The sequence below is a fragment of the Paenibacillus sp. J5C2022 genome (genome assembly GCF_025567625.1).
In the GTDB taxonomy this organism is placed as follows: domain Bacteria; phylum Bacillota; class Bacilli; order Paenibacillales; family Paenibacillaceae; genus Pristimantibacillus.
In genome coordinates this window covers 1-51,023 of sequence record NZ_JAOQJC010000053.1, presented here as the reverse complement: position 1 = coordinate 51,023, position 51,023 = coordinate 1, and the positions used below count along the sequence as shown (strand labels likewise).

The 51,023-nt window shown below is 56.1% G+C and carries 41 protein-coding genes; 22 read left to right on the top strand and 19 right to left on the bottom strand.

From position 1 onward, the window contains the following. Positions 1-40: 40 nt before the first annotated feature. From M6D81_RS28235 to M6D81_RS28180, 12 genes are all read right to left on the bottom strand, one after another. The gene (locus M6D81_RS28235; protein WP_262680629.1) at positions 41-1,072 is read right to left on the bottom strand and encodes a succinylglutamate desuccinylase/aspartoacylase family protein; all 1,032 of its coding nucleotides are present in this window, start codon (positions 1,070-1,072) and stop codon (positions 41-43) included. A 147-nt stretch (positions 1,073-1,219) separates the two neighbouring features. Then, complete coding sequence (locus M6D81_RS28230; RefSeq protein ID WP_262680627.1) at positions 1,220-1,954, bottom strand: MBL fold metallo-hydrolase; 735 nt, start codon at positions 1,952-1,954, stop codon at positions 1,220-1,222. Next, a complete protein-coding gene (locus M6D81_RS28225; RefSeq protein ID WP_262680626.1) occupies positions 1,951-2,976 on the bottom strand; it encodes a Gfo/Idh/MocA family protein in 1,026 nt (341 codons plus the stop codon). Before M6D81_RS28225 ends, M6D81_RS28230 begins: the two co-directional genes overlap by 4 nt. A 12-nt stretch (positions 2,977-2,988) precedes the next feature. Further along, positions 2,989-4,176, bottom strand: coding sequence for a pyridoxal-phosphate dependent enzyme (locus M6D81_RS28220; protein WP_262680624.1), 1,188 nt, complete (start codon positions 4,174-4,176; stop codon positions 2,989-2,991). Positions 4,177-4,195: 19 nt separating this feature from the next. Next, entirely contained in the window at positions 4,196-5,221 is a 1,026-nt protein-coding gene (locus M6D81_RS28215; protein ID WP_262680623.1) for an aldo/keto reductase, read from the bottom strand. Positions 5,222-5,793: 572 nt separating this feature from the next. After that, positions 5,794-6,468: a FadR/GntR family transcriptional regulator gene (locus M6D81_RS28210; RefSeq protein ID WP_262680621.1), complete on the bottom strand. Its 675-nt coding sequence runs from the start codon at positions 6,466-6,468 to the stop codon at positions 5,794-5,796. Positions 6,469-6,511: 43 nt separating this feature from the next. Next, on the bottom strand, positions 6,512-7,312 hold the full coding sequence (locus M6D81_RS28205; protein ID WP_262680620.1) for an SDR family oxidoreductase: 801 nt from the start codon (positions 7,310-7,312) through the stop codon (positions 6,512-6,514). Between the two features lie 183 nt (positions 7,313-7,495). Further along, positions 7,496-8,395, bottom strand: coding sequence for a fumarylacetoacetate hydrolase family protein (locus M6D81_RS28200; RefSeq protein ID WP_262680618.1), 900 nt, complete (start codon positions 8,393-8,395; stop codon positions 7,496-7,498). Positions 8,396-9,036: 641 nt separating this feature from the next. After that, positions 9,037-10,584: a M81 family metallopeptidase gene (locus M6D81_RS28195; RefSeq protein ID WP_262680617.1), complete on the bottom strand. Its 1,548-nt coding sequence runs from the start codon at positions 10,582-10,584 to the stop codon at positions 9,037-9,039. Further along, a complete protein-coding gene (locus tag M6D81_RS28190; RefSeq protein ID WP_262680616.1) occupies positions 10,581-10,976 on the bottom strand; it encodes a RidA family protein in 396 nt (131 codons plus the stop codon). Before M6D81_RS28190 ends, M6D81_RS28195 begins: the two co-directional genes overlap by 4 nt. A 43-nt stretch (positions 10,977-11,019) precedes the next feature. After that, entirely contained in the window at positions 11,020-11,802 is a 783-nt protein-coding gene (locus tag M6D81_RS28185; RefSeq protein WP_262680615.1) for an IclR family transcriptional regulator, read from the bottom strand. A 20-nt stretch (positions 11,803-11,822) separates the two neighbouring features. After that, a complete protein-coding gene (locus M6D81_RS28180) occupies positions 11,823-13,142 on the bottom strand; it encodes an aspartate aminotransferase family protein (protein ID WP_262680614.1) in 1,320 nt (439 codons plus the stop codon). A 326-nt stretch (positions 13,143-13,468) separates the two neighbouring features. On the opposite strand from M6D81_RS28180, the gene M6D81_RS28175 reads away from it, so the two are divergent. The 6 genes from M6D81_RS28175 to M6D81_RS28150 all read left to right on the top strand — a co-directional run bounded on the left by M6D81_RS28175 (position 13,469) and on the right by M6D81_RS28150 (position 18,099). Beyond that, positions 13,469-13,957 carry a LytTR family DNA-binding domain-containing protein gene (locus tag M6D81_RS28175; RefSeq protein WP_262680613.1) on the top strand — a complete coding sequence of 163 codons (489 nt, stop codon included), beginning with the start codon at positions 13,469-13,471 and terminating at the stop codon, positions 13,955-13,957. Next, positions 13,947-14,357, top strand: a complete 411-nt coding sequence (locus tag M6D81_RS28170; RefSeq protein ID WP_262680612.1) for a DUF3021 domain-containing protein — start codon at positions 13,947-13,949, stop codon at positions 14,355-14,357. Before M6D81_RS28175 ends, M6D81_RS28170 begins: the two co-directional genes overlap by 11 nt. A gap of 152 nt (positions 14,358-14,509) precedes the next feature. Further along, complete coding sequence (locus tag M6D81_RS28165; RefSeq protein WP_262680611.1) at positions 14,510-15,430, top strand: ABC transporter ATP-binding protein; 921 nt, start codon at positions 14,510-14,512, stop codon at positions 15,428-15,430. A gap of 29 nt (positions 15,431-15,459) precedes the next feature. Continuing rightward, the gene (locus tag M6D81_RS28160; protein ID WP_262680610.1) at positions 15,460-16,605 is read left to right on the top strand and encodes an ABC transporter permease; all 1,146 of its coding nucleotides are present in this window, start codon (positions 15,460-15,462) and stop codon (positions 16,603-16,605) included. A gap of 174 nt (positions 16,606-16,779) precedes the next feature. Beyond that, on the top strand, positions 16,780-16,935 hold the full coding sequence (locus M6D81_RS28155; protein ID WP_262680609.1) for a hypothetical protein: 156 nt from the start codon (positions 16,780-16,782) through the stop codon (positions 16,933-16,935). A gap of 27 nt (positions 16,936-16,962) precedes the next feature. Further along, the gene (locus tag M6D81_RS28150; RefSeq protein ID WP_262680608.1) at positions 16,963-18,099 is read left to right on the top strand and encodes a carbohydrate kinase family protein; all 1,137 of its coding nucleotides are present in this window, start codon (positions 16,963-16,965) and stop codon (positions 18,097-18,099) included. A 746-nt stretch (positions 18,100-18,845) separates the two neighbouring features. Here the strand turns inward: M6D81_RS28150 and M6D81_RS28145 are convergent. Beyond that, positions 18,846-19,205, bottom strand: a complete 360-nt coding sequence (locus M6D81_RS28145) for a hypothetical protein (protein WP_262680607.1) — start codon at positions 19,203-19,205, stop codon at positions 18,846-18,848. Positions 19,206-19,412: 207 nt separating this feature from the next. Between M6D81_RS28145 and M6D81_RS28140 the strand changes: the two genes are divergently transcribed. The 4 genes from M6D81_RS28140 (at position 19,413) to M6D81_RS28125 (ending at position 25,296) form a co-directional block, all read left to right on the top strand. Then, positions 19,413-21,248, top strand: a complete 1,836-nt coding sequence (locus M6D81_RS28140) for a sensor histidine kinase (protein WP_262680606.1) — start codon at positions 19,413-19,415, stop codon at positions 21,246-21,248. After that, positions 21,214-21,963 carry a LytR/AlgR family response regulator transcription factor gene (locus M6D81_RS28135; protein ID WP_262680605.1) on the top strand — a complete coding sequence of 250 codons (750 nt, stop codon included), beginning with the start codon at positions 21,214-21,216 and terminating at the stop codon, positions 21,961-21,963. The genes M6D81_RS28140 and M6D81_RS28135 overlap by 35 nt, the downstream gene beginning before the upstream one ends. A gap of 191 nt (positions 21,964-22,154) precedes the next feature. Further along, positions 22,155-23,606: a carbon starvation CstA family protein gene (locus tag M6D81_RS28130; RefSeq protein WP_262680603.1), complete on the top strand. Its 1,452-nt coding sequence runs from the start codon at positions 22,155-22,157 to the stop codon at positions 23,604-23,606. A gap of 598 nt (positions 23,607-24,204) precedes the next feature. After that, entirely contained in the window at positions 24,205-25,296 is a 1,092-nt protein-coding gene (locus M6D81_RS28125) for a TlpA family protein disulfide reductase (protein WP_262680601.1), read from the top strand. Here M6D81_RS28125 and M6D81_RS28120 read toward each other — a convergent pair. Then, entirely contained in the window at positions 25,293-26,159 is an 867-nt protein-coding gene (locus tag M6D81_RS28120) for a pentapeptide repeat-containing protein (protein WP_262680600.1), read from the bottom strand. The two genes, M6D81_RS28125 and M6D81_RS28120, sit on opposite strands and share 4 nt — an antisense overlap. 244 nt (positions 26,160-26,403) lie before the next feature. Between M6D81_RS28120 and rlmN the strand changes: the two genes are divergently transcribed. After that, positions 26,404-27,489: a dual-specificity RNA methyltransferase RlmN gene (gene rlmN / locus M6D81_RS28115; protein ID WP_262680598.1), complete on the top strand. Its 1,086-nt coding sequence runs from the start codon at positions 26,404-26,406 to the stop codon at positions 27,487-27,489. 79 nt (positions 27,490-27,568) lie between these two features. Here rlmN and M6D81_RS28110 read toward each other — a convergent pair whose 3' ends face one another. From M6D81_RS28110 to M6D81_RS28095, 4 genes are all read right to left on the bottom strand, one after another. Further along, a complete protein-coding gene (locus tag M6D81_RS28110; RefSeq protein ID WP_262680597.1) occupies positions 27,569-27,700 on the bottom strand; it encodes an S-layer homology domain-containing protein in 132 nt (43 codons plus the stop codon). A gap of 31 nt (positions 27,701-27,731) precedes the next feature. Beyond that, complete coding sequence (locus M6D81_RS28105) at positions 27,732-28,520, bottom strand: zinc ribbon domain-containing protein (protein ID WP_262680595.1); 789 nt, start codon at positions 28,518-28,520, stop codon at positions 27,732-27,734. 63 nt (positions 28,521-28,583) lie between these two features. Further along, a complete protein-coding gene (locus tag M6D81_RS28100; protein WP_262680593.1) occupies positions 28,584-29,537 on the bottom strand; it encodes a helix-turn-helix transcriptional regulator in 954 nt (317 codons plus the stop codon). A 90-nt stretch (positions 29,538-29,627) separates the two neighbouring features. Continuing rightward, entirely contained in the window at positions 29,628-30,050 is a 423-nt protein-coding gene (locus M6D81_RS28095) for a VOC family protein (protein ID WP_262680591.1), read from the bottom strand. Between the two features lie 398 nt (positions 30,051-30,448). Here M6D81_RS28095 and M6D81_RS28090 point away from each other — a divergent pair, with 398 nt between their 5' ends. The 11 genes from M6D81_RS28090 to M6D81_RS28040 all read left to right on the top strand — a co-directional run bounded on the left by M6D81_RS28090 (position 30,449) and on the right by M6D81_RS28040 (position 50,660). Then, a complete protein-coding gene (locus tag M6D81_RS28090; protein WP_262680589.1) occupies positions 30,449-31,123 on the top strand; it encodes an ABC transporter ATP-binding protein in 675 nt (224 codons plus the stop codon). Between the two features lie 20 nt (positions 31,124-31,143). Continuing rightward, the gene (locus M6D81_RS28085; protein ID WP_262680587.1) at positions 31,144-32,514 is read left to right on the top strand and encodes an ABC transporter permease; all 1,371 of its coding nucleotides are present in this window, start codon (positions 31,144-31,146) and stop codon (positions 32,512-32,514) included. 178 nt (positions 32,515-32,692) lie between these two features. Then, positions 32,693-33,325, top strand: a complete 633-nt coding sequence (locus M6D81_RS28080; RefSeq protein WP_262680586.1) for a TetR/AcrR family transcriptional regulator — start codon at positions 32,693-32,695, stop codon at positions 33,323-33,325. A gap of 17 nt (positions 33,326-33,342) precedes the next feature. Then, positions 33,343-34,227: an ABC transporter ATP-binding protein gene (locus tag M6D81_RS28075; protein ID WP_262680584.1), complete on the top strand. Its 885-nt coding sequence runs from the start codon at positions 33,343-33,345 to the stop codon at positions 34,225-34,227. An 8-nt stretch (positions 34,228-34,235) separates the two neighbouring features. Continuing rightward, the gene (locus M6D81_RS28070) at positions 34,236-35,033 is read left to right on the top strand and encodes an ABC transporter permease (RefSeq protein ID WP_262680582.1); all 798 of its coding nucleotides are present in this window, start codon (positions 34,236-34,238) and stop codon (positions 35,031-35,033) included. A 61-nt stretch (positions 35,034-35,094) separates the two neighbouring features. Continuing rightward, a complete protein-coding gene (locus M6D81_RS28065) occupies positions 35,095-35,889 on the top strand; it encodes an ABC transporter permease (RefSeq protein ID WP_262680580.1) in 795 nt (264 codons plus the stop codon). A gap of 284 nt (positions 35,890-36,173) precedes the next feature. Continuing rightward, positions 36,174-37,442, top strand: coding sequence for a hemolysin family protein (locus M6D81_RS28060; RefSeq protein ID WP_262680630.1), 1,269 nt, complete (start codon positions 36,174-36,176; stop codon positions 37,440-37,442). Positions 37,443-37,676: 234 nt separating this feature from the next. Then, complete coding sequence (locus M6D81_RS28055; RefSeq protein ID WP_262680579.1) at positions 37,677-39,587, top strand: beta-N-acetylhexosaminidase; 1,911 nt, start codon at positions 37,677-37,679, stop codon at positions 39,585-39,587. A 187-nt stretch (positions 39,588-39,774) separates the two neighbouring features. Next, the gene (locus M6D81_RS28050) at positions 39,775-46,716 is read left to right on the top strand and encodes an S-layer homology domain-containing protein (protein ID WP_262680577.1); all 6,942 of its coding nucleotides are present in this window, start codon (positions 39,775-39,777) and stop codon (positions 46,714-46,716) included. 131 nt (positions 46,717-46,847) lie between these two features. Continuing rightward, complete coding sequence (locus tag M6D81_RS28045) at positions 46,848-48,362, top strand: extracellular solute-binding protein (protein ID WP_262680575.1); 1,515 nt, start codon at positions 46,848-46,850, stop codon at positions 48,360-48,362. A 30-nt stretch (positions 48,363-48,392) separates the two neighbouring features. After that, positions 48,393-50,660 carry an AraC family transcriptional regulator gene (locus M6D81_RS28040; RefSeq protein WP_262680574.1) on the top strand — a complete coding sequence of 756 codons (2,268 nt, stop codon included), beginning with the start codon at positions 48,393-48,395 and terminating at the stop codon, positions 50,658-50,660. Between the two features lie 113 nt (positions 50,661-50,773). On the opposite strand, the gene M6D81_RS28035 is transcribed toward M6D81_RS28040, so the two are convergent. Beyond that, positions 50,774-51,023: hypothetical protein (locus M6D81_RS28035; protein WP_262680573.1), on the bottom strand; the 250-nt coding region annotated here is incomplete at its 5' end.

The window sequence follows — 51,023 nt, the reverse complement described above, 5'->3', positions numbered from 1 at the left end:
TGGTGCGCTCGCATAAGCGGTCATCGGCCATCGGGTACCCTTAATCCGCAGTGTCGGCCAGCATATAGATGGGATCGCCAGCTTTGACGACCGGTGTGCCCACTACCATGACGAGACGGCCCTTCTTATGGGCCAGCACCTCCTGAATGATCTCCCCGCTTAAAGCTCTGATCGTTCCGAGGCGATCTCCTTGCTGTACTTTCGCCATGAGCGGGACGTCCGGCATATAGAAGCCTTCGGCCAAAGCGGTGACGGAGCGGTCGAAATCGCCGTCGCCCTGCAGAAGGCCGGGTGTTGCCGAAGGCGCAGGCCGCACTTCTTCCGCCGCCGCTTGGGACAGCATGCCCAGATGGCGCATAAGGCGCAATGTGCCGTTATAGAATAGCTCTCCGTCCTCGGGCCGCACTCTTCTGCCTCCGAACGCTTCCGTATAGAGCCACGGAATGCCAAGCTGTCCGGCGGAGGAGACCGTTCTGCCCGGAGCGACCGAGGCATGGCCCCATAGCCACTCCGCACCGAACGCTTCCGCTGCCGCGCGGCTTCGCCTGCCGTGCTCCGACGCCGGGTTGTCGTCATAGCCGACGAAGGTGGCGACGGCATAATGGCTGCCGCCGCTATGCAAGTCCAGCAGGAAGTCGCACTGGGCGATATAGCGGTGATGCAGCATATAGGCGAGCCGCTCCGTTGGGGTGCCATCAGCGCGGCCGGGGAATGCCCGAGCCAGATTGACGCCATCCAGCGGGCTAATCCGGTTCCCGGCGCGATAGGCGAGAGGATTGGCGGCAGGAAGCAGCGTCACGCTTCCAGCTATTTGCTGCGGTTGCAGCTGTTCGTAGAGCCGCAGAATCGTGTCTATACCCTCGTATTCATCGCCGTGCACGCCTGCAAGCATCAGCAGTCGAGGGCCGGGCTGTGCGCCGGCGACATGCAGCGCGTGAAGCGGGACGGCGTCCTGATCGGTCGAAGCTGCGACATCGCGTGAATCGGTGTATCCTGCATCAGCTGTTGCCGCCGATAGGGATATCCACTCGATACGACTAGTCTTCATTCCGTGTGGCGAATGCTCAGTCATCTCATCTTGCCTCCTTCTAATAAGCTGCTTACAGGGAACTCTCACCTTACTAGGAGAGCTTCCGCTTCAACAGAACGGGTTCTGGGAAGCGATGTGAGCAGTCACAACAGTTCGTATAGGCTATACAGACCGCAATAGTGAACCGGATCATACGATGCTCCACGGCTTCATCCCCTGGTCAAAGCGGTCTTGTGCCACTCTCAGCGGCGCTTGCGCATCCTCCAGGACAGCCGTCCCGTGGCCGCTGAACAACTGCTCGATCGGCAAGGCGTTCAGCCGCCGTATAGTCTCTTTGTACTGCGCCTCGTCATAATCCGGCGTATTCAGCACGGCAAGCTTACCGCCCGAGAATATAGCATCGCCTGCGAATAACGCGCCAATGTCGGGACGATAGACGACAAGCATATCCGCGCTATGGCCGGGGGCGGGTAGAATGTGTAGCTCTACGCCTCCTATGCGCACGATAGAGTCGATTTTCAGCTGTTCGTCAACAGGACAAGGGGGAAACTGATAGCTTGCGGGATACACGCCGGCTTCCCTGGCGCCTACAAGTCCCATGCGGCGCTCATCCCCCGTGGATACGATCGCCGCGGTCAATTCTCCCGCCAGTACACGCAGTTGCAGACGCCGTCTCAGTTCCTGCGCTCCGCCGGAATGATCTGCATGCGCATGGGTCAGAATGAGGGCCGACACTTGCTCCGGCTGAATGCAGTCCTGCTGCATGTTGGCGATGACACAGTCGCTGTCCATGCCCGCTCCGGAATCGATCAGCACATATTCGCTGCCGCAACGCAGCGCATAGATGTTGCAATCGTAGGCGTCGCTAATGCCGTAACCGAGCGTTCCGCCCCCGATGCAGCAGACATGCTCTGTCAGCCTCATCGTGCCGTCCGCTCCTCACTTATCGGACTCAAGGAGACGGGCTTACCTTCCTTGGCGGATTGCTCTACAGCCGCCGCCACACGCAGCGCGCGCAAGGCGTCGGATGGCTGAAGTACCGTGGAAGGACGGCCCGCCAGGACGCAATCGGCGAAGTGCCGAAGCTCGTAAGCGAGCGGACCTCCTATTACGCCGTGTACGTCATACTGATTCAGCAGAGCAGGTGATTGTGTGCCGGAAGCGTCCGAGAACGATACACCCTGCGTCGTATCCTTCATAAGCAGCGTACCCTGTCCCGTCGTAATCTCCATGCGTATATCCGTCTCGGAAGGGGCGCCTTGCGGCACCAGCCAATTGTTCTCGAGGATGCCGATACCGCCCCGCCGGAAGGTTAGCATCGCCCAGCTCATATCCGCCGGCCCTCCATCATCCCTGCTGGAACGAACGGTGTACACTTCCCGCACTTCGTCCTCCATATACCAATGCATTAGATCGATATCGTGAATGCCCAGTATATAGACAGGATTAACGCGATTGTATATTGGAAAATAAATCGTCCCATTATTGCGCTTGGCATAGATGGAGCGTATGCTGCCGTACGCACCTCTCTGCAGCTCTTGCTTCATGGCGATATAGCGGGGGTCGAAGCGCAGGACATGTCCAATCATGAGCATTCGTCCCCGCTGCCGGGCGGTACGGATCATCGCTTCTGCCGCGTCGGCATGATGCGCGATAGGCTTCTCTACGAAGACGTGGGCGCCGACCTCCATGGCGGCAATTGCCGGTTCCGCGTGCATATGCTCCGGCGTCAAGATATCTACAGCGTCGAACGGCTGTGACGCCAGCATCTCTTGCCAATCGGTGTAGCATGTCGCATCGGGGAACCATTCCCGGAAGGGGGCGAAGCGATCCTCGTCCCGGTCGCATAGGGCAGTGATCTGCACATGCGGCAGCTGGCGCCATATATGCGCATGCAGCTGTGCAAAGCGGCCAAGGCCAATTAAGGCAATACGCAGCTGTTGCATGGTATTCCTCCTTTACTCGTATGGGGCGTTCAGATCAGATACGGTGAGCAGCGGCACCGTCTCGTCTTGTGTCATCGCCGTTATGCTGGCAAAGTCCTTGAAGCCGACTCCGCTAATGAGGCAGACGATTCGTTCTCCCATCTGCTGCCGCTGCTGGCATGTGCGGATGAGGCCTGCCACGGCGGCTGCACCGGCCGGCTCGCAGAAGATGCCCTCCTCGCGTGCAAGCAGCCGCTGCGCTTGCCAGATCTCGTCGTCGGAGACGGCCAAGGCACTTCCGTCGCCGGCGTCCATAATGGCGAGCGCTGCCTCGCCGTCTGGCGGATTAGGCACCTGCAGGCCGGAGATGAGGGAGGTGGAAGCGCCGGGGAGCGGCTGCAGCGCCCCCTGCTCATAGGCCCGCACGATATTAGAGCAGCCTTCCGGCTGCACGGCGACCATGTGGGGCTTGCGGCCGTCCCCGAGCGAGAAGCGCTGCCATTCGTCGAAGCCTTTCCATATGCCGACATAGAGCCCTGCTCCTCCCGCCGGAGCATATACGGTGTCGGGGCAGCCGCCTAGTTGCTCTGCAATTTCATAAGCGATGGTCTTCACCCCTTCCATGGCGTGTGTATTGAAACGGAATGCGGTCACCATCAACTCCCAGTCATGCGTCACTGCAGCATTCAGCACATGCCTGAATACCCGGTCGCCGACCTCGGGGCTGGTGCCGAACTCCGCAACTCTACGGACGTTCGCGCCGTATGCCAGCACTTGCGTCAGCTTGGCTTCCGCCATATGCTCCAGCACATAGAGGTGATAAGGGAGGCCCGCGCGTGCGGCGTAGGCGGCGACTGCCGCCCCTGCATTGCCGGAGGTGGTCCCTACACATGCTGTCCGCCTTTGCTCCAGCGCCCAAGACAAGCCGATAGTGGCGATGCGATCCTTATAGGAGCCTGTAGGATTGCCGCCTTCATATTTGAAGTAAAGCTCCCCGATGCCCAGCCGCTTCTCCAGTGAGACGCTTCGTATAAGCGGCGTGCGTCCTTCGCCCAAGCTGAGCCGGTTGCCGGACGCAACAGGGGGGAGGAGTGCGGCGTACTTCCATATGCCAGCCGCCTTATCGTCCATCCACGACGCATCGGGCTGTTCGTATTGAAGCAACTGCAGGCTGCCGAATGATCGGCTGGCTACCTTATCGCTTCCAATCATGTCGTTCATAGGGCGGTTGTCGCTCCTTTCATTTGCTAGTTTCGCTCGTATCCGCAGATGCTGCTGGAATCGTCCCGCGATTGCCGCTTCCGTTCCGGTTCCATAGCGCCGGGGTTATGATTCGCTCAGGAATATGGCCGAGCTGCGTGCGGATCGCATGCAGGCATCGTTCCGACAAGGCCGGACCTTGCAGCAGGCGCAGGTTTTCCTCCAGCTGAGCCTGCTTTTCAATCCCGATAATTAGACTGGCAACACCGTCCATATCTCTGACATAGGAGAAAGCGAGCTGCGCGACCGATATCCCTTCTTGCTCCGCCAGCAGCCGCAAGGAATGAAGCGCCGGAGCCGCTTCCTGCAAGTTGTTCGGCAGACGCTCCGGGTTCATGAGCAGCAATCCTTGCAGGTAGACGCTGCGGGCGACGATCGTTTTGCCGGTTGCCTGCATGCGCTGCATTGCTCCGCTTGCTTGCAGCCGATGGTCGAGCAAGTTCAGCGGCGCTTGAACGAAGGCATAAATATCGTCTTCCAGGAATGCCGCTATCCGCCGGTATTGTTCGTCTGTTCTGTCCGTCAACGATATCCCGCCCGCTGCAATCAGCCCTTCGCTTCTCATGCTGCGAAGCGTTCGGGTGACAGTCTCGCCGTGCGTGACAAGAATGTCGGGATCGTGCAGCTTCAGGACGGGCAGCTTCCTCAATTGGAGACGGCTTAGGCTGCCTTCCAGGCTGGCATACATATGCGCAGCCACTTCCTTCTCGGTCATGCCGAGTTGTCTTGGCAGCTTCACCTTAGTCATAACAGCCATCTCTTGGGCGCGATTCGACAGCGCGAGGAATTCGCCTATTACCTTTTCCGATTCGCCGTATTCCGGCGAAGTATCGAATGAGGTGATGCCTGCGCTCACACTGCCCTCCAGCAGGGCGCATGTATCTGCGCCTCCCGTATCGTTGGCGATGCCGTAGTCTGGCATGCCGAGCTGGGCGGTACCCAGTGTGAGCTTGGGAAGTGGCAACGAAAGGCCGGACGCCGCTTCCGTTTCTCTGTTGCTATGCATTTTTTAAAAGCCTCCTTTTGGAGAATGATTAAAGCTGGCACGTGGAGATTGATAACTGGATTTAGTGCATGTAGTTGAGTTGGAATCGCCGCTCCCGCTAGCCTGAAATGGAATAAGCACAGTTAAATCGGCTCATATCGCATAAAATCTCGCTAACCAATCGGATTAGTGACATGAAATCCATTTAGTTGAGATAAGAGCTAGCATTTCGATACCATTAATGACATGAATTCCATTTGGCAGATCTACTTGACTGAGTCTGTTAGGCAGAATCCATTTAGTTGAATGATAGCAATGCAGCACACGATCAAATGTAATGTCGGTAAATGAGTAGTATGGTCAGACCACTTATGGTGTTACGAGACCCGCTGCCGAACAAAGCCTGCGAAGGACAGTCGGTGCGGCTGCCAACGGAACGGCGCATGCATACGAGGGCTAATCGGACAACAGGGAAGTCACCCATTTACTCGCACACATGCAGTCATCAAGGCGAAACGAAGTCCTTGCCGCAGCATATCGCTGCCGGTTCCGAAGTATCATTCATCAGCTGTCGTATCGGGCCGTCCGGCTGCTTACATATGTTTTTTCAATGGCTCCAGATGCAGCTCCATCTCCTGCTTTGCCCGGGCAACATCCCTGGCTTTGATCGCATCCACGATACGGCCGTGCTCCAGGATGGACTGTCTGGACACATCCACATTAGCGAAGTGATGCAGCCTGATCTCCAGGAAGAAATCGCTAATAAGCGCGCTCAGCTCGCCGTATGTCTCATTGCCCGTCGCCCGGAACAGCGCTTCGTGGAAGGCGAGATCCTCTTCCAGCGGAGACAGTCCCCTGTCGACCTTCTCCATCATGGCCCGATTGCAGGCATCCATCTCGTTAATGAGCGAAATATCGTATCGGTCGATGGCCATCTCGACAGCTCCCAACTCCAGGACGCGGCGGGTGGAGAGAAGCTCATGCATTTTGCGCTCGCTCTGATGCCAGCGGAACGATACCTGATCCAGTACGGGCTTAAGCGACAAGCTGCTGACATAGATGCCGTCTCCGGTTCTGATTTTTACAATGCCCAGCATTTCCAATGATTTGAGCGCCTCCCGCACGACCGTGCGGCTAACGCCAAGCCCATCGATCAGTTGCTTCTCGGAAGGCAGCCGATCCCCCTCGCTTAAGCCGTTCTCCGTAATGTAGGCTTTGATGCGCTCACTGACGATGTGGGACAAATTCACCTTCTCTGACGGCTCCATCTTTTGATTCTCCTCCTATTTCGACAGGACGTATTCTCTCTGATTACCAACTGCTCCATCCGCCGTCGACGATCAGGTTGTGGCCTGTCACATAACTGGATGCGTCGGAGGCCAGGTAGACAACCGCCCCTTTAATATCCTCGTCATCCGCCATCCGACCCAGCGGCGTTCGTTCCACATAGCGTTCCAGAAAGGCGCTAGCCGTAATTTCATTGGCGGAGCCAACGGGGTTGTAGCCTCCTGGACTGATGCAATTCGCTCGAATGCCGAAGCGGCCGTAGTAATTAGCCAGCCACTTCGTCATGCCGACCAGCCCCCACTTGGCATACGTATATTCAATGCCGCTGGTCATGCCGGTTCCTTCGTAGACGGGAAAGTGGGGCCCCTGTACACCTTGGATGGAGCCGATATTGATGATGCTGCCCCGCTTGTGCCGGCTCATGAGCGGTACGATGGCCTTGGTCAGCAGCATGACGCCAAGCCCGTTCACTTGCTGCGCCTTCAGCCAGCCTTCCGTGGCAGTGTCCTCCAGATCGGCCAGCCCTTCGCGTGACACGGCATTATTCACCAGGATGTCGACGCTCCCGAAGCGTTGCTCGGCCCATCCGGCCAGCTCCGCAATACTTTTCTCCTTGCTCAGATCCAGAGTTCTGGCGGACGCGTGCAAGCCTGCGCTGCGCAACTGCCCAGCGAGCTGCTCGCAGCTGTCGCAATGGCGAGAGGCGATAACGACATGAGCTCCGGCCTCAGCCAGCGCGGACGAGATGTGGGCGCCGTATAGCCCCGAGCCTCCGGTGACGATAGCTGTCTTGCCATCCAAGCGGAATCGATCCAGTACATGCATGTTCCTATCCTCCACCTATTGTGTCGACACCGCATGATGCTACGCTCTCGACACTTTATGTTTTCCACAAGCAACCTATCGATATATAGTATGGTCATACCACTAAAAGTGCAAGTAGAATATGATCATTGGTCTGACCATATTCTACTTAAAGCTATCACAGGAATAAATTTCTTGTCAATGCTATTCCGCGATCATCTTATTCGTCAGACGTCCAAGCTTCTCGATCTCGATCGTGACGACGTCACCCGGCTGAAGATAGACTTGTTTCTCTGCAGGGTAGCCGAGTACGACGCCTTCCGGCGTGCCGGTGAGAATGATGTCGCCCGGCTCCAGCGTCATATGGCGGGAGATGTAACTGATGATCTCATCGCAGTGGAAGATCATATCCGATGTGTTCGACGATTGGCGCTGCTCCCCGTTCACGGTACAGCCGATCGCCAGATCGTTAGGATTGCCGACTTCGTCCGCCGTTACCAGATAGGGACCGAGCGGCGCGAACTTGTCGCAAGACTTGCCCAGCAGCCATTGAGGCGTGCGCAACTGAAGGTCGCGGGCGGACAAGTCGTTCGCGCTGCAGTAGCCTGCCGCATATTGCAATGCGTCTTCCTTGGCGACGTGCTTCGCGCGCTTGCCGATGACGATCGCCAGCTCCGCCTCATAGTCAACCTTCTCCGATGCGACCGGAAGCGGCACTTCATCGCCATGGGCCGCCAGCGCATTGTTGAACTTGCTGAACAGGATAGGTGACTGGGGAATGGGAGAGTTGGTCTCTTCCGCATGTCTCCGGTAATTGAGGCCGACACAGATAATTTTGCCGGGATTGGTCACAGCCGGTCCCAACTGCAGCGCCGATTCATCCAGCAGCCATGCTCCTTTATCGCCGCTGCCAAGTGCTTGCTCGACGAGCTGCTGCAAGCGCTGCAGCGCTTGCGTACCGCCATTAAGGACGGAGTCAGTCGTTGTGAACGACTCAGCGCCAGCCGACAGGGCGGACTGTGCGGAGGAGACGTCCAGAATTCCCTCGGGGGTATGCACGCCCAGACGGTACTTTCCTTCGTGTACGAACGTTAGCAGTTTCATTGCAATACTCTCCTTTTCCGTTGCAATTTGACCTAAGTATGCCTAACTTGATTATGCCTGTTATAAACCCGTAGTTGCATTCGATGTCAATGCCCATCCTTCAACCTAAGTTGCTATAGAGGACCTGGCGTGCGAACGGCTTCTAATGTCTTCTACACTGCTACGAGACGATGAATTGCTTTATAAGTCGTCCAACGTATTGATAAATCGTACAAAAGTGCTTGAGGAAGCGCCCAGCCGCAGGGATTTGTACGATAAATCGTACAAAAGTGCTTGAGCAAGCGCCCAGCCGCAGGAATTTGTATGATAAATCGTACAAAAGTGCTCGAGTAAGCGCCCAGCCCCAGGAATTTGTACGATAAATCGTACAAAAGTGCTCGAGCAAGCGCCCAGCCGCAGGAATTTGTACGATAAATCGTACAAAAGTGCTCGAGCAAGTGCCCAGCCGCAGGGATTTGTACGATAAATCGTACAAAAGTGCTCGAGCAAGCGCCCAGCCGCAGGGATTTGTACGATAAACCGTACAAAAGTGCTCGAGGAAGCGCCCAGCCGCAGGGATTTGTACGATAAATCGTACAAAAGTGCTCGAGGAAGCGCCCAGCCTCCGGAATTTGTACGATAATTTACCTATACCATCACAGTTAAGGCTGGTATCCGTAGCTGGCGATGCGGATGCGCGGTTCGCCGGCATCCAGCGGGTAGGCAGGCCTGTGCACCTGCTCATAGCGGAAGTGCGACAAGTTGGCGCTGCAGCATCCCGGCGAGTCGATGTGGATCACGCTTCTGGCGAAGGGCCCGAAGGCGGCTTGCCATGCGATAGCCGACTTGACCAGAATAATATGGAAGTCCTCCGCCCGCAGCCCGATGGAGTCGATGTGGCCGAGATCCCAAGGCGCTACGCGCTTCTCGGTCAGGACCAAGGTAAGGCTGCCGCAGGCAAGCACCGCCGTCAGTCCCATGAACGCCTGCTGGCCGGTCATATACGGGCCGATATGGCGATATTCGCCGTCGAACAGCGTTCGCACCTTGCCCTCCACCTCGACGGGCTGCCCGTGCAGCTCATCCATGCGTCCGCCGACCTTGCCGCGGAAGACGCCGCCGATGCCGAGCGCAGCCGCAGTGCGGACAGCCTCCGCATCGCAGATGACGGCCAGCGCCGGCTTGGACGCTTCGATCAGACGCGCCAGCGTATGCGTGGCGTCCGCCGGTGCGCCGCCCCCGACATTATCCGATCCCTCGGCCAGAATGACGGGGCCTTCCTCCGCCAGCAGCGCGGTCCGCACGGCTTCCAGCGGCTGCAGCGCCTGCAGCTGGAAGCGGTCCTTCCAGCTGACTGCCAGACGGGCCAGCTCTTCCGCGCAGCGTACGGCCAGCGCTTCGTCGCCGTCGGCGGTGACGATGAAGGTCATGCCCGCATCCGGGACGTCGCTGTAAGGAAATCCACCGGCTACGGTGACGTTCAAAATGCCGGGCGCATCTTCCATCGCGAAGGCCCGATCCATAAGTTCCTTCATCGCTCCCTCTTCCGTCATCATCGCTTGCGGAACGACGATCATGCCAGTGTGGGCAAGCGCCCGAACGGGGCGAATGCCGCGTTCTATGTAGCGCATAAGCAGCCCGAAGGCTTCTACAGCCCGCTCGTACATATCGATATGCGGATAGGTGTCGTAGCCGACAATCAGGTCGGCGAGCTCCGCCATCTCTTCGCTCACATTGCCGTGCAGGTCAATCGTCATCGCGATGGGGAATTGTCGGCCCAGCCGCTTCCGCAATCTTCCCAGCAGCTCGCCTTCCATATCGGGAATGCCCTCCGCGACCATGGCTCCGTGCATGATCAGCAGCAGCCCGTCCGCTTCCGGATCAACTGATGCGACTACGGCATTCATCAGCTCCTCGGCCGCTTCCGCCGTTACCATGCCGCTTGGCGTGGCGGCGGCATACAGACCCGCCGCCAGCGCTGCGCCATGTTGAACGGCTGCATCGATCGCCCCGCCCATTGACGTTCGCGTCCCGCCATAGCGCGCCTCGAAGGCCGCGTTGCCCGCAATCCACTCCTGCCGGAAAGCGTCGATACCTGTCGCGAACGGTGCGAAGGTATTCGTCTCGTGCAGAATGCCGGCGACGGCGATGCGAGGCGCGTCGCCATGGGCAGAGAGCGCGGATGAGCTCTCTATCGCTCGGTCATTCATGCCGTACCGCCTCGCACGGATGGCGCATAGGCGATGGCATCGATCTCCACCAGATAAGGACCGAGACCGGCCTGGACAGTCGTTCTTGTCGGATAAGGCGCATTCATGAAGCTCTCGTAGGCCTTGTTATACGCCGGCGAGTCTTCGATGTGTGTCAGTACGGCATTGATTTTAATAATGTGATCCATGGTCAGCCCGACATCCTTCAGAATCAGCTCGATATTGCGAAGAGCCCGGATCGTCTGGCTTTCGATCGTGTCGCCGTCCATCTCCCGAGTCTCCGGAATGACGCCCACCTGACCTGATACGTAGACGAACTCTCCGGCGCGAATCGCATGCGAGAAGGGGAGCGGGAATTGAGGCGCTTGCGCCGATTGAATACATTCTGACATGGAGATCCCTCTTTCTATTGGAAATAAAATGTGTAATTCTGCCTCACCGATAGCCAAGCTTGCGGGACACGGCTGCCGCCGCTTGCTTCACTTGCTCTGTAATGGCGGCCAGCTTGTCGTCAGCGAATCGATGCATGGCACCGGACAAGCTGACGGCTCCTTCGACCTTGCCGTACATATTGTAGATAGGAGCGGCGACGCAGCGCGCGCCTTCTACAATCTCCTGATCGTCTAGCGCGTAGCCGCGCTGCCGAACCAGCTCCAGCTCCTCTTGAAGACGAGTCCAGCTTGTAATGGTATGGTCCGTGCAGGCGGGAAGTCCGTACTGGCGGGCCAACTGCTCCGCTTCGTCATCGGACATTCCGGCGCATATGGCCTTGCCCATAGCCGTCGCATGGAAGGGGGCGCGTGAGCCGACCGTATCCGTCATGCGCAGCGGGTGGAGGCTTCCGATAATGTCTACATACAGCACATCGCCGTCCACCAGGACGCCCAGATTGACAGTGTCGCCGTACAGCTCCGACAATCGCTTCATCTCCGCCATGGCTGCGGTGCGCAGCGTGTTGCGCTCCAGCAGGTCACGCGTCAGCATCAGCTGCTTATAGCCGAGGCAATACTTCCCGTCCTCGTCGTCGCGGGCAATGAAGCCGCGGTTCTGCAGCGTCAGAATAATGCGGTACGTCGACGATTTCGGCTGCTCCAGCAGCTCCGTCAGCTCGATTAGGCTGAGTGAGCCGCGTTCGGCGAGCAGCTCAATTAAAGTCAACGCTTTGTCGATCGATTGAATAATATATCTGTCCGGCTTGTCTGCCGCTTCCTTGTTCATAGCTTTCGCTCCAATCTCCGTTATCCCGGGAGACGACCCAGCGCAGCGTCCGCAGCTTGAAGCGTAGCCTCTACATCTTCGGCGCTATGGACAGCCGATACATACCAGAGTCCGTTCGGCCTGACCAGCACGCCTTCCGCCAGCATCTCCTCCGCGAAGCGGGAATAGGCTGCGGAATCGCGTTTGTTGAAGGAGGCGAAGTCTTCGACCGCTTCCTCTTCGGTGAACATGAAGTGGAAGACGGGTCCGCCTGCGTGGTTGATGATGCCGCTCTTGCCATGCTTCTTCAGCAATGCGCGCAAGCCTGCCACCAGCCCCTGCGTCGTATCCTCCATCACATTATAAGCTGCGCCTTCGTTCTTGGACAGCTCGGCGATGGTGGCCAGCACAGCAGCTGTCGCGACACCATTGCCGTTCAGCGTGCCCAGATGGCTGACGGTGCCGTCTTCGATCAGCTTCATCAGCTTCGCGCTGCCGGCTACGCCGCTTACGGCGATGCCGCTTCCCATCGCCTTGCCGATCGTCACCAGATCGGGCCGGATGCCGAACCGGCCATGTGCGCCGCTAAGGCCCAGCCTGAATCCCGTAATGACCTCATCCATGATGAATACGATGCCGCGCCGCTCCGTCTCTGCTCTGACGAGCTCCAGATACCCCGGACGGGGAGCGATACAGCCGGAATTGCACATGACAGGCTCCGAGATAATAGCGGCGATCTCGTCACCATGGGCCTCAAGCGCTTCCAGCAGCGCGTCGGAATCGTTCCATGGCAGCAGGATGACGTCCTGCAGACTAAGCTCGCTCTGGCCGCCCGTGCCCGGCTGAACGCCGGAGCCGCCTCCGGCTGCGGCGGCGGATGCCCGCATGTCCGCGCTTGGGAATGCTGTGAAGATGGAGTCCGACCAGCCGTGATAATGCCCGTGGAACCGGACGACCTTCGTTCTTCCCGTATAAGCGCGCGCCAGACGCAGCGCCAGCATGACCGCCTCTGTGCCGGAGCCGCTGAGCACAGCCTTGTCGGCGCACGGCAGCAGCTCGGTCAGCCGCTTCGCCGCTTCAATCTCGCCTTCGTGCTGCAGGCCGAACGTAATCCCCTTCTGCATCGCTTCATGCAGGGCGTCCGTCAGCGCCGGATTGGCATGGCCCAGTATAAGCGGGCCGTATGCAAGCAAGTAGTCGATGTAGGTGTTGCCGTCGACATCGACGACTTTCGAGCCTTTGCCGGATTGTGCGAACAGGGGTACCGGCTTCATGGCCGTCCGCAGCGAGCTTGCGACACCGCCTGCCAGATAGCGCTTGGATTGTTCATATTTCGCCTTCGACTTCTCGTAGCGGTTCATCCTTCTCTCATCACTCCGTTCTATTATGTTTCAATTAATAAAACATTGGTTTCATTTTTAATATAGCACAGGTGATTTTCCTTGTATATCCTTTTTTTGCTGGCGTGTACAAAGCGGCTCCGTTGACATACAACGGCCAGAGGCATAGTCGATCTTGATCTATTTGGTGCTAAAGTCATAGGTATTTGGCTGAAATAACAGGATTAGCATACTCCTCATCAGAGTGAAGTGTTATCATTCATTTAGGTGAGTTCATGTATGGAAACGTGCAGGTTATAACGGTGTGCAAGTACAGGAAGCATAGCCGTGTTACAAATAAGAGGGTCATGGAGAGTGAGAAAACAGTGAAGCTGCACATCGACATTAGCGAAAAGCACAAGGAGACCGTCATCACCATTCAGGCAGGGGAATGGACGGAAGAGCTGGCTGAGCTGGTCAAGCACATCCAGAACCCCCGGCAGCCCGGAGGGAAGCGGCTCGTTGGCATGCAGGACGACAGATCCATCTTGCTGGAGCCGACGGAAATTGATTACGTCTTCGCGGAGAAGCGCAAAGTGTTCGCTTCCACGAAGGGGCAAAGCATCGAGTTGAGAATGAAGCTGTATGAGGTGGAGGAGGTGCTGGGGCGCTATCCCTTCATGCGCTTCTCCAAGTCCGTCATCGGCAACCTGGACCGGATCAGCCGCTTCGAGCTGTCCTTCAACGGCAATCTGTGCGTCTACTTCCAATCGGGAAGCAAGGAATATGTATCTCGAGCCTATGTGTCCAAGCTGAAGGAACGTTTAATTCTGGGAGGTGGCAAGAGTGATCTATAAAGTGCTTCCGCGTCTGATGGTGGGCATCGCCTATTCCGGGCTGCAGTTGTTCGCGGTGCTGACATGGGTGGTCTTCAACAATATTCATGTGACCGTTGAGCAGATATGGTGGAATGGACTTGGCGGCATTCTGCTGGGCATCTATTTCGGACTGGCTTCCTTTCTGTTCGAGATTGAGAGCTGGAGTCTCTTGCGGCAAATGACGACGCACTATTTGCTGTCCTTCAGCGCGTTTTATATCGTTGCGATATCCGTCGGCTGGCTTCCGCCGCTGCATGGGATGGCATTCATCATATCGCTGGCTATTTTTACAGTGATTTATTTAATCATAGCTTTTATCGTGAGGCTGTTCCTCCGCAAGCAAGCGGAGGAGCTGAACAAGTCGCTGCAGAAGCGTTAAGGATGCATGTTGCGATCTGCCATTCGCGCAGCAATTCATGCAGTTCAAGCGCCGATCCGTGCAGGTCATGCACAATATGCCTTGCCGTATGGGAAATTCATGCATAATGAGAGCAAGCAACCAGGGAGCAGTCGAAGGGAGAGCGGGCAGCAATGAGCCAAGTGCTAAAAGTAGAACAGGTGATGAAAGCCTATAACGGGAAAGTTGCGCTGGACGGCGTAAGCATGAGCGTGGAGGCGGGCAGTTGCTTCGGCTTGCTGGGACCGAACGGGGCGGGCAAGTCGACGATGATGAAGCTGCTTACGGGTATTCTGCGCCATGATGCGGGAAGCATCGGGGTGATGGGAATGGACGTTGGCAAGCAGGCGGGAGAGATTCGGGCCAAGGTGGGCTATGTCCCTCAGGACATTACCTTGTACGAAAAGTTAAGCGCGCGGCAAAATTTAAAGTTTTTCGGCGAAATGTACGGTGTGCGTGGAGCGGAGCTGAAGCGGCGGATCGGCCAGGTGCTGGAGCGCGTCGGCTTGTCGGATCGCGCGGACGATACGGTCGCCTCTTATTCCGGCGGAATGAAGCGCCGCATCAATATCGCCGCCGCTCTGCTGCACGAGCCGAAGCTGGTCATTCTGGACGAGCCTACGGTCGGCATCGATCCTCAGTCGCGGAATCATATCTTCGAGCTGCTGCGCGGTCTGCAGAAGGAAGGCGTGACGCTGATCTACTCCACGCATTATATGGAGGAAGTGGAGGCGCTCTGCGATGCGGTGGCCATCATCGATCATGGCCGCATTATTACGCAGGGGCCACTGGAGGAGCTGCTGGAGAAGCACGCACTTAAGGCTGTGTACGTCGAGACGGACGGGTGGAAGGAAGCGCCGAAGCTGGCAGGCCTGCAGAAGGCGACCCGGGAAGGCAGGGGCTGGGTGCTGGAATGCGAGCAGCCGCTGGACATGATGGGCCGCGTATCGGAGGAACTGTCGCGCAGCGGTGCGGCGGTCATGGCGCTGGAGATGATGAAGCCGTCGCTGGACAGCGTGTTCCTCAAGCTGACAGGCGAGAAACTGAGAGACTAGCGGTAGGCAGAATAGAAGGAGGAGCAGCGATGTTTTGGACGATTGCACGCAAGGAATTACTGCTGATACTGAAGGATAAAGGGGCGTTCTTCTGGCTGATCGGCCTGCCGATCTTGTTCATCGTCATGTTCAGCTCGATCTTCGGCAGTACGGAAAATATGACGATTAATGTGAATTACTACGATGCGGACGGGAGCCGGCAATCCGGCGAATTTATCGGCATTCTGGAAGGAATCGACAGCGTAGAGCTGAAGCAGGACAAGGAAGCTCCGCTGGAGGATCAGCTGCAGCAGGTGCGCGACGGGGGGCGGACGCTGCTCGTCGTCATTCCCGACGGCTTCGGCGCCAAGCTGGATGCCCGGGACAATGCGGAGATCGAAGTATACCGCGATGCGGCAGCGAATGACGCGGCGGCGCCGGTGGTGGCCATTCTGGACAGTGTGCTGAGCCAGTACCGGGAAGGCAAGCTGCAAGCGGTATTGACGGAGATGGGGCTTGGCGAGGGGGATGTGAAGGGCATTCTGGAGCGTCCTGTCACGCTGACGGAAGTGAAGGAGCATGCGGCCAAGGTTGATTCCGTCACTCAGATCGTACCCGGCTATACAGTCATGTTCGTCTTCTTCGTCATGATCAGCATGGTGACGAGCTTCCTGAAGGATCGCAACGGCGGGATGCTAATGCGTCTGCAGGGGACGCCGATGAAGCCGATGAGCTATCTGATCGGCATGTGGATTCCGCATATTATCGTCGTGCTGATTCAGTCGACGACGCTGCTGACGTTCGGTCATTTCGTCTATGGCTTGAGTATTGGCGACCCGCTGGCGATCGCGCTGATCGTGTTCGGGCTGGCGATCTGCGCCACCGGACTCGGCTTGCTGCTGTCGCTGACGGTAAGCAGCGAGAATATGGGCATCGCGCTGGTGCAGATTATTGCGATGGGCGGCGCCATTATGGGAGGACTGTGGTTCCCGTTCGAGTTCCTGCCGCGGGCGGTGCAGATCATCGGCCAATTCACGCCGCAATACTGGGCGCAGCAGGCAATGCAAGATGTCATGATCCGCGGCGCGGGCGTCGGAGGCATCGGCATTACGCTGGCCGTGCTGTTCGGCTTCGGTCTGCTGGGTCTGGCGATTGCGCTGATGCGCTTCCGGAAGTTCGCGGAGAGGACGGTCTAAGCTTTAGGCCAGACATCGGCCGGAAGAGGGAAAGAGTGAGAGAGACGAGTTTTAAGTGATGTGGCTACGGTTGACGATAGGGGTTCTTGCACCTGCAGAATGGACATGGAGAGAGATGTTCGTTCTGCAGGTTCTTTTCTTGCCATATCAATCCAATAGGAGTCCCGATGTTCAATGCTGATGCCTGCTTCCGCTAGCAGCTTCGGCATATCCCGTGTGAAGTGGCAGCCGTTCATTCGGCAGAGAATCGGGATCGGGTGGAAGGCCTTCCGCAGCATTCTCTTCTCGTTCCCCGATGGTCCCTGTGATAGGATTATCTTATCGATGTAAAGCTGAGGGAAGAAAGGAAGATTCGACATGGACGTAGTCGCATTAGGAGAGCTGTTAATCGATTTCACGCCGCACGGCGTATCGGATCAGGGGCAGCCGCTGTTCGAGCGGAATCCGGGCGGAGCGCCTGCCAATGTGCTGGCCGCTCTGGCGAAGCTGGGAAGGAAGACGGCTTTCATCGGCGCGGTGGGGAATGACGATTTCGGCCGCTACCTGGCGGAGACGCTGGAGAATAGTGGCATCAATACGAGCGGGATGGTCTATACGGACGAAGCCCGGACGACGCTGGCCTTCGTTCAGCTTGACCGCACAGGGGACCGCTCATTCACCTTCTATCGGAAGCCGGGCGCAGATCAGCTCCTGAAGTCGGAGGATGTCCATGCGGCGCTGGTACAGGAGGCGAAAGTGTTCCATTTCGGATCGATCACGCTGACGGATGAACCCTCTCGAACAGCGACGCTGAAGTCGGCTGCAATCGCCAGACGACACGGGGCGCTGATCTCGTACGATCCCAATCTTCGCTTGTCGTTATGGCGGGACGCCGAGCATGCGCGGACGGCAATAATGGAAGGACTGCAACTCGCGGATGTCGTCAAGCTATCGGAGGAAGAGCTTCACTTCCTGACGGGAACGAGCGAACTGGAGAAGGGTTCGAGCCTGTTGATGGAGCAGTACGGCATTGCTTTACTGTTCGTGACGATGGGAGCGGACGGCAGTTACTGCCGAGCTGCGGTAGGTGAGGCAGGTGCGGTTAGCGCGAACAATGCAGAGGAAGCCTCAGGTGCAAGTCATGCTGAGAACCACGTGGATAACCATGCTGATGAGCGTGTCAGCAATCATGTTGGCGAGAGCCAATGGGAGAGCGAAGGTGAAACCGAAAGTGAAATTCGAAGTAAGAGCGGAGCATCGTTCCTCTCGGCCAGACATCTCGGATACCAAGTAGAAGTTGCAGATACGACGGGGTCCGGTGACGCTTTTTTCGGCGGGGCGCTGTATCAACTGTTGCAAGCCGGTTATCCACATGTGGATATGTCCATTGAGCAGCTGACATCCCTGCTGGCCTTTGCCAATGCGATGGGCGCATTGACGGCTACCGGGAAGGGAGCGATTCCTTCCTTGCCAGAGCTTGATCGCGTTCACGAATTGGTGGATAGCGGTAATTAATTATACGGAATGGATAATGCGGAGTAGACAGTGCGGAATAGATAGCGAATAGGTTATGTGGGGGAGGCGGCTGCAGCTGAGCAACCGTCTTTGTTGCAGTACCGAACTTCTAACGGTTGTGGCAAGCGCTATTTTCCATTATGGAACTGCTTGTCGTTTTTAGCGGTTGCCACAGCCCCTATTTTGCATATTTGGTCTGAAATCGCAGGCAATAAAGGGTAATAACGTCAGCTGCACCCGTTACATTTCGATTTTCCTATATTTCGGCGAAATAGCGGCTGTCACGTCCGTAAGCACTTGATGATCAGTCAATGCACAGCAGAACCTATGGACGAGGTGAAGAGAAAGGGGAATGAGTGGAGTGAATGGGACGAGGTGAAGAGAGAGGGAAGTGGAGTGAATGGGACGAGGTAAAGTGAAAGGAGTGTGTGGAATTTGTTTGGAGTGAGAGTGGGATGATTGGAGAGAGGAGAATGTGTGGAGTAGTGGAATTGGAGTGCTACTGGTATGTAGGTAGACGAGCTAGTCAGCAGTTTTGTGGATAAAGTTGTGGACAGTCTGTGGATGGATTGTTGATAATTTGTGTATAAAAAGACGTGAAGACATGTGGAAACCTGTGAAAATCACTTTTTTTGCTTGAAATGTGCGAAAATTTTGTGATTAATGTGGATAAGCTGTGGATTTTGTGGGTACAAGTGTCGAAATCTGTGTATATATTGTAAATGGAACGTTGCTGAAACAGTATTTTAAGGAGCTTCGTCAAGTGAGCCTTTGCCCAGCACTTTCGTTCGATTCATATCTATATAGACGACTAGGTTGCCGGAAGATGCCGTCGACGTCTGATTGAACATGACAGAATAGACATTCGTGCCGATATAATGGCTGCCGATGCGCGCCGCGATTCCCTCATCTACCGTCACTTTGGCCACGGCAGCATCTTTGGGACTGACGGGGACCCGTCCTTTTTCCTTGTCATTAAGGGCAGCGTAGGCTTGCATCTCAATAGACGGCTTATGGCTTAGGGTTGGCTTGTAGAAATATAAATATCCGCTCATGACCGATGAAGCGAGAAATATGGCTGCAGGAACGACGATCCATCTTTTCATGCCAGAATATCCTCCTTATGGAACTGATTATTGCTCATGACGAGTCGGGCAGTCGATATGTTGCAATCATTTTCTTTCGCGCAGAAGCGGTGGAGTTGTTGCAATGATTTGGCCGACTTCGCATTGATTTTCCAGCGGGCTTCGGGCTACACTACGGGTAACTGACTATACAGGCGAAGCGCCTGCTGGCAAAAGGAGGGGACGAGCTTGTTCCAATTGATGATTACGATGCTGGAGAAGCTGGGTATTATTGTAACGATTGCGCTTGTGCTTACTCGGCTCCCCTTCTTTCGCGACATGATCTACCGGGACAGCCTTCACATGCGGCATCAGATTACCGCCATAGTATTCTTCGGTGCGTTCGGTATTATTGGCACCTATACCGGCGTCGCCTTCAATGCCAGCACGATGCAGTTCAATCCGTGGGCGGATGTGCTGGGACCGGATGAGGCGATAGCGAACTCCCGTGTCATCGGCGTCGTGCTGGCCGGATTGTTCGGGGGGTACCGAATCGGCATAGGGGCGGGGTTGATTGCCGGCATTCACCGTTTTACACTGGGAGGGTTCACCGCCGTGCCTTGCAGCCTGGCCACCGTTATTGCCGGTGTGCTCTCCGGCATCTTCTATCGGAGAAGCCGCAATGTCAAGTTGTCCACCGCACTCTTAATTGGCGCGGGGGCGGAAGCGATCCAGATGCTTGTCATTCTGCTGCTGGCAAGGCCATTCGATCAGGCCTGGTCGTTGGTGTCCGTCATCGGCTTGCCCATGATTGCCGCCAACGGCATCGGCGCGGCGCTCTTCCTGCTGATCATTCAGAGCGTCGTAAGCGAGCAGCAGAAGGCCGGGGCGGAGCAGACGCAGAAGTCGCTGCGCATTGCCGACGAGACACTGGGCTACATGCGGCAAGGGATGACGCCGCAATCCGCTTCGGCCGTATGCGCCATTCTGTATCGCGAGATGAATGCAATTGCGATCTCCATGACGGACAGCAGTCATATTCTTGCCCATATCGGAGCCGGCGACGACCATCATCAGCCGGGAGCGCCCATTCAGACGGAAGTTACCCGCCAAGTGCTGCGGCAGGGCGAAGTCGTGGTGACGGGGGAAGACGAGCTCCATTGCCGACATGCATCGTGCGTGTTGAGTGCGGCGGTAGTCGCTCCGCTGAAGAGAAGGGGCGAGACGATCGGCACGATCAAATTTTACTACGATTCCCCCAAGGAAATTACGGATGTGGTGCTGGAGTTCATCAGGGGCCTCAGCGTACTGCTGGGCAATCAGATTGAGCTGGCGGATGCCGACAAGGCTAATCAACTGAAGAAGGAAGCGGAGATCAAGGTGTTGCAGGCGCAGATAAGTCCTCACTTTCTGTTCAACTCTCTGAATACGGTCATATCGCTAATCAGAAGCAACCCGAGCGAAGCGCGCAGGCTGCTTGTCCATTTATCTCATTTTTTCCGGCAAAATTTGAAGGGAACGACAGAGGAGCGTACGACGCTGGAGACAGAGCTGAAGCATGTGAAGGCGTATCTGACGATTGAAGAGGCCCGCTTTGCGGACAAGCTGCGAGTCACTTATGAAGTCGACGATGATATATTGGCGCGCACGCTGCCGCCGCTCACTCTTCAGCCGCTGGTGGAGAATGCGGTCAAGCATGGTCTGCGCAAGCACTCCGGAGCAGGCTGCGTAACCATCTTCATCAGGCGAGCTGCAGGTGGCATAGAAGTGGCGGTAGATGATGACGGCATCGGCATGCCGGCTTCGCTGGTGGAGAGGCTGCGTTCCCGCTGGAACGGAGAGGCCGATGAAAGAGAAGACAGTGAGCGATCGGAGCAGCAGCCCGAGTCGGAATGGCACGATGCCGAACGAGGAGCGGGAGTGGGGCTCTATAACGTAGACCGCCGGCTCAGGCTGATGTACGGCGAGGGAGCCGGGCTGCATATCATGAGCACCTATGGCGAAGGAACTCGAGTCAGCTTCAAGCTGCCTACCGAAGGAGAGATAACCAATGGACCAGAAGATCAGAGTGCTGATCGTGGATGACGAACCCCATAGCCGGGCTGAGCTGAAGCATCTGCTGGGCGAACAGCAGGGAATTCAGATTGCGGGCGAAGCCGATAACGGCGAGGCGGCATTAATGAAAGCCATTCAACTTCAGCCGGATGTGATGTTTCTGGACATTGAGATGCCGGGGATGAATGGATTGGAGGCGGCGAAGTCGCTGCGGGAGCTGAAGAAGCCGCCGCTGCTTGTATTTGCGACCGCGTATCCCGACTTTGCCGTGCAGGCGTTCCGCTATGAGGCGACGGATTACCTGCTGAAGCCTTACGATGAGGAGCAGCTGGCCGATACGATGGAGCGGGTGAGGAAGACGCTTGTACGCGACAGCGGGGGAGAGAAGCGGGAGGCGCCGCGCAGGACGGCCGGCTTGGGGAAGCTCGCCATAGAGAGTGGTGGGGAGATTATGTATCTGGAGCCCGGCGATATCCGATATATCGTCTTCGAGGACAAAGGCGCGAAGATTGTCTGCGTCGGTCGCGAATATATGACGAAGCTTACGCTTAAGGAGCTGGAGCGCAGGCTGTCGGCGTATTCCTTCCACCGCGTGCACAAGAGCTATCTCGTCAATCTGGACAGCATCAAGCGTCTCACTCCTTGGTTCAATGGCGCCTATCAGCTGGAGCTGGATGGCATGAAGGAGCTTGTCTGCGTCAGCCGCAACTATGTGAAGGGATTAAGGGAAAGGCTGGAGATATGAATACTAAGTGGAAGTCCTCTCGACTAATTTGGATAGAGGGGTTATGTTGCTCTGCTCTTCGCCCCCTTCTCGGTGCATCTTAACCTGCGATTGCTGCATGTTGTGCCTGAAAGCGTCCTGATTGCAGCGCTTTCATTTACAATAGCCTCATAGGTTGAAAGCGCATCCAACCATGAAGGGGGCTAAAGCTCATGTATACATTTATCGCAGGCATCATACTTCTGATCGTTGGTTATTTCACATACGGCAAATTCGTGGAGAAGGTGTTCGGCGTGAAAGAGCAGCGCCAGACTCCGGCTTATACCCATAGCGACGGCGTCGATTACTTGCCGATGAACGCCAAGAAGAACTCACTGATCCAACTGCTCAATATTGCGGGGGTCGGCCCCATCTTCGGTCCCATTATGGGGGCGCTGTACGGACCGGTCGCATTCATCTGGATCGTCGTCGGCTGTATATTCGCAGGCGCCGTGCACGATTACTTGACAGGCATGATCTCCATCCGCAATCGCGGCGCACACTTGCCTGAGCTGGCGGGCAAATTCCTGGGCAAGTCAATGAAGCACGTCGTGAATGCATTTGCGATTCTGCTGCTGCTCTTGGTTGGTACGGTATTCGTGACGTCTCCCGCCACGCTGCTGAACAATCTGATGGATGGCGCAGTTGGTCTTGGCGTTATTCTGGGCTGTATCTTCGTCTATTACATCCTGGCTACGTTCCTGCCGATTGACAAAGTGATTGGCCGCTTCTACCCGCTATTCGGAGCGCTGCTGCTGATCAGTGCGGTTGGCGTAGGCATTATGCTAATCGTGACGGGCGCACCGATTCCGGAGTTGACGCTGGCGAATATGCATCCGGCGCAAGCGCCGATCTTCCCGCTGCTGTTCCTGACGATTTCCTGCGGGGCGTTGTCCGGCTTCCATGCGACGCAGACGCCGATTATTTCCCGGACGACACAGAGCGAGCGCCATGGACGCAAAATCTTCTACGGCATGATGATTGCCGAAGGCATCATTGCGATGATCTGGGCAGCTGCGGCGATGAGCTTGTTCCGCGGGCCTGTCGGCCTTAACGAGCTGCTGGCAAGCGGCGGCCCTGCGGCTGTGGTAAGCGAAGCTTCCACCTTGCTGCTGGGCGCGATCGGCGGAACTCTGGCTGTGCTAGGCGTCATCGTGCTTCCGATCACTTCCGGCGATACGGCATTCCGCAGCGCCCGAATGATTCTCGCCGATTACTTCAATGTAGGACAGAAGAAAATCATGAACCGGCTGTGGATCGCGCTTCCGCTGTTCGCTTTGTCCTTCGCCTTGACCAAGATCGACTTCACGCTGCTGTGGAGATACTTCTCCTGGGCGAATCAATCGACAGCTGTGATCGCGCTGTGGGTGGGAGCGATGTACCTGTTCATCGCCAAGCGCAACTACTGGATCGCCATGATACCGGGCATATTCATGACAATGGCTACGATGACGTACATTCTGAATGCAGGCATCGGCTTCGGCTTGCCGCTTAATGTGTCCTATGTAGTAGCTGCTGTCATCACGGCAGGACTTACCGTCGCCTTCTACTATGCGGCGTATCGGGCCCGCCGCCGCGAGATGCCTCTGGAGATTGAAGCGAAGCAATGGGAGCTGGCATCCTGACGGAATAGCAATCAAGCAGCAAGGCGCTTACGAAGGCGTCCTTGCTGTTTTTTTGTGATATGGGCATCAGGATAAGTTTCACTCTTATACTGATGCCCATATCTCATCGCGAAACGTAAGCTAATGCCGCCGCTAATGGGCGGCGATAGCCGTTTACGCTTGAATAGGATGAAGTATGGAAGCTGAAGAGGTTAATCTAACTGTATTTCATGTCATTCATTTATCGAAATACTCCTGCTAATGACAAATGAACTGGATTTTATGCGCTTATTCTGTCCGAGAGATGAGTTTTCGTGTGAACTTGTCTGATTTAACTGTACATTTTCCACTTGTAGGATATAGGATGGAGCTTTTTACTATAATAACTACTCAAAATCCAGCTAAGCGGCCTCCAACTCCGAATGAAGCGCTAGAGTTGGGGCATATTGCTCGAAATCCAAAATTCTTATTGGCGATAAAACTCACTTTATCCTTCCGAAGCGAGTTTGCTTTGCAAACTATAGGTCGCTCATCTTTGAAAATCCTCGATAGAGGTTTTCTCATGCACCCGAAGTGCTATAATGGCAAGAAGATAACCGGTATCGGAAGGGGGAGAAGCATGTCGAATATACAGCTGGGGTCGTTCGTGCTGAATACGGAGCTGCTTGTCTATCTGGCCTCAGCCTTGGCCGGAGCGCTGGCCTTGCGGCTTCTGAGAAGAGGGCATCCCGGGAAGGAAGCGGACTTGTCCGCAGCATGGGGCAGCATGCTCTTATGGATTGTGATATGGAAAGGCAGCCTGCTGCTGATCGATCCGGCAAGCGTCGTACAGCGGCCGTTATCTCTCTTGTACTTCAGCGGGGGAACGGCGGGGTTCTGGCTTGCGACCATCGTCTCGGCAGGATGGGCGCTATACCGTTACAGTCGTCGGTATACGATGGCGGAATCATTAACCTTAACCGGAATGACGGCGTCCGGATGGGCGGCCATGTATGCGCTGGCTAGCTTATTCTTCTCCCGCGATGTGCAGCTCTATCATTGGATTGTGCTGCTCGTCGCATTGGCGTCATCGGCCCTGCTGCTGCGGCTGAACAGAACGGAGAAGCCGCAGGCGGAGGATGGGCGGCGGACAGAACGCCGGCAGCCGAAGCGAATCGCGGTGCAAGGGCTGAGTCTGCTGGGCTTGCTAATCCTGCTCGCTTATACGCTTCATGGCGCGACAGAATCGTTGCTTGAAGGTACCTCCACCAGCGGAAGCGACGAAGTAGGCGCCAAGGTCGGCGATATTGCACCGCCATTCGGCTTGACGAACCTGGAGGGAGAGATGATCGCGCTGGGAGAGCTGCGCGGCAAGACGGTGATGGTCAACTTCTGGACGACCTGGTGCAAGGTATGCCGGACGGAGATGCCGCATGTGGAGAAGCTGTACGAGCACTATAAGGAGCAAGGCGAGGAAGTGGCGATCGTGACGGTCAATGTTACAAGCCAGGAGAGCAGCGCGAAGAAGGTGGGAGAGGTTGCTTCGGCAGAAGGGTACAGCTTCCCCGTCGCATTGGATAGCAGCGGGAAGACGACGGACGATTATCGCGTAGCCGCCTATCCTACCACGTTCGTTATTGATGAGAGCGGGGTCGTCCGCGAGCGGTATCTCGGAGCGATCAGCTTCACAGATATGAAGAAGCGGATTGATCATATTCGGAGCTTGGATTAGTTGGCCCAATGCTGCGGGCGTTCCAGCGTCGGCGGCAGCTTCGTGCGGGCGTCGCCGATCGCCGCATTGACCTGGAATTGCGTCAGGAACAAGCTCTCACGCAGATCGGCGGCACATAGATTGGCATCCCGCAGATCCGCTCCGATCAGATCTGCCCATCGCAGATCGGCGCCGCTCAAGTCGGCGGCGATCAGGAAAGCGCCGCGCATATTCTCTCCGCGCAAATCCGCGCCTTGCAAGTTCGCTCCGATCTGATCGGTTCCCCGCCCGATCTTGCGGGGCTTTCGGCCCAGGGAAGGATGGTGCGACTGCTTCCCTTCCGCTCGAATCAGCTCACTCGTCTTCATCAGTAAAGGACTGATCTCGTCCCGCAGCGCGAATGTGTCCAGAGTTCCCAGTTCGTCGGCGCTCTGAAGGCTCAATCTTTCAAGTTCTCGCAGCTTGTCGGCCGCTTCCTTGTGCAGGGAGTGAGCGGAGGTTCTGTCCAATACTTCGTTAACATACCACATCAATTCATGAATCGCCCTCATAGCCAGAAAAGCGCTGTGCATATCTGTCGCGGAGTCCGGATGCGTACGCCAGTCCGGCCCCTTATAAGTCACCTGCGAGATCTTCTGACCCGCCCCGAAGCAGTCGAATACGGTGCAGCCACGGTAACCGAGATTCCTTAATTGACTGTGGACGGAGCATCGGAAGTTCTCCTGCAGATGGCCGCATGGCTGGCCGGCCGGCTTGTCGACCGGGAAATCGGATGAGGCCGAGAAGGGCAAGGCGACGCAGCACAGTCCGAAGCAGCTCTCGCAGTCGGCGCGAAGTTGCCGGGTACGGTTATCGTCGTTGGAAGAATGGTGGGTAGCTGTCATAACAAGCATTCCTTTCCTTGCAGGTAAGTTAATTACAACTGTAGAAGTATGACGAATGGCTGTCAATCGATAACACGATTATAGTGAAAGTTAACCATGGCTGGTATGGCGAGACGGGAAGCCGCCCCTTGTGTTAGCCCCCCTTTTTTGGGACAATAGGTAGCAGACAACAGCTCCGGGAACGTATCCCCATGCGTATGGATCAGGATAGACCGGGGCTCTTAGCGTAAAGTGAGGACGAAGCATGAGCAAACCATCCCTATATGGACTTACATTAGATACACTATCCCAGTGGCTGCTGGAGCACGGACATCGGAAATTCCGGGCGGGCCAAGTATGGGACTTTCTGTACCGGAAGCGGGTCGTATCGATCGACGAAATGGCGGAGGTGCACGCCGATTGTACAGCGCTGTTGAACGAGCACTTTACGATCGGCACCTTGACGGAGCATACGCGGCAGGAGTCGGCGGACGGCACGATCAAATTCCTGTTCCGGCTTGCGGACGGCAACCTGATCGAGACGGTGCTGATGCGCCATAAATTCGGCTTGTCGGTCTGCGTGACGACGCAGGTGGGCTGCAATATCGGCTGCAGCTTCTGCGCCAGCGGCTTGCTCGCGAAGAGCAGAGACTTAAGCGCGGCTGAGGTCGTGGAGCAGATTATGAAGGTGCAGCTTCATCTTGATCAGTCGGGTCGAGACGAGCGCGTAACCCACATTGTCGTAATGGGAATCGGCGAGCCGTTCGACAATTATGAGAATATGGCCGATTTCATCACCATCGTGAAGGATCACAAGGGATTGGCCATTGGCCCAAGGCATATTACGGTGTCGACCAGCGGCTTGGCGGGCAAGATCAAGGAGTTCGCCGACAACGATCTCGGCGTCAATCTGGCGGTATCGCTGCATGCGCCCAATAACGAGCTGCGTACGCGGATCATGAAGATCAATAAGGCCATTCCGATCGAGAAGCTGATGGAAGCGATCGATTATTACCTGGAGAAGACGAACCGCCGCATTACGATCGAGTATATTTTGCTGAAGGACGTCAATGACCGGGTGGAGCATGCCTTGGAGCTGGCAGAGCTGATGCGCGACCGCAGCAAGTTGGTGAATGTGAATCTCATTCCGTACAATCCGGTAGACGAGCACAGCCAGTATCAGCGGAGCGAGCAAGCGTCCATCACGGCCTTCTACGATACGATGAAGAAGCAGGGAATCAGCTGCAGCGTCAGATTGGAGCACGGTACGGATATCGATGCGGCGTGCGGCCAACTGCGGAGCAAGCAGATCAAGCGGGAGGATGGCGCCGGTAAGAGCGTTACTGGTTGATAGAGTCGGATTCGGTCTGCAAAAAAAGAAAAGAGCTTACGCCATGGCAAATCGGCGTAAGCTTTTTTTATTGCAGCTTCTATATCAGCTCAGATTCCTGCAGCAACCTTTGGATCATGACGGCTACTTCCGATCTTGTAATTAGCGCTGTTGGAGCCAGCAGTTGATCGTCGCGGCCGGATACGATCCCAGATTCCACGACTGCTGCCATGCCGCTCTAACAGGATGGCGCGTGAAAAGGGTTATTGTTGAATCGCGATATAAATCTCTGCCTGTCCATCTTCCGGATTGATATCCGGGCCATAATACTCGAAATCGCCTGTGAACGCCCGCTCGTTGCCGGCCTGCTTCGACCATTGCCATATACCGGCCCAAGCCCGCTGCACCATCTCGATAATCGGCCCCCGCTCCGTGACGAACACGGCGTATTTTACAGCGGGAACGGTGAAGGTCTTCACCGCTTCAGGAAGCCGGTCTTGCCCTGCCTCCCGAACCTGTACGCCGACCATCAATTCATATCGCCCGGCGTCGCCTTGTTCATAGTTGAAGTAGCAGCCGTAATGGCCAGGCTTTTGTTGATGAGGGGCCAGCTGTCCGCCAATTTGCTGTGCGTAATACTGTTCATACAGCTTGCCAATCTTGCCCTTGCCGCTGAATTCGGCTGCATTCGTCGTGACGACGCTAATTCCTGCCAACGTGAAGGAAGGCAGCTCTTCGTAACGGTCCGGCTGAATGCCGGAGCCTAAGCCTGTCTCTTGCGAAGACCAGCGTTTCAAGTGCGGCATAATGTTTTGCAGCAGTGCCCTTGCCTGACCTTCCTCCATGCCATCTTTCACCATGAAGGGAATATCGAATTCAATCATGTCCTGCATGGTGAAGTCTGCTTGCGTAAAGGCGCCATCCTTATAGCAGTAGCGGCAGTAATCCGATGATGTTGTACCATCCTTTTCCGTTCCGTATTGCTCGGAAGCCGTCATCGGCATGCTGCAGCTTTGACAGATGGAAGCATTCGATTGTTCTGTTTGATTCATTGGCAGATCACTCTCCTCATTGGTATGGGCCCAGTATAAAACAAGCAACCTGACAGCTGTCTGTCAGGTTGCTTGATCACTTCTGTATATTTTCATAATCTGCTCTGCGCGCTTGGCGATAATCTCTCGCAGATGGGGAGGCTCCAATACTTCGGCATGATGGCCCAAGCTGAGGATGTAGCTGTATAGCCATTCATCTTCCGGGTAAGCCTTCCTCACTCGCCAGCTGCCGTCATCGCACGCCTGCAGTTCCTCAACACCAAAGCATTCCTCTGCCAGATAGCGGCTGTCGGCATGGAAGCGCAAGACGAATTCCGTCATCCCGCTTGGTTCGTAACGGCTATTGTTTATGACAGGCTCCTGGGCAGGCATCTCTCTTCGCACGAAGGTCTTCCCCTCGGCAAGCTCCAGCTCCTTCATCCGCTTCAGCTTGAATAGCCGGAATTGCTCTTTCTTCAAACAGTATGCTTGCACATACCACTGTCTTCCTTTCAGAATAAGGGTGTGTGGCTCTGCCCATCGATGCGACGCTTCGCCTTGAGCATTGGTATAGCTGAATGTGACGATCATGCTGCGATCCACTGCTTCCTTCAACAGCTGCAGCTTCGGCTGCAGCCTTTCGTTGCCGTCCCATGGGGATAAGTCAACCAAGACGCGGTTTGTTTTCTGCTGGAATTCCTCAGAGTATGCAGGGGGGACGACGCTGTTGATCTTCTCCATGAGCTGCCGATGCTGCTCATTGCCGTAAGATGTGGAGATGCTGCGCAGGGCGGTGACAATGGCGGCCAGCTCGTCATTCGTCATGATATTGCGGTCCAGCCGATAGCCTTCCGCCAGTCCGATTCCGCCATTCATGCCTTGGAAGGTGACGATGGGAATGCCTGCGGCATTAATCGCCTCAATATCCCGGTAGATCGTTCGAACGGATACTTCGAATCGCTCCGCCAATTCCTTCGCCTGCATCATCCGTCGGTTCAGCAGCAATATGATGATGGATAACAGCCGTTCCAGTTTCATTATATTTCTCCCTCCACAAGCAAGAAGCTTACTTCAATGTATTGTCTCACTGAAGTAAGCCTCTGTCGAACGATTTATGTGTATTGTCCTCTAGCAGTCTTCCTCATTCAGATTGAACTGCCAGACGATGCCGAACTTGTCCGTCAGGCTGCCGTACTTCTTGCTCCAGAAAGTCTCCTGCAGCTCCATCTGCACTTCTCCGCCGTCCTTAAGCTGATTGAATGCCGATGACAGCACTTCCGGGTCCTTGCTCTGTACCGTCAGGCTGACATTGTTGCCCACTGTGAACGGCATGCCCGGGAACACGTCGGAGAACATGACGTTGCTGCCCTGAATGGTCAAGCGAGTATGCATGATCAAGTCCTTGGCTTCCTCCGGCATGGGGAATTCGGGGCTTGGCGGAGTTTGGCCGAATGTCATCATCTCCTGCAGCTCCGTGTCGAACACCTTCGCGTAGAACTGAGCCGCCTCGCGGCAATTGCCATTGAAATTCAAGTAGACTTCAATACTCATTAACAATTCCTCCTCCGGGAGATTGGGTTTGCAGGCTGACCGTGCGCCAATCCATCATGGCGATGATGCCGCCCTAAAGGGAACATACGTTCCGTTATAATTATAACAAACCGATGGTGCCGACACAACAGTTTTATTTGGAGCTTTATTCGGATTTGCCACAATCATTCTGGCCGCTCGTCTCTGAAAGGCCTATACAGAAGTTTTTCTCATCTCGCCATAATTATTCCGGTTTCTTTGGATTCGGCGTTATCTGGCCGAGCTCTATCCTTGCTTATGATTATTCAACGAGTATCTAAAGACAAATTTAAGGTTTTCTTAAAGGGAAGTTATAGCTTTGCTGGTAGCCTTATAGGCATAGGAGATGAAGACAGAGATAGAGGAGAGGGTGAACGGATATGATACAGCTGACCCAAGTGTGTCATCAATTTCATATCGGCGGCAAAGGCAAAGGGCGTTCGGTTCCGGTCTTGCACGATATCGACCTGAAAGTAGAGAAGGGAGAAATCGTATCGATCGTCGGGCGCAGCGGCTCGGGCAAGTCCACGCTTCTCAATCTGATGTCGGGTTATATTAGGCCGACATCGGGAGAGATTGCGGTAGCCGGCAAGAAGGTATCGGGGCAGAGCGAAGGCGAATGGGCGGATTTCCGATTGGCGCATTACGGCTTTATATTCCAGAGCTTTCAGCTCATCCCCGGCATGACGGCATATGAGAATGTGGAGCTGCCGATGGTGCTGAAGGGAATCTCGCCGAAGCTGCGCCGCCGAAGGGTGACAAATCTGCTGAAGGAAGTAGGGCTGGAAGCGTATGCCGATCATTATCCCGGCGAGCTGTCCGGCGGGCAGCAGCAGCGGGTATCGGTTGCGCGGGCGCTGGTGCTGGAGCCGCCGATCATACTTGCGGACGAGCCGTCGGGAAGTCTGGACAGCGAGAACGAAGGCCAACTGCTGACGATGATCAAGCATTTGAACAGGGAGCTCGGCACGACATTCGTCATTATTACCCACGATGAGCAGGTAGCCGCCATCGGGCACCGGACGATCCGGTTGCAAGACGGCAGATTGGTATAAGAGAGAAGGAGAGAAGAGAGATGACATGGAAGGATCAGCTCCGGTTCGTCCGGCAGAATATGAAGCGCAACAAAACAAGGCTGTTCATGACGGTGCTGGCGACGGCGATGGGTTGCGCTTTCCTTATCGTGCTCGCCTCCGTAGGCTTCGGCCTGCAGAAGAGCATCGTGGATGAGATAGTGGGCGACCGGCTCGTTACGGGGATAACGGTTCACGACAAGGATGCCGACAAGCACAACGGCGAGTACGGCATTCGTGATGAGGATATGGCGTACTTCCGGTCCCTGCCGCATGTGAAAGGCGTCACTTATCAGAATCAGATACGCCAGTTCCTTGATCCGCGTATGGAAGGCGAGCAAGTGAACAATATCGGCGGCACCATTCAGCTGGATTATGAGGAGGAATCGGCAGCGGGCTTCGAGCTGAGCGCAGGACGTCTTCCGCAAGCAGCGCACGAAGTGATCGTCGGCTATCATATTCGGCAGAGCTTGAATGACGGCGAGAACGCGGAATCCGGCGATGCAGCGCCGGAGATCCCGGATGCTGCGGAATGGATCGGCAAGACGATGCAGCTCAAGGTCCAGTATTATGTTGACGGCGAGAAGCAGGAGAAGATCATAGATGCAAGCATTGTAGGCGTAGCGGTCAAGCCGGTCAGGGAGTGGAAGAAGGACGGCGCGGTATATATCGGGCGAGAACTGCTGGAGGAGATTGAACAATTGACGGGCACTGCGTTCGGCGAGCTGCCGTATATGGAGGGTGAACCGTCGACAGAAGACATCATGAAGCAAGTAGCCGAGCTGCAGAAGATGAGCGGGGACAGGCAGTACACCAATGTCGAGGTAATCGCGACAGATGCCTCCAAGGTAAGCGGACTTTCCCAGAAGCTGCGGGATGACGGGTACTACATCTATTCTGTAGCGGATGAAGTGAAGCAGATGAATGTCGTCTTCTTCATTATGAAGGCGGGTCTGGTATTCATTGGCACAATCGCTGTCATTATCGCGTCGATCGGCATATTCAATACGATGTCGATGGCGGTGACGGAACGGGCGGGAGATATCGGCATTATGAAAGCGATCGGCGCCAATCCGTCGGCGATCAAGCGCATCTTCCTGCTGGAGAGCGGACTGATCGGCATCATGGGAGCGGTCATCGGCACGGCCGTCTCATACGCGATCTCTTATGCGGTCAATGCAGGGCTGCCGCTGCTTGTGAGCGCGGCATTGGAAGAGGAGGTGCCGGCCGGGTTCGTCTTCTCTCTGATTCCTCCGTTCCTGGTGGCGCTGTCTTGTGCCATAGCGATTGGCGTTGCAATGCTGTCGGGCTATCGGCCGGCGAACCGCGCTTGCCGCATCGATGTGCTGCGCGCGCTGCGCAGAGATTTGTAGAAGACAAGCCGTATCAATATGGCATTGACCAGTATGGTCAATGAGGAGTATGATGGCATTGACCACACTGGTCAATGCTTTTTCCGCATGCTGCTGAAGCAATGATCTTCCCCGCGGCAGTGCTTGAACGACAGAAGGGGCAATACTTCATTCATAACGAAAGGAGTCGGCGAAGAACTTGTACCAGAAGTTTCAGGCGATTGAGCCGGATAAGCAAGAACGCATTATTAATGTAGCGCTGAAGGAATTTGCGGAGAAAGGCTATACAGCCGCATCCACGAATGAGATGGCGAAGGAGGCGGGCATATCGAAGGGGTTGCTGTTCCACTATTTCAAAAGCAAGAAGGGGTTCTTTCTTTATATATATGACCATGCCGTAGCCGTATTGGCAGAGGAGCTGTACAGCAGGATTGACTATCATGTGACGGACCTCTTCGATAGGCTGTGGCATATCAGCAAGCTGAAGCTAGCGATCTCCGAGAAGTACCCGGAGATGTTCCGCTTCGTCAGCATGGCCTATATGGAGAACGTGTCCGAGATTAAGGCCGATGTCGATGAGCGTAATCAGGAGATGCTGGACAGAGGTTACGGCAGGGTATTGACCAATCTGGATACGTCCAAATTCCGTGACGGCGTACCATTCGAACGAGTCGTGCAAGTGATTCAGTGGACACTGGAAGGCGTAGGCGAGAGGGAGCGCATGAGAGTCAAGATGACGGGCGGCGTGATGGACGTGGAGTCGATTATGAAGGAGGCCGAAGCTTTCTTCATCATGTTCCGCAGAAGCTTCTACAAGGAGCAGTTCCAATGACATGAGGAGGGATTGGGATGAAAGCAATTGAGCTGAACCGTCTGACCAAGATGTATGGAAAAGCAAGAGGCATTATCGATGTCAGCTTCTCCGTTGAAGAGGGTGAAATATTCGGCTTCATCGGGCCGAACGGGGCAGGCAAGTCCACTACGATTCGCACGATGCTGGGCCTGATCTATCCCACCAGCGGCAGCGCCAGCATCTTCGGAAAAGACTGCATCGCGCACGGCACGGAGATCAAGCGGCATATCGGCTACCTTCCCTCCGAGGTGTTCTACTACGACAACATGCGGGTGAAGGAGCTGCTGAAGTATTCCGCCAGCTTCTACGGCAAGGATTGCAGCAAGCGGATGCGAGAGCTGGCAGACGTCATGGAGCTGGACTTGAACAAGCGAATCGACGACTTGTCGCTGGGCAACAAGAAGAAGGTGGGCATTGTGCAGGGCTTGCTGCACGAGCCCAAGCTGATCATATTGGATGAGCCGACGAGCGGGCTGGACCCGCTTATGCAGCAGCGCTTCTTCGATCTGCTGCAGGAGGAGAATCGGAAGGGAGCGACGATCCTCTTCTCCTCCCATATTCTCAGTGAGGTGCAGAGGTTGTGCGACCGGGTCGCTATCATTAAGGAGGGCCGGCTGATCGCACTGGAGAAGATCAGCAGCCTGAAGGAGAATACGTACAAGAAGTTCAAGATCGAGACGAAGGAGAAGGGAAGCCGCGACATGCTCGCCATGGAGGGAGTGACGGAGTGGAAGGAGGAGGACGGTGTCGTCAGCTTCCTGTTCAAGGGCAACGTCAACGAAATGGTGCATAGGCTTGCAAGCGTGGAGCTGAGCAATTTGTGGGTAGAAGAGCCGGACCTGGAGGAAATCTTCATGCACTTTTATGTGAAGGAGGATTGAGAGGGCTTATGAACATCTATTGGTTCGAGCTGCGGGCGAACAGGCGAAGCACGCTTGGCTGGACGTTGGCGCTTGCCTTGCTGACGGTATTCTTTCTTGCGATGTTTCCTACGTTCGCCAATGAGGCGGAGCAATTCAAGAAGTTGCTGGAGACGATGCCGGAGGCGGTGCTGAAGGCGGTCGGGGTGCAGATCGATACGATAGCCTCCATGCTCGGCTTCTATTCCTACATTTTCCTTTATATCTCCTTATGTGGAGCTATTCAGGCGATGGGGCTGGGCTTGTCCATCCTGTCCAAGGAGACGCGCGAGAAGACGGCGGATTTCCTGTTGACGAAGCCTGTACGGAGAGGGGCGGTTGTGACAGCCAAGCTGCTGGCGGCGCTCACTTGCTTGCTGATTACCAATGCCGTGTTCGTCGCGGTTGCGAGCTTGATGGCGTCAGTGGTGAAGACGGACGATTACAGTATAGGGTCCTTTCTGCTTGTATCCGCGACACTGCCGATGATTCAGCTGATCTTCCTGGCGCTGGGCCTGGCGGCAGCCATGCTCGCACCTCGCATTCGGACTGTGCTCCCAATTACGCTGGGGACGGTGTTCGCCTTCTTCGCTATCGGCATGATTGGCGCCACGGAGGAAGACGGTGCTCTGCGCTACCTGTCGCCTCTGCATTACTTCGACCGGGCCTATATCGTCAGTCATGAGAGCTATGAGACCGGATTCCTGCTGCTCTCGGGAGTCATCGTCGCCGTTGCAGTGGCATTCGCTTATTGGCGCTACTCGCGCCGGGACGTTCATGTGAATTGATGCTTCGGCGTTCAGTCATTGAGCTTGTACATTATGGGATGCGGAAGGAGTGTATGGCGTCATGAACTTAATGCTGCGCGAGCTGAAGTCGCTTCGGAAGTCGATTATTCTCTGGTCGATCGGCATTGTGGCCATGGTCGTGGCCAGTATGAGCAAGTATGCCGGGATGACAGAGTCGGGCGGGGCGATGAACGAGCTGATGGCGAGCATGCCCAAGACGATGAAGGCAATTATGGGCTTAGGCGAACTGGACATATCGACGATTGACGGTTATTACGGGATGGTCTATCTGTATTTGCTGATTATGGCTGCCGTTCACGCTTCTATGCTGGGTGCCAATATTGTGGCGAAGGAGGAGCGGGACCGCACATCGGAATTTCTGCTGGTGAAGCCGATCTCCCGCAGCCAGGCGTTGACATACAAGCTGTGTGCCGCCGGCATTAATCTTGTCCTGTTCAATGTGGTCACGCTGGTCTCCTCTCTATTGTCGATCGGAGTATTTGAAGGGGGAAGGGAGGCGTTCGGCGAGATTTTCATCTTAATGCCAGGGCTGCTATTTGTACAACTGCTATTCGTCGGTGTGGGAGTCGCCATAGCCGCATGGGGCAAGTCGCCGAGACGCGCCGTATCGATATCCGCAGGAGTGATGCTGCTGACGTTCTTGCTGTCGGTTGCGGTGGATATGAGCGAGAGCTTGTCCTTCCTGAGATGGTTCACCCCGTTCCAATATTTCAGTGCTAGCAGTGTCTTGAAGGATGGGCTGCATGGAGGATATGTGGCGCTTGCGCTGCTCATCACTGCGGTCTCTGTCGCATTGGCGTACTTCACTTACAATAAGCGGGATATTCGCGTTTAGTATCATGTCCCGCATGCCGCTTCTGCCCGCTCATCGTTTCAGATGCAGCGGGCTTTTTGTTCGTAGCTAGCAAGCTTTTCGCATAAGAAGATCGCATTTCCGCTTCCGTTTGGTTAAAATAGGATTAGCAGAGGAATCGCAGGACCTCTTTCGGGCTCCGGCACGGAGCGACAGCAGCAACCGAAACGTCCGGCGTATTGCTTCGTATAGGGTATGATACGCAGAGTCGTACCGCTATGCGAAAGATTCTGCCAAGTATAATAAACAGGAGAGTGACGATCCCTTTGGAAGGCATCCCCTTACCCTTGCTCTTAACGCTAGGAGCACTGATTTTATTGTCGGCGTTCTTCTCTTCGGCAGAGACGGCGTTCTCAAGCGTCAATAAGATCAGATTGAGGAATTATGTTGATGAGAAGAAGCCGGGCAGCAAGAAGGCGCTGGGCATTGTCGAGAACTTCGACAACGCGCTGTCCACGATACTGGTAGGCAACAACATCGTGAACATTGCGGCGGCGAGCATTTCGGCCAAGGTGTCGGTGGATCTGTTCGGGCCAAGCGCCGGTCTTATATTCAGCACCTTTGGCATGACGGTATTAATTCTCATCTTCGGCGAAATTCTTCCCAAGTCGTTCGCCAAAGAGCATGCGGAAAGCTATTCCTTGAAAATTTCAGGAATCATGTTCTTGCTTATCACGGTTCTTACCCCGGTCAACTTTATATTCAGCAAGCTGAGAAGCCTCGTCTCCCGCGTATTCTCCAAAGGTGAGAAAAATAATCTGTCCGTCACGGAAGAGGAAATTAAAGTGATGGTGGAGATTAGCGAAGAGGAAGGCGTCATCGACAAGGAAGAGAAGGAACTGGTGCACCGTTCGCTGGAATTCAACGACATCCTCGTCGGCGAAGCGTTGACGCCGAGACCGGATATGGTAGCCGTGGAAGTAGGCCAGTCTATTGAGGACATCAAGCAAGCCTTTCTGGATGAACGCTTCTCGCGTATTCCTGTCTATGAGAATGATATCGACAACATTATCGGCATATTGTCGGAACGGGATTTCTTCGCCGCCTTGCTGCAGGATGGCGATGCCAATGTCCGAGAACTGATTCGCAAGCCCAAGTTCGTCGTGAAGTCCATGAAGATATCGGCGTTGATGCTGGAGCTGCAGAAGAGCAATGTACATATGTCCATTGTCATTGACGAGTTCGGCGGCACTTCCGGCCTGATTACGCTGGAGGATATACTGGAGCAGCTGGTGGGTGAAATATGGGATGAGCATGACGAGGTCATCGACATGGTGACGCAGCTTGACGATCGCACTTACGAGATGAGTCCGCAGCTGACGCTTGATGAATTTGCAAAAATTGTGGATATACCCCCTATCGAGAGTTCCTTCCATAATCTTGGCGGCTGGGTGTTCGGCAATATCGACCGAATTCCGCACAAGGGCGACAGTTTCCAGTATGAGCATCTGTTGCTTACCGTCATCGAAGTGGAGAAGAAGCGGATCAAGCGCATCCGCGTGGATGTGAACGAGCGAGAAGAATTCGAAGATTAGTGCCGGGCATGGCACTTCACTATATGAATACAGCTAACGAGCCGCCTTCGGGCGGCTTCATACTGTTAAGATCCTTCAGGACGCCCCTCCAGGCGTCCTTTCTTCATCGGGATAGCGTCTGTCTTCCATTAATTGAAAGTGTGGCAATGTGGTTAAGTGATGGATTCGATCATAATCCTTCATGTAAAATACAACTAGATGTTCATTTCACTCACGCAGGAGGTTGCGACAACTATGAGATTGCGTTTTACAGGAGATATGCAGGAGCTGCAAGCCGGTATGGAAGCGCTTGTCGGCGAGCTGGGAATTCAGCAGTCGCAGGCTGGCGTGGAGGTTGCGGTAGAGAAATCGGTCGGCCGATTGGAAGTGGGCATCCGGGGCGGAGCAGCCTACATCCGTTACGGCGCAAAGCACCAATTCTTCCGCGGTCTGGGACTGCTTATCCAGCGGGGACGCGATGGCGGCGACTTCCATATGGAGGAGCGGCAGCAATTCGATACGATCGGGCCGATGTTCGACCTGTCTCGCAACGGGGTGCTGACGGTGGACAGCTTCAAGTTCATGCTCCGCAAGATGGCGCTCATGGGCATGAACAGCGTCATGCTGTATCTGGAGGATACGTACGAGATCGAAGGCGAAGCGTACTTCGGTTATATGCGCGGACGTTACTCCCATGATGAATTGAAGGAGATCGATGATTACGCTCATCAGTTCGGCATTGAGGCGTTCCCGAGCATACAGACGCTGGCACATCTGGAGGAATTCCTGAAGTGGGAGCCGGTGAAGGCATACAAGGATACGAAGGGTGCCCTCCTGGTAGGGGATGAGCATACTCTAAGCCTTGTTGAAAATATGATCAAATGCATTAGCGCACCGTTCCGCAGCCGCAAAATTCATATCGGCATGGACGAGGCGGAGGAGCTGGGACGGGGCAAATATCTGGACCGCAACGGATACCGGAGCCGTCTGGACATTATGGTGGAGCATCTGGAGGCCGTGCTGGACATCGTGCGCGGACTGGGGCTGAAGCCGATGATGTGGAGCGATATGTTCCTGAAGCTGGCATCGACAACCGGCGAAGAATATTACAATGCCGATACGCAAATCTCGGAGGAGATGGCGAGCCGCATTCCGAAGGACGTCGATATGGTCTATTGGGACTATAACCATACCGAGCAATCGACATATGAAGCGCTGATCGCGAAGCATCGGCCGCTGGGCTGCAATCTGGTCTTCGCCGGGGCGGTGTGGGTGTTCAATACGTTCGGCGTCAATTACGGCTTGTCGCTGCAGGCGACGGACAGCGCACTGCAGGTATGCAAGAAGGAAGGCATTCGCGAGATCTACGCGACGATGTGGGGCGATGACGGAATGGAGAGCAATCCGTACATCGCTCTGTTGGGCTTGCAGTTCTATGCCGAGCACGCTTATACGGAGGGATCGCCGGATCAGGAATGGCTGGGCGAGCGCGTCAAGCTTTGCACCGGCATCGATGCGGAGGCATTCCTGCAGCTGAAATATCTGGACGAGACGCCAGGAGCGGAGCCGGACAATGCGATGCAGAGCAATCCGTCGAAGTTCCTGTTGTATCAGGACGTGCTGCTGGGCTTGTTCGACAAGCAGATCGAAGGGTTGCCGATGGCGAAGCATTATGCGGAGCTGGAGCAGCGCATCGCCAGCCGGCGCGATTCGGGAGCCGAGCTGGATGATCTGTTCGAGGTGCCCCAGAAGCTATGCGCTGTGCTGAAGCAGAAGAGCGAGATCGGCATTCAGCTGAAGCGGGCTTACGATGCCGGGGACAAGGCGGAGCTGAAGCGAATCGCGCAAGAAGTGCTGCCGAGCATAGCGGAAGCGGTGAGCGAGCTGAGAGCAGCGCACCGGAAGCAGTGGCTGGGCATGTACAAGCCGTTCGGTTGGGAAGTGATCGACATTCGCTATGGCGGCGTCGTTAGCCGTCTGGACACGGCGGGCATGCGGCTGCTGGAATATGCGGAAGGACGAATCGACCGGATCGAGGAGCTGGAGCAGGAACGGCTCGTGTACAGCACCGTCAATCGCTTCAACAACAAGGGCGCGGGCTGGTGCAGCTACTATTACCGGATGGCTTCGCCGAATGTGTTCTTCCATGTCATAAATCCATTCTAAAGTGCCGGGGCCGGGTAGGCGGCGGCAAGATGAGGAAAGGCTTTCCTTGCGGGCGTCAAGCCCGGCGGGGAAAGCCTTCTTGGCGTGTCTGCGAACGGGATAATCATAATATATGATTATAGCTGCGAAGGCTCTCGCCATGCTACATTGGGGCAAATATGTCCTCATGCAGAAGGGTGGAATCGTAGTGTACAGCACAATGGGAGGAACGCTCCGTCGAAGAGCCGTTCGCTTCATCTGTTCGCTGCTGGCGGCAGCGATGCTGATTCAGCTGGCGGTGCCGGGAGGCGCGGCGGAGCGGGCATCGGCCAGTGGCGGCTTCTGGGAGATTATGTTCGAGCCAAGAGCCGGCGGCAGTGTCGTCGTTAAGTACGGATTATTTTCGATTAAAGCGGGCGGTGTGGAGCATACCGGAGATAAGCGATATGAATTCGAGGTGTATGCGCTGCCGGACCTGTCGCGGCCCATTGTGGAGCAGGCAACGTCAGATGCGGACAACCCGGAGAAGGAGTGGCTGTGGACGGGGCTTGTTCCGGAGCAGCAGTATCAGATGAAGGCGCGCGTATACGATGTGGAGAGCGGTGTCCTGCTAGTGGAACGGGACGACCTGAGCTTCCGCTATGCCGATACATGGACGCATTACGGGCAGTTGCAGATTACATATCCGGCAGCGGGCGAAGCCGTGCTGTCCTGGCTGTCTACGACATCTCCATATGTACAGTATTACAATGTGCAATTGCATTATATTCCCGACAACCGGCAGAGTGTCACAATATGGAATATTCAACCCGGCCAGTCGATGGAAGCCCACGCAACGGAGCTTGTTCCCGGCTATACGTACCTGGTCATTATTCAGTCTATCTATGTGCAGGACGGGATCACTTATATAACGGACAGCCTGTACGGCGAGCTGACGGTTGCCGATGGCGGCGTAGACCCCGAGCCGATTCCGCCGCAATGGCCGGTGGGAGCGGTCCTAGGCTTCTCGGACACAACGGACAACTCGTTCAGGGTAGATTGGCCGGCGGCGGACGAGAAGACGGCGCTGTATGAAGTGGCGTTGAACGGTACGGCTGCCGCTTCGCTGGGAGCGGATGCCAGAACGTACGCATTCAGCGGCTTGACCGCTGACATGGCGTATGAGGTGACGGTTAGAGCGGGCGACGGAACGGGCGTATGGAGCGAGCCTCTGACAAGCCTGCATCGCACATTGCCCGCGCTGGCTGTGGGCGAGCTTCGCTGGAGTGCGCCGCTTATCGGGAAGGCGCAGGACAATCGGGCACTGAAGCGAGGAGAACGTATGCAGTTGAGTCTGCAGGCTGCGCCGGAAGGCGAAGCGGCCGTTCGTATCCGGTACGATAGCTGGCTGGATGAGCAAGGACAGCCCTTGCTGCAACCGATTGAGCGGACGGCGGAGGTGGCAATGACAGAAGCGGCGGAAGCGCCGAGCCGCTATGATGCGGAATGGGAGATGGCGGAGTCGCTGGCTATCGCTTATGTACACGAAGCGACAGCGTCGTGGAGCCGTCCGGGGCAGCCGGCAAGCCAGACGGCTGCAGCGGCTATCGGCCTGCCGCTGACTGGCTCCGTTCGGGCGACCTTATCGGGCGGCGGTCAGCTTCCCGCCATGCAAGCGCTGCTGCGGCAGAGAGAGGGGGCCGAGAGCTATGTGCAGGCCATCGGTGAGTCAGGGAGCTATCTGTTCCCTCATGTCGTGCCCGCGGCGGATTATGAGCTCCGCCTGACAGACGCCGCGAATGGCACGCTCCTCTATGCCGCGCCGCTTGATCCCGTTGCATCCGGCAGGACGACGGAGACGCAAGCTGCCGGGCTTGGCATTGCGGAGCTGACGATCGCGCTGCGCGACGAATTCGGCAGCGCTGTCGAGGGCGCCGCGCTTGCGGTGGACATCGGAGGCGCGAAGCGGTATGGCCGGACGGCTGCGGATGGCAGAGTCGTCTTCCGGAACGGGATCACGGAAGGGCAGCTCGCCCGCATTGCCTCTGTCAGCGGGATAAGCGGGGAGCTGCGGGATGCCGCTACGGGAGCGGAATGGGTGCTGCAGCCGGGAGAGAATGAGCATGTTATCGTCCTGCCGCTTAAGCGGGAGAAGGTGATGCTGACGGGATCGGTCACAAGTCCGGACGGAGCGCTTTCCGGCTACAAGCTCGTTTTTACGCAGAAGGACCCTCTCCGCTACAACGGAGCAGATCGCATCGTACATGCGGAGACGAACGAGCACGGCCAATATGAGGCGGAGCTGCTGGAAGGGCTCGCTTATGTCGAGGGTGAGCGGGCTGGCGCCGTTTTATCGATGGGGCCGACGCAGATAACGGTTGACGCGTCGCAGCCTGTGCGGGACTTCGCCGTTCTGGACAACGCCAAGGGCAGCATTCGCGTATCTGTTAGGGAACGGGAATTCCGTACAGAAGAGTGGCAGACGACAGGTCCGGACGAGATGACGCTGGCCAAGCTTCATGGGTATGCTCCGGTGTTGACCAATCGGGACACCGGACGGATCTATCCGATCAAGGATTATCCCATTGAAGTGGAGGACAGGGGAGGGACTCGCTTCCGTCTATGTATAAGATACACGTTATACAATGGGCCGTATCAATGCCAGGAGCTGCAGTTGAACGCTGAAAGAGAGGCTGTATTCGACTATGATCTTAGCGCGGGAGGCGCCAGAGTCGAATTAGGCTTCGCGAGCGGGATCAGACCGCTATACGGCATGCCGGAGTCGCAGTGGATGTATCGCATCGTCTCGCATGAAGGCGGCTATGAGTCGGAGCACTTAGTACCGTATCTATCTACGCGCAAGGCGGCGCACTGGCTGCCGCAAGGCGGAACATACACCGTATATGCTCATCAACCTGCCCGGTCAACGGGGCAGAATCTCCGGCGGACATTCACGATCGGGGAGGGCGAGACACTTCAATTGGGCGAGCTTGGACTGTCCGATGAGATTGGCAATGAACCGTACGGCAGCTTGTCTATCGACTACGATACGCTGCTGCCGGGAGAGGAAGTCAAGGTTGGCGTGTCGTACCGCAAGAAGTCGGGGGGCGATTATTCGCCCGCGCAGCTTCGCGTCAAGCTGCCGGCAGGGGCGACCGTAGCGGCAGACGGCGTGCTTCTCGGCAACATGCCGTTGCCGGAAGCCGACTGGCGGCTCGAAGGCAATGTCTTAACGGCAGATATCGGTGCTGTCTTGCCGAATGACCGGGACGGCGCTGATCTGGAAGCGTACGTCAAGATTCCGGCGACTTCTGAAGGCTCGGAAGCGGTATTCACCGGCTATCTCGATTATACGGCGGACGGACGGCGGGATTCTGTGCTGCTGGGCAAGCGCAGAGTGCCTGTCCGCGGTATCAGTCTGGAGGTCCCGGAGCATGCACATAGCCGGCAGCTCGAGGCAGGCGGCAGAGCGGTGCCGGGAAGTCTGGTCAGCGTATACGAGGACGGGACGCTGTTGGGGCGAATGACCGCTCCAGCCTCCGGTTACTGGCGTCTGCCCGTCGAGCTGCCGTCACGCGGCAATACAGAGCGATATGTTCTGCACGCTGTGTCGGAACGGGACGGCCTGCTGTATTCTTCGGAGGAGAAGGAAGTACTCTATGGTTATGGAGCGCCCGTCATTGAGGAGGTCACGCTGCATCATTATGGCAATTCGCAGACATTCCGGCCGCAGGACGGGGTGGCTCTATTCCCGTTCCTGCTGGAGCCGTCACTGCTGTGGGCGGATATCAAGTTCGATCAGCCAGATGCGGTATCGCATGTCAAGCTGCATATAGGCGCATATGAATTGACAGCATTGCGTACGGCGTCAGGCGTTCATCGCGCCGTGCTGAACCTCCGTGAAATTCATACAATCGAGGGAGCGCTGGACATCTCGTACAGCGCATTGCCGGAGGAGAAAAGCGAGCTGATGCAGACGGAGGAGGAATTGCGGTCAAGCCTGCCTTGGACGGTGAAGCATACCCCCTTCAATCCACAAGGGCAGCCTGAGCTGACTTATGAGGAAACAACGGAACGCAGGACGTTCGACTTGTCTCTTCCGGGAATGGGCGAGGGAGCAACGCTGCACGGCGATTTTGTATTCGAGCCGGACGTTGCGGGAGTTAATCTCAACAACAAACGCAAGTTTACCGCTTTCGGCAAGACTATATACGATTATGCAGTGGACTTTGAGCGCGGCGAAAGCTTTCCTACGCCGTTCACTGAAGTTCCAACGGGCTATCGCGATTCCGCGGCTATGCTGAAGAAGTTCCTGCGCGAAGGGAAAGGGAAGGGAGTGAGCTTCACGGTCCGCTTCAGCGGTTATATTCCCGTTGACCGGAACGAATGGAGGCCTGCCGCCATTGCCATGCGCAAGGGAAATGTCACTGCAGCGAATGCAGCCATGCAAATTACGAAGACAAGCGCGGAGATTGTGCTGGACGGCATTGACATGGGGCTTAATCTGGAGGGATCGGGCAGTCTGGAGGCGACGCTGGACAGCATTAACAACGATATTCGCGCGGCTTATCAGGCGTGCAGCTCCGACAGCGCGACCTATTATCATGCGCGGATGGAACGGATTATGGAGGATGCCATGCTTGCCGAGAGCACCAAGTGGGCGGCCAATATGCTGGGCTTCCTGTCCGGCTCGCTGCTGCCGGGTCCGGGCCTCCTTGCCGGCGCGATTATTTTCCTCAGTACGCAAATATATGGCAAGCTCGTGGATAAAATCATTCAGGATAAGCGCAATGAGCTGAAGCTGGAAATGATACGCGATTTGAAATGCGAATACGACCCCGAAACTGGAGAATTCGGAGGGAACGATGCCAGAAAGCGGCAGCGCGTAGCCAATCCAAGCTGGCAGTATGATCCCAGCGGTTACGTCTATGAGGCAATTCCTTCCCATCGCTTGTCGGGTGTGAAGGCAACGATTATGCAGTGGAATGAGGAACTCCAGGGCTGGGAGGACTGGGATGCGGAGTGGTTCAATCAGATCAACCCGCAATCGACGAATGACGAAGGGCGATACCGCTGGGACGTGCCGCAAGGCTTATGGAAGGTTCGCTATGAGAAAGAAGGCTATGTCACCGCTTATAGCGATGAGCTTAAAGTACTGCCGCCCCACTTCGATGTGAATATTCCGATGGTGTCTACAGAAGCGCCGACGCTCCAAGAAGCGGGGTCGGAAGACGGAGGAGCGTCTATTCTGTTCCGATTCAGCCGGTATATGAAGACGGATAGTCTAGTTGGGGACGGCACAGTGAGCGTAACCAAGGGAGATACAATGATACGGGGAACGGTTCAACCGCTGAGGGAAGAGTTGGGGTACGCTGGCGTTACACTGGCGCATACGTTCCTGTTCACTCCTGAAGTTGCCGAGGAGATAGCGGCGGGAGACGAGTTGGAGCTGATCGTGTCCGCCGCTGCCGAGAGTTACAACAGCCTGCCGCTGGCCGACTCCGGTCGGCTGTTATTCACGGTGGAAGCGAGCGATACGACGCCGCCCGGCGCTCCGGAAGACGTGTCCGTTATCGCGGTCGGCGATGCCGTACATGTCATGTGGCGAGATCCGTCCGCAGCGGACCTGGCGCGCATTGCGGTCGAGTGGAAGGAACAGGGGACTGCGTCATATCGCAGCATGACGATAGAGAAAGGCAAGGAAGGCGCGCTAATAGAGGAATTGAACAGCGGAGCATGGTATGAAGTCCGGCTCCGGGCGTTGGATGAGGCGGGCAACGCTTCCCTGGCGGTAAGCCGCATCGCGGATACGCCGGCCGCACCGGCCGTCTTCGATACGGAAGGGCCTGAAGCGATTGCAGGGCTGGCGGTGACGCGTGCTTCCGATAGTTTCAAGCTTGAGTGGCAGAATCCCGGAGGAACAGACTTCCATCGGGTACGTCTGTTATGGCGGGCGGCAGGCGAAGAGCAGCAGCAAGTGCAATATATTTCAGCTCCCGCCAGCGCTTATACGCTGACAGAACTGAAGCCCGATACGTCATACGAGCTGGTGTTGATTGCCGAGGATGATATCGGCAACGATTCCGTACCGGTGCTGCAGTCGGTGAGGACATTGAAGGGCGCAGGGAACGGAGCGGTGATTGTTCCGCCAGCCTATGAGGATGGTACGATCAAGCGGTTGCCCTGGTCGCTATGGAAGACTAAAGATGAGGTAGAGGCATGGCCGGGCACACTATGGCTGACGATGAACGAGAGATGGCAAGCTGCCGGACCCGATTATAGCGGTGGCATACGGGTCAGGCAGCTTTCAGGAGAGCGGCTGGACTGGCCGAAGGATGAGCGCTATCGCCATTCCGGCGTGGCGTATGAGCTGATGCCGATGAGCGGCTACGATACGGCTTGGCCGCATCCGCTTCTGCTAAGCTTGGCAGTACCTGATGAGGAATGGGACAATGTGAATAGAAGCAAGCTGGGCATCTATCGGCTGGATGACGCAGGCGTATGGCAATATGAAGGCGGCAGATGGAGTGGGGACGGGGAGATGTTGTCTGTTCTGATTCGCAAGCCGGGATTATATGCGCTTCTGTCTTATTCCCCGAGCTTCCCCGATCTGACAGGACACTGGTCGCGCGAGAAGGCGGAAGAGCTTGCAGCGCTGCATCTGACCGAGGGGACCGGCTCCGGTCTGTTCCGTCCTGATCGTCAGGTGACGAGAGCGGAGATGGCCGCCTTCGCGGTCCGGCTTCTGGAATGGCTGAGCGGCGAGCCGTTGGCTGCGTCACCCGACAAGCTGAGGAAGTACCGGGATGTGGATGCGGATGCCTGGTATGCCGCTGTGCTGGCGACGGCGGTGGAGCAAGGGCTGCTGCTTGGCGACGGCGCCAAGCTTCGTCCTCATGATCCGCTGACAAGAGAAGAGGCGGCGGTGATCGTATGGCGTGTTGTGCAGGCCGGACGATCTGACGGCGATATGTCTGAAGCGGCGCAAGACGACGCGGCGGGCTATGCCGACCAGTCTGAGCTCTCCTCCTGGGCGAGGGAAGCTGTCGGTTCTTTATCATCGCGGGGCGTTCTGGCGGGCTACCCGGACGGACGGTTCCGTCCCGGAGAGCCGCTCACCCGGGCTCAAGCGGCCGGCCTGCTGTGGCATGTGCTGCAATACATGAATTAGAAGACAATGGTTAATGTCCTCTCCTCCGACTGGACACCGATCATGAAAAAAAGGATGCATACAGTGGAAGCCCTTCCTTGTATAATCGAGGAAAGGTTTTTCCTTTTTTTTCAGATCGAGGGGAGACGTGTATGATGAAAGGTTGGGTCAGTCTGCCGGTTGCGTTCCGATGGGGGCTGCTGGCTGCTGTCGCCGCTATGCTTACGGCAACCGGCTGCTCGCATTACGATGCCGGCGCCAAAGTCTATTCCGAACATGGGGAAGCGGACGATATGACGATATCTTTCCTATTCCCCGCTTACGAAGAAATGCCTGAACGGCTGCATATATGGACGTATATGGAGGAGCGGTTCAATATTCGCTTCGTGCCGCTTCCGGAGTCGGCCAATAGCTATTCCGCCAAGCTGAAGGCTGCCGCCGCTTCCGGGAAGCTGCCCGATCTGGTGACATGGACGTCGTCGCAATCTGAACTTATTAATCATGTAAGAAGCGGTCTATTCCACGACCTGACATCATACGTCGAGCGTTCGGAGCATCTGCGGCAGCTGCCTCCGGACATTCTGGAGCATGCCAGGCTGGACGGAAGGTTGTACGGCATTCCGAGACCGCGGGCGAAGCTTGACGATGTCGTCATGGTCCGCAAGGATTGGCTGGATAAGCTGGGATTGCCGGTTCCGCACACGACGGAAGACTACTTTCATGTAGCCGCCTTGTTCGGACAAGGCGATCCGGACGGCAACGGGAAGGCTGATACATACGGATTCGCCGCGGGCGAAGGGCTCAATTATCTGCATGAGCTGTTCCTCCCGTTCGGGGCGGGCAACGGCTGGCTGCTGCAGGAGGATGGCAGCCTGATGGCGAGCAAGATTACGCCTGGCCGGGAGAAGGGACTGCTGTGGATGAGGGAGCTATACAAGCAGCGAGGCATCGATCACGGCTTCGGGTCCTTGAAGACGACGAAGGTATGGGATCGGTTCATGGAGGGGACGACCGGCATCATTATTGCCCCTGTCTCGGACTATGCCAGATTCGTTGATGGCTTGAAGGACAGGAACGAAGAAGCGGAACTGATCATGCTGGGCCCTCCTGAGGGACCGGAGGGAATTGCCGGATTCGCAGAGCAAGCGGGGTTCTATGGCTGGCTGCTCATTCCCAGCACCGTTCCGCTGGACAAGGTGGACCGTATTATGGAGTGGCTGGATTGGCAAAGCGGCGAGGATGCGTATACGATCCGAAGGCAGGGTCTGGAGGGCATTCATTACGAGCGTGACGGGAACGGAAGCATCAGGATGAAGGATGCGGATGCGTTGCGGAAGGAAGGGACATCCATTCTGATGCCGATGACGCCGTATGACCCCTATTTCTATATATCTGCAGGTGCTCCTTCACCTATCCGGCAGCGGCAGAAGGAAGCTCTGGACATGGTGGCCGACGCGGGCATACCCAACCCGGCCATTGGCTTTATGCCGGAGGAAGGCATATCAACAGCCAGTATATACGGTCGGAAAATCGCGCAGTTCGAGTCGGATTTCGTCAAGGGCAAGCTGCCTGCCTCATCCTTCGCATCTTTCAGGGAGGAGTGGCTGGCCCGGGGAGGAGAGCAGGCTACACGCGAAGTGAATGAATGGTATGGCCAATCGCGTTAAGCCGTATGCAGTGAAAGGATGGTGGCAGGCTTGGCGACAAGCCGTATTGAAGCGCGCCCGCTGCAGAGAGGGGGCGGGCGCATAAAGGTGATGGCCGCTGCCTTGCTGATTGCGGCTGTTCCAGTGCTGCTCGTCGGCTGGTTCTCTTATGTATCGGCCCGCGACAGTCTGGTGCGGGAGGCGCAGGGCTATCATGATATGGTGATGGAGCAGATCAGGCAGCGCAGCGACAATATGATGGATACCGTGGAGAGAATCGTCCTGCAGCATGTGTTCGACGATGCGTTGGCTGTCGGGTTGAAGGAGGGGAGCTTGCTTGATAGCGAGCACGAGCAGAGCCAGATATTGTCCCGGCTGAATGCTATGGAAGCGCTGCTGGAGCATGTGGAAGCGGTATATTTATATGTGCCGGACAAGGATTGGCTGCTGACGACAGGCGGCATCGAGTTCGACCCCGGCCGGCTGCTCGGTCGTGAACTGCACAGCAAGCTGATCGCACGCTCGGCGCCGTCTTTCTGGCAGGATATGCCCCGCGCTGACGGGAATTCCCGACATCGGCTGATGGAAGGGCTGAGCTATGCCAGAGGGGTGCCGGCCTCCTTCCCGGAGCCGCTCGGCTATTATGTGGTGAAGCTAAAGGAAGCGGCGTTATATGCGCTATATGGAGACATCTATTACGAGAATGGAGGTGGCATGCTGGCGATAAGCCCGGAAGGAAGGCTGTATGCCAATGCAGGAACGCACCGGTTCGTGGAGGAGCATGTTGACCCGGCGCGGCTGCATACATGGCTGGAAGCCGTGAAGCCGGGAGCCGATGGCGCATCGGTTATTGAGAACGTCGGCGGGCAAGGGTTGCTGGTGAATGCCGTCCAGTCCGATAGATCGGATTGGATATACGTCTCCGTATCGCCGATTGCGGATATGACCAAGCGCGTTCGCGCGTTCGCGGAAGCGGTGTTGATGTATACGCTGTTATTTGCCATCCTGGCAGCTGGAGCGATGGCGTTCCTGTCTACGAATGTATATGCCCGATTCCGTACGTCGCTGCAGCACTTGCAACAGCGCAATTCCGCCCTGGAGCATGAAGTGCGGAGCACGCTGGAGTGGCAGAAGGGCTATCTGCTGTCGAAGTGGCTGCAGGAGCCGCTTAACGAGCAGGAGAGGCGGCTGATGATGAATGCCGGCATTCCAACAACGGAAGGGAGCGGGTATACGGCGATTTGTATCGTCGTATACGCATTGGGAACGGCTAGCCACGGGGCGGGAATTGCGGAAGGTTCTGCGGAACGCTGGCTGAAGAGGCTCGCAGCTGATCGGGGAAGCGACGCGGATCGCTTCCGCTTCGCCAGGCTTGGTGCGGATATGGTTGGCGGCGTATATATGTATCTGGGGAATGACGCAGACGACCCGCATCAATCGATTGTCGAGTGGGGAGAGCGGCTTGTCGGGGAGGCGGAGGCAGGGATGCTTGTCATCGGCGTCGGCTCTGCTCGCAGTTATGGGGAACTTTATCTGTCGTTCGAGGAGGCTCGGAAGGCGCTTCAGCGCAAAATTGCCGATAGCGGCCAGTATCTGTTCATTTATAGCGACGAGCGGCATGCGCAAGAGCATTACATTTATCCGATTGAGCAGGAGAAGGTCATCGTAGCCCACCTGAAGCTTGGCGAGCATGAGAAGGCGGTCGGAGCGCTTCAGGCTTTTACAGCAGCCATGCACACAGCCGATCAACTGGATGAGGCTCAGATTGTACAAGTTTATGCGATGCTGCTTGCTTCCGTGCTGCGGGTGTTGTTCGAAGGCAATTCGCTGCCTGTCGCCGTCTTGTTCCGCTATAATCTGTACGAGCGTCTGGCGGGATGCCGGTCCGTGCGGGAGATAGAAGGCTGGTTGTCCGACGAAGTGTTCCAACAGATTGCCTCTCATGTGCTGGAGTGCCGCAAAGCGCGCGAGGACGTCATGGACGCCTCGGTGATCATGGCAATGGAGTACGTGCAGAAGCACTATGATCAGGATATATCGCTTGGCTTGCTGGCTGATATGCTGGGGATATCGGAACTTCAGCTTAGCTTGGCCTTCAAGCGGGAAGTGGGACTTACTTACACCGATTACGTCATCGCGCTGCGTATAGACAAGGCTAAAGAGCTGCTTCGCCGCACGGATATGAAGGTGGCGGAAATTGCGGAACGGATGCGATACAACAATGCACAAAATTTCATTCGGATGTTCAAAAGGGTGGAGGGCATGACGCCAGGGGAGTATCGGAGAATATCGGTCGGCAGCGATGGTGTGCAGGGGTAAGCGCCTTCGTATCTGCGTCGACTCCATCTAGGCGGCACGCTGGTCGGCAATGTGCGACAAGAACATAGGGGAAAAGCAGAGGTATCCATGCAGATGCCTCTGCTTTTTTATGTTCATGCGGGGTTTCGCATAAAGTCATTCCGGTGGTCGCTGAAATGCTGGCGAATACTGCCGGTTTGTATGAAATTTCGTACAAAAGCCGCTGATGTGTCGCCGAATACTGCCGGTTTGTATGAAATTTCGTACAAAAGCCGCTGAAGTGCCGCCGAATACTGCCGGTTTGTATGAAATTTCATACAAAAGCCGCTGATGTGCCGCCGAATACTGCCGGTTTGTATGAAATTTCGTACAAAAGCCGCTGAA

Coding starts and splice junctions, on each gene's coding strand:
- M6D81_RS28235 (WP_262680629.1), bottom strand. CDS start 1,072: ATGACTGAGCATTCGCCACACGGAATGAAGACTAGTCGTATCGAGTGG.
- M6D81_RS28230 (WP_262680627.1), bottom strand. CDS start 1,954: ATGAGGCTGACAGAGCATGTCTGCTGCATCGGGGGCGGAACGCTCGGT.
- M6D81_RS28225 (WP_262680626.1), bottom strand. CDS start 2,976: ATGCAACAGCTGCGTATTGCCTTAATTGGCCTTGGCCGCTTTGCACAG.
- M6D81_RS28220 (WP_262680624.1), bottom strand. CDS start 4,176: ATGAACGACATGATTGGAAGCGATAAGGTAGCCAGCCGATCATTCGGC.
- M6D81_RS28215 (WP_262680623.1), bottom strand. CDS start 5,221: ATGCATAGCAACAGAGAAACGGAAGCGGCGTCCGGCCTTTCGTTGCCA.
- M6D81_RS28210 (WP_262680621.1), bottom strand. CDS start 6,468: ATGGAGCCGTCAGAGAAGGTGAATTTGTCCCACATCGTCAGTGAGCGC.
- M6D81_RS28205 (WP_262680620.1), bottom strand. CDS start 7,312: ATGCATGTACTGGATCGATTCCGCTTGGATGGCAAGACAGCTATCGTC.
- M6D81_RS28200 (WP_262680618.1), bottom strand. CDS start 8,395: ATGAAACTGCTAACGTTCGTACACGAAGGAAAGTACCGTCTGGGCGTG.
- M6D81_RS28195 (WP_262680617.1), bottom strand. CDS start 10,584: ATGAATGACCGAGCGATAGAGAGCTCATCCGCGCTCTCTGCCCATGGC.
- M6D81_RS28190 (WP_262680616.1), bottom strand. CDS start 10,976: ATGTCAGAATGTATTCAATCGGCGCAAGCGCCTCAATTCCCGCTCCCC.
- M6D81_RS28185 (WP_262680615.1), bottom strand. CDS start 11,802: ATGAACAAGGAAGCGGCAGACAAGCCGGACAGATATATTATTCAATCG.
- M6D81_RS28180 (WP_262680614.1), bottom strand. CDS start 13,142: ATGAACCGCTACGAGAAGTCGAAGGCGAAATATGAACAATCCAAGCGC.
- M6D81_RS28175 (WP_262680613.1), top strand. CDS start 13,469: ATGGAGAGTGAGAAAACAGTGAAGCTGCACATCGACATTAGCGAAAAG.
- M6D81_RS28165 (WP_262680611.1), top strand. CDS start 14,510: ATGAGCCAAGTGCTAAAAGTAGAACAGGTGATGAAAGCCTATAACGGG.
- M6D81_RS28160 (WP_262680610.1), top strand. CDS start 15,460: ATGTTTTGGACGATTGCACGCAAGGAATTACTGCTGATACTGAAGGAT.
- M6D81_RS28155 (WP_262680609.1), top strand. CDS start 16,780: ATGCTGATGCCTGCTTCCGCTAGCAGCTTCGGCATATCCCGTGTGAAG.
- M6D81_RS28150 (WP_262680608.1), top strand. CDS start 16,963: ATGGACGTAGTCGCATTAGGAGAGCTGTTAATCGATTTCACGCCGCAC.
- M6D81_RS28145 (WP_262680607.1), bottom strand. CDS start 19,205: ATGAAAAGATGGATCGTCGTTCCTGCAGCCATATTTCTCGCTTCATCG.
- M6D81_RS28135 (WP_262680605.1), top strand. CDS start 21,214: ATGGACCAGAAGATCAGAGTGCTGATCGTGGATGACGAACCCCATAGC.
- M6D81_RS28130 (WP_262680603.1), top strand. CDS start 22,155: ATGTATACATTTATCGCAGGCATCATACTTCTGATCGTTGGTTATTTC.
- M6D81_RS28125 (WP_262680601.1), top strand. CDS start 24,205: ATGTCGAATATACAGCTGGGGTCGTTCGTGCTGAATACGGAGCTGCTT.
- M6D81_RS28120 (WP_262680600.1), bottom strand. CDS start 26,159: ATGACAGCTACCCACCATTCTTCCAACGACGATAACCGTACCCGGCAA.
- rlmN (WP_262680598.1), top strand. CDS start 26,404: ATGAGCAAACCATCCCTATATGGACTTACATTAGATACACTATCCCAG.
- M6D81_RS28110 (WP_262680597.1), bottom strand. CDS start 27,700: ATGGCAGCAGTCGTGGAATCTGGGATCGTATCCGGCCGCGACGATCAA.
- M6D81_RS28105 (WP_262680595.1), bottom strand. CDS start 28,520: ATGAATCAAACAGAACAATCGAATGCTTCCATCTGTCAAAGCTGCAGC.
- M6D81_RS28100 (WP_262680593.1), bottom strand. CDS start 29,537: ATGAAACTGGAACGGCTGTTATCCATCATCATATTGCTGCTGAACCGA.
- M6D81_RS28095 (WP_262680591.1), bottom strand. CDS start 30,050: ATGAGTATTGAAGTCTACTTGAATTTCAATGGCAATTGCCGCGAGGCG.
- M6D81_RS28090 (WP_262680589.1), top strand. CDS start 30,449: ATGATACAGCTGACCCAAGTGTGTCATCAATTTCATATCGGCGGCAAA.
- M6D81_RS28085 (WP_262680587.1), top strand. CDS start 31,144: ATGACATGGAAGGATCAGCTCCGGTTCGTCCGGCAGAATATGAAGCGC.
- M6D81_RS28075 (WP_262680584.1), top strand. CDS start 33,343: ATGAAAGCAATTGAGCTGAACCGTCTGACCAAGATGTATGGAAAAGCA.
- M6D81_RS28070 (WP_262680582.1), top strand. CDS start 34,236: ATGAACATCTATTGGTTCGAGCTGCGGGCGAACAGGCGAAGCACGCTT.
- M6D81_RS28065 (WP_262680580.1), top strand. CDS start 35,095: ATGAACTTAATGCTGCGCGAGCTGAAGTCGCTTCGGAAGTCGATTATT.
- M6D81_RS28055 (WP_262680579.1), top strand. CDS start 37,677: ATGAGATTGCGTTTTACAGGAGATATGCAGGAGCTGCAAGCCGGTATG.
- M6D81_RS28045 (WP_262680575.1), top strand. CDS start 46,848: ATGATGAAAGGTTGGGTCAGTCTGCCGGTTGCGTTCCGATGGGGGCTG.